The sequence below is a fragment of the Actinomycetota bacterium genome, from assembly GCA_028698215.1.
GTDB lineage: Bacteria > Actinomycetota > Humimicrobiia > Humimicrobiales > Humimicrobiaceae > Halolacustris.
This window is the reverse complement of the sequence record JAQVDY010000002.1, coordinates 1-57,671: the sequence shown is the minus strand read 5'-3', so window position 1 is coordinate 57,671 and position 57,671 is coordinate 1. Positions and strand designations below refer to the sequence as shown.

General features: G+C 40.2%; 54 protein-coding genes, 1 tRNA gene and 1 riboswitch (1 of these 56 running past the window's edge). Of the genes, 16 read left to right on the top strand and 39 right to left on the bottom strand.

The features are described from left to right. Nucleotides 1-781, bottom strand: partial view of a RuBisCO large subunit C-terminal-like domain-containing protein gene (locus tag PHN32_01165; GenBank protein ID MDD3776205.1) — the 5' portion only. It extends 503 nt beyond the left edge of the window; the window shows 781 of its 1,284 coding nt (coding positions 1-781); the start codon lies at nucleotides 779-781; its stop codon lies beyond the left edge, outside the window. Nucleotides 782-1,065: 284 nt separating this feature from the next. Here PHN32_01165 and PHN32_01160 point away from each other — a divergent pair, with 284 nt between their 5' ends. After that, nucleotides 1,066-2,271 carry an MFS transporter gene (locus PHN32_01160; GenBank protein ID MDD3776204.1) on the top strand — a complete coding sequence of 402 codons (1,206 nt, stop codon included), beginning with the start codon at nucleotides 1,066-1,068 and terminating at the stop codon, nucleotides 2,269-2,271. A gap of 32 nt (nucleotides 2,272-2,303) precedes the next feature. Here the strand turns inward: PHN32_01160 and PHN32_01155 are convergent, their stop codons facing one another. From PHN32_01155 to PHN32_01105, 11 genes are all read right to left on the bottom strand, one after another. After that, nucleotides 2,304-3,689: a Tm-1-like ATP-binding domain-containing protein gene (locus tag PHN32_01155; protein MDD3776203.1), complete on the bottom strand. Its 1,386-nt coding sequence runs from the start codon at nucleotides 3,687-3,689 to the stop codon at nucleotides 2,304-2,306. 20 nt (nucleotides 3,690-3,709) lie between these two features. Then, a complete protein-coding gene (locus PHN32_01150) occupies nucleotides 3,710-4,540 on the bottom strand; it encodes a phosphoenolpyruvate hydrolase family protein (GenBank protein ID MDD3776202.1) in 831 nt (276 codons plus the stop codon). A 273-nt stretch (nucleotides 4,541-4,813) separates the two neighbouring features. Beyond that, complete coding sequence (locus tag PHN32_01145) at nucleotides 4,814-6,055, bottom strand: sugar ABC transporter substrate-binding protein (protein MDD3776201.1); 1,242 nt, start codon at nucleotides 6,053-6,055, stop codon at nucleotides 4,814-4,816. Nucleotides 6,056-6,173: 118 nt separating this feature from the next. Then, nucleotides 6,174-7,229 (bottom strand): ABC transporter permease, encoded by a 1,056-nt coding sequence (locus tag PHN32_01140; GenBank protein ID MDD3776200.1) that lies wholly within the window; start codon nucleotides 7,227-7,229, stop codon nucleotides 6,174-6,176. Next, complete coding sequence (locus PHN32_01135; GenBank protein MDD3776199.1) at nucleotides 7,226-8,713, bottom strand: sugar ABC transporter ATP-binding protein; 1,488 nt, start codon at nucleotides 8,711-8,713, stop codon at nucleotides 7,226-7,228. The genes PHN32_01140 and PHN32_01135 overlap by 4 nt, the downstream gene beginning before the upstream one ends. A 441-nt stretch (nucleotides 8,714-9,154) precedes the next feature. Next, on the bottom strand, nucleotides 9,155-9,382 hold the full coding sequence (locus PHN32_01130; GenBank protein MDD3776198.1) for a hypothetical protein: 228 nt from the start codon (nucleotides 9,380-9,382) through the stop codon (nucleotides 9,155-9,157). Nucleotides 9,383-9,456: 74 nt separating this feature from the next. Further along, nucleotides 9,457-9,987: a type 1 glutamine amidotransferase gene (locus tag PHN32_01125; GenBank protein ID MDD3776197.1), complete on the bottom strand. Its 531-nt coding sequence runs from the start codon at nucleotides 9,985-9,987 to the stop codon at nucleotides 9,457-9,459. Nucleotides 9,988-10,097: 110 nt separating this feature from the next. Continuing rightward, the gene (locus PHN32_01120; protein ID MDD3776196.1) at nucleotides 10,098-10,724 is read right to left on the bottom strand and encodes a response regulator transcription factor; all 627 of its coding nucleotides are present in this window, start codon (nucleotides 10,722-10,724) and stop codon (nucleotides 10,098-10,100) included. 187 nt (nucleotides 10,725-10,911) lie between these two features. Continuing rightward, the gene (locus PHN32_01115) at nucleotides 10,912-11,427 is read right to left on the bottom strand and encodes a hypothetical protein (protein MDD3776195.1); all 516 of its coding nucleotides are present in this window, start codon (nucleotides 11,425-11,427) and stop codon (nucleotides 10,912-10,914) included. A gap of 132 nt (nucleotides 11,428-11,559) precedes the next feature. Next, the gene (locus PHN32_01110) at nucleotides 11,560-13,677 is read right to left on the bottom strand and encodes an MASE3 domain-containing protein (protein ID MDD3776194.1); all 2,118 of its coding nucleotides are present in this window, start codon (nucleotides 13,675-13,677) and stop codon (nucleotides 11,560-11,562) included. A 29-nt stretch (nucleotides 13,678-13,706) separates the two neighbouring features. After that, complete coding sequence (locus tag PHN32_01105) at nucleotides 13,707-14,834, bottom strand: ATP-binding protein (protein ID MDD3776193.1); 1,128 nt, start codon at nucleotides 14,832-14,834, stop codon at nucleotides 13,707-13,709. A gap of 222 nt (nucleotides 14,835-15,056) precedes the next feature. Between PHN32_01105 and PHN32_01100 the strand changes: the two genes are divergently transcribed. The 8 genes from PHN32_01100 to PHN32_01065 all read left to right on the top strand — a co-directional run bounded on the left by PHN32_01100 (nucleotide 15,057) and on the right by PHN32_01065 (nucleotide 20,104). Beyond that, nucleotides 15,057-15,455: a class II SORL domain-containing protein gene (locus PHN32_01100; GenBank protein ID MDD3776192.1), complete on the top strand. Its 399-nt coding sequence runs from the start codon at nucleotides 15,057-15,059 to the stop codon at nucleotides 15,453-15,455. 6 nt (nucleotides 15,456-15,461) lie between these two features. Then, the gene (locus PHN32_01095) at nucleotides 15,462-16,049 is read left to right on the top strand and encodes a hypothetical protein (protein ID MDD3776191.1); all 588 of its coding nucleotides are present in this window, start codon (nucleotides 15,462-15,464) and stop codon (nucleotides 16,047-16,049) included. 106 nt (nucleotides 16,050-16,155) lie between these two features. Next, a complete protein-coding gene (locus PHN32_01090; GenBank protein MDD3776190.1) occupies nucleotides 16,156-16,596 on the top strand; it encodes a peroxiredoxin in 441 nt (146 codons plus the stop codon). Between the two features lie 52 nt (nucleotides 16,597-16,648). Then, complete coding sequence (locus PHN32_01085) at nucleotides 16,649-17,182, top strand: hypothetical protein (protein ID MDD3776189.1); 534 nt, start codon at nucleotides 16,649-16,651, stop codon at nucleotides 17,180-17,182. 154 nt (nucleotides 17,183-17,336) lie between these two features. Then, a complete protein-coding gene (locus tag PHN32_01080; GenBank protein ID MDD3776188.1) occupies nucleotides 17,337-18,527 on the top strand; it encodes a uroporphyrinogen decarboxylase family protein in 1,191 nt (396 codons plus the stop codon). Nucleotides 18,528-18,671: 144 nt separating this feature from the next. Further along, entirely contained in the window at nucleotides 18,672-18,986 is a 315-nt protein-coding gene (locus PHN32_01075) for a Dabb family protein (protein MDD3776187.1), read from the top strand. 217 nt (nucleotides 18,987-19,203) lie between these two features. Beyond that, the gene (locus PHN32_01070) at nucleotides 19,204-19,521 is read left to right on the top strand and encodes a copper resistance protein NlpE N-terminal domain-containing protein (protein ID MDD3776186.1); all 318 of its coding nucleotides are present in this window, start codon (nucleotides 19,204-19,206) and stop codon (nucleotides 19,519-19,521) included. A 232-nt stretch (nucleotides 19,522-19,753) separates the two neighbouring features. Next, a complete protein-coding gene (locus tag PHN32_01065; GenBank protein MDD3776185.1) occupies nucleotides 19,754-20,104 on the top strand; it encodes a DUF488 domain-containing protein in 351 nt (116 codons plus the stop codon). Nucleotides 20,105-20,728: 624 nt separating this feature from the next. Here the strand turns inward: PHN32_01065 and PHN32_01060 are convergent. Together PHN32_01060 and PHN32_01055 are read right to left on the bottom strand one after the other, a co-directional pair. Then, nucleotides 20,729-23,293 carry an AMP-binding protein gene (locus PHN32_01060; GenBank protein ID MDD3776184.1) on the bottom strand — a complete coding sequence of 855 codons (2,565 nt, stop codon included), beginning with the start codon at nucleotides 23,291-23,293 and terminating at the stop codon, nucleotides 20,729-20,731. 749 nt (nucleotides 23,294-24,042) lie between these two features. After that, nucleotides 24,043-25,287, bottom strand: coding sequence for a hypothetical protein (locus PHN32_01055; protein MDD3776183.1), 1,245 nt, complete (start codon nucleotides 25,285-25,287; stop codon nucleotides 24,043-24,045). A 380-nt stretch (nucleotides 25,288-25,667) separates the two neighbouring features. Between PHN32_01055 and PHN32_01050 the strand changes: the two genes are divergently transcribed. Together PHN32_01050 and PHN32_01045 are read left to right on the top strand one after the other, a co-directional pair. Beyond that, entirely contained in the window at nucleotides 25,668-25,925 is a 258-nt protein-coding gene (locus PHN32_01050; protein MDD3776182.1) for a type II toxin-antitoxin system prevent-host-death family antitoxin, read from the top strand. Beyond that, nucleotides 25,918-26,190, top strand: coding sequence for a plasmid stabilization protein (locus PHN32_01045; protein MDD3776181.1), 273 nt, complete (start codon nucleotides 25,918-25,920; stop codon nucleotides 26,188-26,190). Before PHN32_01050 ends, PHN32_01045 begins: the two co-directional genes overlap by 8 nt. A gap of 7 nt (nucleotides 26,191-26,197) precedes the next feature. Here PHN32_01045 and PHN32_01040 read toward each other — a convergent pair. The 19 genes from PHN32_01040 to hrcA form a co-directional block, all read right to left on the bottom strand. Beyond that, nucleotides 26,198-26,272: transfer RNA gene (locus tag PHN32_01040), tRNA-Asn, on the bottom strand. A gap of 72 nt (nucleotides 26,273-26,344) precedes the next feature. Continuing rightward, nucleotides 26,345-27,442: an RNA polymerase sigma factor RpoD gene (gene rpoD, locus PHN32_01035; GenBank protein ID MDD3776180.1), complete on the bottom strand. Its 1,098-nt coding sequence runs from the start codon at nucleotides 27,440-27,442 to the stop codon at nucleotides 26,345-26,347. Nucleotides 27,443-27,524: 82 nt separating this feature from the next. Further along, on the bottom strand, nucleotides 27,525-29,393 hold the full coding sequence (gene dnaG / locus PHN32_01030) for a DNA primase (GenBank protein ID MDD3776179.1): 1,869 nt from the start codon (nucleotides 29,391-29,393) through the stop codon (nucleotides 27,525-27,527). A 112-nt stretch (nucleotides 29,394-29,505) separates the two neighbouring features. Further along, nucleotides 29,506-32,127, bottom strand: coding sequence for a pyruvate, phosphate dikinase (ppdK, locus tag PHN32_01025; protein MDD3776178.1), 2,622 nt, complete (start codon nucleotides 32,125-32,127; stop codon nucleotides 29,506-29,508). Nucleotides 32,128-32,199: 72 nt separating this feature from the next. Next, nucleotides 32,200-34,290 carry a glycine--tRNA ligase subunit beta gene (glyS, locus tag PHN32_01020; GenBank protein MDD3776177.1) on the bottom strand — a complete coding sequence of 697 codons (2,091 nt, stop codon included), beginning with the start codon at nucleotides 34,288-34,290 and terminating at the stop codon, nucleotides 32,200-32,202. Then, a complete protein-coding gene (glyQ, locus tag PHN32_01015; protein MDD3776176.1) occupies nucleotides 34,283-35,161 on the bottom strand; it encodes a glycine--tRNA ligase subunit alpha in 879 nt (292 codons plus the stop codon). Before glyQ ends, glyS begins: the two co-directional genes overlap by 8 nt. A gap of 57 nt (nucleotides 35,162-35,218) precedes the next feature. Continuing rightward, nucleotides 35,219-35,518 carry a J domain-containing protein gene (locus PHN32_01010; GenBank protein MDD3776175.1) on the bottom strand — a complete coding sequence of 100 codons (300 nt, stop codon included), beginning with the start codon at nucleotides 35,516-35,518 and terminating at the stop codon, nucleotides 35,219-35,221. Nucleotides 35,519-35,578: 60 nt separating this feature from the next. Further along, on the bottom strand, nucleotides 35,579-36,097 hold the full coding sequence (locus PHN32_01005) for a flavodoxin family protein (GenBank protein ID MDD3776174.1): 519 nt from the start codon (nucleotides 36,095-36,097) through the stop codon (nucleotides 35,579-35,581). Nucleotides 36,098-36,110: 13 nt separating this feature from the next. Next, entirely contained in the window at nucleotides 36,111-36,896 is a 786-nt protein-coding gene (gene recO / locus PHN32_01000; protein ID MDD3776173.1) for a DNA repair protein RecO, read from the bottom strand. Nucleotides 36,897-36,898: 2 nt separating this feature from the next. Beyond that, nucleotides 36,899-37,609, bottom strand: coding sequence for a deoxyribose-phosphate aldolase (gene deoC, locus PHN32_00995; protein ID MDD3776172.1), 711 nt, complete (start codon nucleotides 37,607-37,609; stop codon nucleotides 36,899-36,901). Between the two features lie 19 nt (nucleotides 37,610-37,628). After that, nucleotides 37,629-38,528, bottom strand: a complete 900-nt coding sequence (gene era, locus PHN32_00990) for a GTPase Era (GenBank protein MDD3776171.1) — start codon at nucleotides 38,526-38,528, stop codon at nucleotides 37,629-37,631. An 80-nt stretch (nucleotides 38,529-38,608) separates the two neighbouring features. Further along, on the bottom strand, nucleotides 38,609-39,100 hold the full coding sequence (gene ybeY, locus PHN32_00985) for an rRNA maturation RNase YbeY (GenBank protein MDD3776170.1): 492 nt from the start codon (nucleotides 39,098-39,100) through the stop codon (nucleotides 38,609-38,611). Then, complete coding sequence (locus tag PHN32_00980; GenBank protein MDD3776169.1) at nucleotides 39,097-41,268, bottom strand: HDIG domain-containing protein; 2,172 nt, start codon at nucleotides 41,266-41,268, stop codon at nucleotides 39,097-39,099. The genes ybeY and PHN32_00980 overlap by 4 nt, the downstream gene beginning before the upstream one ends. Further along, entirely contained in the window at nucleotides 41,249-42,250 is a 1,002-nt protein-coding gene (locus PHN32_00975; GenBank protein MDD3776168.1) for a PhoH family protein, read from the bottom strand. Before PHN32_00975 ends, PHN32_00980 begins: the two co-directional genes overlap by 20 nt. Before the next feature lie 56 nt (nucleotides 42,251-42,306). Next, nucleotides 42,307-42,648, bottom strand: a complete 342-nt coding sequence (locus PHN32_00970) for a histidine triad nucleotide-binding protein (protein ID MDD3776167.1) — start codon at nucleotides 42,646-42,648, stop codon at nucleotides 42,307-42,309. A gap of 72 nt (nucleotides 42,649-42,720) precedes the next feature. Beyond that, nucleotides 42,721-43,989 carry a tRNA (N(6)-L-threonylcarbamoyladenosine(37)-C(2))-methylthiotransferase MtaB gene (gene mtaB / locus PHN32_00965; GenBank protein MDD3776166.1) on the bottom strand — a complete coding sequence of 423 codons (1,269 nt, stop codon included), beginning with the start codon at nucleotides 43,987-43,989 and terminating at the stop codon, nucleotides 42,721-42,723. Continuing rightward, nucleotides 43,982-44,698 (bottom strand): 16S rRNA (uracil(1498)-N(3))-methyltransferase, encoded by a 717-nt coding sequence (locus PHN32_00960; protein ID MDD3776165.1) that lies wholly within the window; start codon nucleotides 44,696-44,698, stop codon nucleotides 43,982-43,984. Before PHN32_00960 ends, mtaB begins: the two co-directional genes overlap by 8 nt. 11 nt (nucleotides 44,699-44,709) lie before the next feature. Further along, complete coding sequence (dnaJ, locus tag PHN32_00955; protein ID MDD3776164.1) at nucleotides 44,710-45,837, bottom strand: molecular chaperone DnaJ; 1,128 nt, start codon at nucleotides 45,835-45,837, stop codon at nucleotides 44,710-44,712. A gap of 70 nt (nucleotides 45,838-45,907) precedes the next feature. After that, the gene (gene hrcA, locus PHN32_00950) at nucleotides 45,908-46,945 is read right to left on the bottom strand and encodes a heat-inducible transcriptional repressor HrcA (GenBank protein MDD3776163.1); all 1,038 of its coding nucleotides are present in this window, start codon (nucleotides 46,943-46,945) and stop codon (nucleotides 45,908-45,910) included. A 99-nt stretch (nucleotides 46,946-47,044) separates the two neighbouring features. Then, nucleotides 47,045-47,146: riboswitch (TPP riboswitch) on the top strand. A gap of 44 nt (nucleotides 47,147-47,190) precedes the next feature. Here hrcA and PHN32_00945 point away from each other — a divergent pair. The 5 genes from PHN32_00945 to PHN32_00925 are packed head-to-tail and all read left to right on the top strand — an operon-like array spanning nucleotide 47,191 to nucleotide 50,699. Further along, on the top strand, nucleotides 47,191-47,853 hold the full coding sequence (locus PHN32_00945) for a thiamine diphosphokinase (protein ID MDD3776162.1): 663 nt from the start codon (nucleotides 47,191-47,193) through the stop codon (nucleotides 47,851-47,853). Between the two features lies 1 nt (nucleotide 47,854). After that, complete coding sequence (locus tag PHN32_00940; GenBank protein ID MDD3776161.1) at nucleotides 47,855-48,640, top strand: ABC transporter permease; 786 nt, start codon at nucleotides 47,855-47,857, stop codon at nucleotides 48,638-48,640. Between the two features lie 24 nt (nucleotides 48,641-48,664). Next, complete coding sequence (locus PHN32_00935; GenBank protein MDD3776160.1) at nucleotides 48,665-49,666, top strand: ABC transporter substrate-binding protein; 1,002 nt, start codon at nucleotides 48,665-48,667, stop codon at nucleotides 49,664-49,666. Next, nucleotides 49,666-50,415 carry an ABC transporter ATP-binding protein gene (locus PHN32_00930; GenBank protein ID MDD3776159.1) on the top strand — a complete coding sequence of 250 codons (750 nt, stop codon included), beginning with the start codon at nucleotides 49,666-49,668 and terminating at the stop codon, nucleotides 50,413-50,415. The genes PHN32_00935 and PHN32_00930 overlap by 1 nt, the downstream gene beginning before the upstream one ends. Before the next feature lie 11 nt (nucleotides 50,416-50,426). Next, nucleotides 50,427-50,699 carry a hypothetical protein gene (locus PHN32_00925; protein ID MDD3776158.1) on the top strand — a complete coding sequence of 91 codons (273 nt, stop codon included), beginning with the start codon at nucleotides 50,427-50,429 and terminating at the stop codon, nucleotides 50,697-50,699. A 15-nt stretch (nucleotides 50,700-50,714) separates the two neighbouring features. On the opposite strand, the gene PHN32_00920 is transcribed toward PHN32_00925, so the two are convergent. From PHN32_00920 to plsY, 6 genes are all read right to left on the bottom strand, one after another. Beyond that, nucleotides 50,715-52,853: a UvrD-helicase domain-containing protein gene (locus tag PHN32_00920; protein ID MDD3776157.1), complete on the bottom strand. Its 2,139-nt coding sequence runs from the start codon at nucleotides 52,851-52,853 to the stop codon at nucleotides 50,715-50,717. A gap of 10 nt (nucleotides 52,854-52,863) precedes the next feature. Then, nucleotides 52,864-53,646 carry a 3-deoxy-7-phosphoheptulonate synthase gene (gene aroF, locus PHN32_00915; GenBank protein MDD3776156.1) on the bottom strand — a complete coding sequence of 261 codons (783 nt, stop codon included), beginning with the start codon at nucleotides 53,644-53,646 and terminating at the stop codon, nucleotides 52,864-52,866. 72 nt (nucleotides 53,647-53,718) lie between these two features. Then, nucleotides 53,719-54,000: a chorismate mutase gene (locus PHN32_00910; protein MDD3776155.1), complete on the bottom strand. Its 282-nt coding sequence runs from the start codon at nucleotides 53,998-54,000 to the stop codon at nucleotides 53,719-53,721. A gap of 24 nt (nucleotides 54,001-54,024) precedes the next feature. Beyond that, nucleotides 54,025-55,575: a glutamine-hydrolyzing GMP synthase gene (gene guaA, locus PHN32_00905; GenBank protein MDD3776154.1), complete on the bottom strand. Its 1,551-nt coding sequence runs from the start codon at nucleotides 55,573-55,575 to the stop codon at nucleotides 54,025-54,027. Between the two features lie 4 nt (nucleotides 55,576-55,579). Beyond that, a complete protein-coding gene (locus tag PHN32_00900) occupies nucleotides 55,580-56,740 on the bottom strand; it encodes a GuaB3 family IMP dehydrogenase-related protein (protein ID MDD3776153.1) in 1,161 nt (386 codons plus the stop codon). Next, nucleotides 56,741-57,388 (bottom strand): glycerol-3-phosphate 1-O-acyltransferase PlsY, encoded by a 648-nt coding sequence (plsY, locus tag PHN32_00895; protein MDD3776152.1) that lies wholly within the window; start codon nucleotides 57,386-57,388, stop codon nucleotides 56,741-56,743. Between the last annotated feature and the right edge of the window lie 283 nt (nucleotides 57,389-57,671).

The following is a 57,671-nucleotide window of genomic DNA, read 5'->3' as shown; positions in this document are numbered from 1 at the left end:
CTACAAAGTTTACCAGAAGCGCTCCAGCACCCGCTTCCCTGGCTATCTTAGCATGTTCGATCATCTTATCCTGCCTATCGGTAATATTAACGCAATAGCGAACCAGATGCCCTGTTTCTTGTTCTACTTCCCTGGCTGCTTCAGTGTACTGTTTTACCCGGTCCAGGATGGGGCTATAAGAGGTTTGGGCTAAAAGCTCATCATCTTTAATAATATCTACTCCACCCCTGGCTATGCTTTTAAAAATCTTGGCCCCTTCCGGGGGAGTGTACCCCAGGCAGGGTTTAACCATATTCAAAATAATTGGCCTCCGGTTTATTTTAAAGTACTCGTACAACCCGGGAATGCCGAATTTAGGCCCCGGAAAGGCCTTTAAAAAGTGATGGGAAAACTTTATATCCAGTAATTTTACCTGGGCAGAAGTTGATACATCATTTCCCAGCAAAGTAACCATAAGCATCGGAAACTGGGTATCAAAATTATGATCCGGAAATGCAATCTGTACTATATGGGCAGTCTGCTCTGGCTCGTCAGGTATCAGCTCTGCCGGGGGTATATCATACAAAGCTACAATCCTGCCCCCGTATTTTTTCTTCATTTCATCAGTTATGCCAGGAACAGGAAGCCAGGTACCCAAGGTTTGCCCTACTGCAAAGGACTTGGCCTTTTGGTAGATATCTATTCCCCGGGGAGCCTGGAAAAAATAGGTAGCAATTATATAATCTCCTTCATATATTTCTTCCGGCAAACCTACCGGTTCATTTATTTGATAATGGCTCATAAGAATGCTCCTCTTATAGTAATTGTGTCATAATATTCTAAATTTAATACCATATAATGGTGCAAATATCAAATTGGTAAAGTTTAAGGCCAGGAAGATGCTGCTGCCCTAGACTTTTCTCTAGGGATATTTATCATCCGCTGGTTAATGGTTTTACAAATATTTTGCCCTTACTTTTTTAGCCCACTATTTAGTTTATTAAAAAGTTTAAATTTGATATAGTGTTCAATATTCTTGAACTTAATGAATTAAAATTGAAGCCTAATCTGGAATAGAAAAGGGATTTGGAAAAAAGAAAAGACAATTTTATTGATTATTTAAGGGAAATTCCTAATTACCTCGCTATTTTTATAGTGCCCGTTTATTTTATGACTGCTTCCCCCATGCTGTTAGAAATTGGGGCCAGCACAGGAAACAATGCTGCAGATTTAAGCCTGATATTTACCTTCTTTACCATAGGGATGATATTGGGCCAGCTTACTTCAGTTATGTATAACCGTAAATTTAAAAAGTTTAAGGTAATAATGGCCGGATATGTGCTTATAGTGCCTATTCTGTTTTTATTGAGTTTGGTTAACAATTTATATCTTTTTTATATATTATATTTCCTGTTAGGTTACGCAGCAGGTGTGATCTGGATCCAGGCCACTAAATACGTATTAGAAAACAAAATAAAAAACAAAGACCGGCTGACCACTATTTTTCTAAGCTTCTATCCTATAGGAAATTTTATAGCCCCCCTTATTGCTTCCCTGCTGATAAACAACAGCCTTAACTGGAGATACTCCTATTACATCATGATATTTTTAACCTTTATAATTATGGCTCTATATATTTGGTTAAAAAGGGGCAAAAAAGGCCAGCCGGAAGAAGAGGAGGAAGAAAGAATAAGCCTAAAAGACATATTTACAGACCGCCAGAGAAACATCATATTTGTTCTGGGATGCCTGCTGCTTCTGTTCTACTGCATTTCTGAAACAGTAGTAGCCACCTGGGCCCCCACTTTCTTAAGAGTAGAAAAATTGTTTGATGTAAACACTGCAGGTTGGGCTGCTTCCCTGTTCTGGCTGGCAGTACTGATAGGCAGGATGATTACTGGAGCTATTGCGGGAAAAATCAAATCCAACTATATAATGCTGATATTATCCATTATTGCTATAGTATCCATGGCTGTTTTTATCCCCCTAAACCAAACCATAGGGTCCCTGGCCGCCATATTTATGGCAGGTATAGGCTGTTCAGGCATTATTACTTTAGGTATCTCATCTACCAGCACTATCTATCCCCATGGACGGGGGGTATTGGCCAGTATTGTATTTGCCGCCGTAAATATAGGGGTGTCAGCTGCCCCTTTTCTCACCAGGCTCACTTCCCAGTACCATATGTCGTGGTCTATGGCCATAGCCCCTATTGCTATGGGAATGACCACGGTTATGATCCTGGTTAAAATTTTTTATACAAATAAAATAAAAAAATACCCTGGAGGTTAAACCAGGGTATTTTTTACAGATGTTTTTAGTTTTTATTCTACTATGTTCTCCATATCCCGGTATGACCCTTTGGTCCATCTTCCATCCAGCATATCCCCCATAATCCGGTTTAAAAAATCAGTAAAAACAATATCCAAAATATGGTTATTGCATACTATAAGATCCAGATTAGGATTATCTTTGTCTATTTTTTGCTTGAATATGTTCCACATGGTAGTAGCTCTCTTAGACCACTTTGGATTATCGGGATCCGGTATCCAAACCGGGCCATCACCTTTTTCCTTAGCCCATCCTCTTTCCACTGTAGCCTGCTCTACCGATTGGTCATAAGCGCTCCATCCCCTGAGAGGAAGTACCAGGGCAGTAGGACCAGTGGTTCTATTCAGCTTTTCTATTATCTCTGTGGCAAATAATTCTGTTTCTTCCAGGGTAGGCGCAATAATAGTAACTGCTGAATTATGTATATAGGGCTCCCTGGAGTTCTGGTAAGATACCCTCTTGCCTTGTTTATATTCCTCCATGATCTTGCCGGGCATGGTCTTAAGGGGACCATAAGCACACTGGGCCAGCCCTCCCGGACATACTATCTGGGGTATACCCATATCACTGGCAGCAGTCAGCCTTTCTCCTTCCCAGTCTGGATCAATCCCATATATACTGCCATAATAGTTGTTGCTGAGCTCTCCAATAGTAATGTCGTAAACAGCAGTAATCATCCTGGACCTTATCAAGTCCTCCATGGTAGCACCGGTACCTACCTGATGTATGGTTATGGTATCAAAGCCTCTTTTTTCTTCCATATATTTCGATAATCTCATAACTGCAGGGGTAGTAGTACCATAGGCGGTTACCGCAGCCAAAGGCTTGGCTTCTTTTTCAGATATTTCTCCCACTTTGGCCATAGCTACGATAGCAGCGGTGGCATTAGCCACAATTTTCCTGGTAACCCGGTTAACCCCCTTTTCCGATATGGGGTTGGAGATGTAAATATCTTTACTTCCCAACCAGGAGCTAACATCGCTGGCTGCACAAGTGGAAAGCATTATCTTGGGGACTCCTATAGGTAGGGCCCTCATAGTCATAGTGCTGACTGTAGTTCCTACTGATCCAGACCAGGCGATAACTCCATCTACCTGGCCTTCTTCATAAAGCTTGGCCATCTTTTTAGCTCCAGCTTTTCCCACAATCTCTATGGCTTCAGTCCTTGAAGCTTTAAATACATCCTCTTTATGTATTCCATCTTCTGCCAGCACTTCAGACAAAGAGATATCGGCCCATCCTACCTCACCACCCAGGCTCAGCTCCATTATCTTGGCGTTAGCTCCCAGTTTTTGGCATTCCCGGGCTAGGAACTTTATTTCGTCACCCTTGGTGTCCAGTACGCCTATGCATAAAATATTTGGTTTTTTATCATTCATGTTTATTCCTTCAATTTTGTTTATTTCATTGGTACATTTTTATAAGCTTGGGTTACTTCCAGTATTGCTTTTTCTATAGGCATCCTTTCAGCAGCGGAGCCACCAGTGAATCCTTGTGCATCTGTATTTTTAAATACATATTCCACTTCTTTAGGTCCTTCAATGGGTCCCCCGTGTGCAAACAGGATTACATCCTTATTAACTTTTCGGGCAGCATCAAAAATCTCCTGGCTTAGCTGGGCAGCTTCCTCTAAGGTCAATGATGTTTTGGCCCCAATGGAACCGCCTTTAGTAGAGCCCACATGGGAAGCTATTATATCCGCTCCAGCTTGGGCTAAAATAGATGCTTCTTCGGGCGAAAATGCATAGGAAAAGGTAAACATATCCATTTTTTGGGCAACTTCCACTATTTCCACCTCATTCTTCCAGCCCATTCCTATATGCTCTATCTGTTCACTGAAGCTTTCTCCATAAAGTTTACTTATAAAAGGATTAATACCGGAGAGGCCTAACTCTTTTAATATTTCCAGGTGCTTCTGGTGTGGCAGCAATGGGTTATGGGGGCCGGTAAGGCCAATTAGAGGTACTTCACTTACTACCGGCACAATTTCCTTAGCGAGGTCAAATACTACCTGGTTTATGTCATAGAAAGGCAGAAAAGCGGCCAAAGAACCTTGCCCTTTGAGCCTCCAGTAGCTGGTAGGAGATATGCAAATGATATCTGAGCCTCCTTTCTCCTGAAATTTAGCGGAAATGCCCATTCCACAATTAGGCATAAATAATGGCTTACCTTTTTTTATTTCCGCCTGTAATCGATCCACAACTTCTTGCTTGGTATATCTTTTACCCATATTTTTCCTCCTTGAATATGTTTCTGATTTATAGGTTTTATGGTTTTAGTCCTGTGATCGCTTCTTAACCATAGCTTTGCTTTTGAAACCATTAAACTACTAAACACATAAAATAACAAAATGCCCAAAATAACCAGGAAAAAAATAATCAGGGGCCTATATAGAACCCCTGATTATTTTTATTGTATCTCTGCTGTTAGACTTAATTTCTTCTAATACATTTATCCAGCTTCTATTAAGTCCTTCTGTCATCCTTTATCTTACTAGTTAACCTTAAAATCCTTCCTGATCAACAAATTTAGGATCGTTGATATCAGTAACAAAGTCGCCTGCTTCTCTTCCAGCCATGTATGCATCTACATCGGAGAAAGGAACTAGGGCAACATCGTTAATATTATCAACATTATAAGGTGTTAAGTATGGATGAATGTATTTTCTGTATTCGTCGCCATTGAAGTGAGCTTTAACCTGCTGATACAGGGTGTCGCCTTCAAGAGCTGCGGTCTGGTTAACATCCATGGTTATTACGCCATCTTTAACCCACTGCCATGAGATCTCTCTACCGTTTGATGCTCCTAACCAGTAGTCAGAAGAATTTAGTCCTGCTTCTTCCATGGCCATCAGAACACCTTCCATCATAGGATCGTTCTGCACATATGCACCATCAAAACCGTCAACTCCGAGAGATGTGATAGCATCAGTCATTGCTTTCTGTGCAGGATCTGAGAACCATCCGCCTGAAGCCCAGAATACAACTTCTATATCCTGAGTTCCATCCAGGCTAGCTTCAGTTTTTTTGGTAGCTACTTCTTCAGCAGTAGGGCCCCCCAGGCTCATTCCAGCATCTTCATATGCTTTCAAAAAGCCCAGTGTTTGTGCGCCTGCACTACCCTGGCCCAGCTGGCCTTCAATATTTATAACTTTCTTAACGCCTCTTGCTAAAGCGTCTTCGCCAGCATAGACACCGGCTTCTACAAAGTTATAACAGCATGATCCAGCAGCATCAGTTGCATTTGGAGCTGATGCAAAGCTGTGGGCAGCGCCGAAGTAAGGAATGCCTGCTGCCTGGCATTTGGTTATACACTCAGATGTTGTATCAGCAGAGTTCTGGATAACTACTATAGCGTCATATCCAGCGGTTATAAAGTCTTCAACTGCCTGCAGCTGTTCTGCTGCGGTGTTCTGTCCAACTTTATAATCGATTGTCCACTCTGTTTCAGGATCAGCATCTGCACATGCCTGCATAGTGTCTACCATTACCTGATAGTAGGAGTCTGCGCCGTCAGCATAGAAACCTATATCCAGAGTCTGTACTTCAGCTGCAGGTTCTTCAGCTGCAGGCTCTTCAGCTGCAGGCTCTTCCGCTGCAGGTTCTTCAGCTGCAGGTTCTTCAGCTGCAGGCTCTTCCGCAGGAGCTTCAGCCGCTTCTTCCGCAGGTGCTTGTGCTGTACAACCTGCGAATGAGAATGTAATCGCCAAAGCAACTACGATTAGGAGAACTAATATTCTCTTCATTGCTTTTTACCTCTTTCCTTTCTTGTTATCATTTCTATTTATATAATACTGTAACGATTAAATAAGTTACAGCAAATATATTTTTCCAAAAAACTAATTATTTTTTTATGAATTTACCTTATCTGATTTGTTTCATCCTCTGGCTTCTGGCCTGAACAATAGCACCGGCAGTAACTGCTGCTATTATAATTATACCCTTAGCTACAAACTGCCACTCGCTTTGCAGACGAAGGATATTCATAGCATTAGCAATAGAACCCAATAAAATCGCTCCAATAAAAGTACCCCAAATATTTCCTTTGCCTCCTGAAAGTGCAACTCCGCCTACAACCGTGGCAGCAATAACATCAATTTCCAAATTCTGTCCTACAGTTATTATAGCGGTATTAACTCGAGCTAACAACATGAAGGAAGCGATAGAAACCAGAAATCCGTTTAGAGCATAGGTAGACATCATAATATTTTTTACATCAATACCGGCTAGATAGGCAGCATTACGGTTTGCTCCTACCGCATAAACCCTTCTGCCATACTTGGTGTATTTCAGCAGCCACCACATAATCACGGTTATAACTAGGAAAACAATAACATACACAGGTATAGTAAGTGATAACCCTGATGGCCCTTTTGCCCCTTCAATTAGATTAGCTTTTAGCGGATTCAGGATGCCCTGGGTACTAATTTCCTGCGAACGGCAAATTAGGAGAGCAATCCCCCTGAATGCTATCATACCACCCAGAGTAATAATAAAAGGCTCTACCTTAAAGCGGGAAATTATCCAGCCCATAGCTGTTTCCAGTAAAATTGCTATTACTACAATAGAAGCAATAGCCACAGCTACAGGATAATTCCAGTCCCTAAAAGCTTTGGCAAAGTAAAGAGCTACCAGGGAAACCAACATACCAACCGATAGGTCTATTCCTCCGCCAATCATTACTACAGACATACCCATAGCCATAATTCCCACAGCAGCCACCTGCATAAATATATTCAATAAGTTAACTGGGCTTATAAACGAGGGGTAAGTTACGCCTCCAGCAACAGCACTGGTAATAACCTGTATAAGCACTATGGCAATGAAGAAAAAAATGGTAATCATCAAAACCGTAGAATTTTCTCCCCTTCCAAAAAGCGCAAAACCTTTTCTTCTTTCCGGTTCAGGCGACTGTTTCATATTTTTTTACCTCCTATTGATAACTCAAGTATATTTTCCTCACTGATTTCTTCCCTTTTTAGCTCCCCTTCAATCTGGCCTGCTTTCATAACCATAATCCGGTCACTCATGGAAGCTATCTCCGGCATATCAGAAGAGACCATTACTATAGCCTTGCCTTCTTCTAAGAGATTAGTCATCAGCTGATAGATTTCCTGTTTGGCTCCTACATCTATACCTCTGGTGGGCTCATCAAAGATAAAAATCTCCCCATTGGTATTAAACCACTTGGCTAAAACAACTTTTTGCTGGTTGCCGCCTGAAAGATTCCCTGCCAGCATCTGTGAATTGGGTGCCTTTATATTAAGTTTCTTAACCATTCGGTCTCCAATCTCTACCTCATTGGTAGGGGTTATGGTGGATCCTTTGGTATTGACCATATCGGCAATCATTATATTGCGGGCTATGGAATGAATTAAAAACAAGCCGGTAAACTGCCGGTCTTCAGTGATGTAGCACATCTTATTCCTTATTGCATCACTGGGGTCTTTTAAATTAACCTCTTGCCCCAAAATAGAAATGCGTCCATCTATTTTTTCGGCACCTCCAAAAAGAAGAGTCATAAGCTCAGATCTACCCGAACCTACCATTCCAGCAAAACCTAGAATTTCTCCCCTTTTGACCTCAAACGATATATCTTTTACCCCATTACCCGAGAGGTTCTCTACTTCCAACACTGTTTCACCGGGCTCATAAAATTCACGATGGTAAAAAGCAGATGCATCGCGGCCAACCATGTACTTAATTAGCTGAGACTCATCAACTTCACCTACATCGCAAGTTTTTACATGCATTCCATCTCTTAGTACACTAATCCTGTCCGCAACTTTAAACACTTCCTCCAAATGGTGAGAAATATAGATAACTCCAATTCCGGTTTTCTTAATTTTATTTACAATCTCCAGCAAATTATCAATTTCACTCACCGAAAAAGAAGCGGTAGGCTCATCCATTATTATTACTTTACGGTCCAGCACCAGAGCCTTGGCAATCTCTACTATTTTTTGTTCTCCTGACGACAGGTCGTTCACCAGCTGATCAGGATTGAGGTCGCTATGGAGATATTCTAGAACTTCAGCTGTTTTCTTGCGCATTTCCACTTTCTGCATAATACCGTTATTGGTAATTTCCATTCCCACAAAAATATTTTCAGTAATACTCAAATGAGGGAAAATGGTATGCTCCTGGTAGATAGTCTGTATGCCCAGGTTCATGGCTGTATATGGATCCAGGGACACCTTTTTACCTTCAAAGTAGATTTCACCTTCATCTGGTTGATAAGCTCCCGATACAATCTTGATAAGTGTGGATTTGCCGGCACCATTTTCTCCACATATTCCATGGACTTCGCCTTTTCTTAGTTCAAAGGAAACATCTTTTAGGGCTTGTACTCCCGGGAAACCTTTGGAAATATTATTCAAGCTAAGAATTACCTCATCAGCCATAATTCTTTAATCCTTCTCTATTTATGATTTTAATTATGCTTATTTTGTCTTGTCTATACGATTAAGTAATTATTGGGTTATAATAAAATTATTTTATTTATGTAATTCTAACCTACCAAACTTGTGATTGTCAACTCAACCTGTGTATTTATTTTATGAGCATTTTAGTATTAGCATAGCCATAAATATTTCAATTTAATCTCGTGCTTTATCTAGGGATGTTTAAAAAATCCAGATATTTCAATATTTTTAATCTTTCTAACCTTTCCTAAAGGCCAGTAAAAATTACCTCTATGCTTTTATTTACTCCTGGATTTGGCCTGCGATCTTTAAGCCAAACATTTATCAAATAGCATGTTTAGCCCTCATTTGAAACCAAATTAGGGTTAAACATAAAATAATATGTTGTTATACCAGGCAGATTCAAAATAGGGGCTAAATTCACTGCTTGGAATGAGAATACCTATATACTAAAGGTTTTCCCTTGGTGATAACATGAACCAGCTTAGCCTGGCAGTTATTGCAAACATAAACAGAATCGCCATCAGAATCTTTAATAATCTTTATATCCTTAGCCAAAGCTCCGGTTATCCCTTCGTGAAATTTTCTTTTCCTATACAGCCAGGTACCACATTTAGGGCATTTTTGAAACATTAAATCCTCGTACATTTCTCCTCCTGATATTCCATTTAATGGCTGGCAGCCAATTTATTCATTAATGTATTTATATTTGCTTTCATTCACTAATTATTTTGAACTTTTTGACTTATAAGACCGATTATTGATTTACAGAAAACAGGCAAGTCGTCTGGGCCCCTAGAGGTAATAATATTTCCAGAAATTACTACTTCACAATCAACAAAGCTGCCGCCTGCATTTTTAAGGTCGGTAGATATGGAGCTTGCTCCTGTAACTTTTTTATCTTTAATTGCGTCAGCCTCTACCAGCATCCAGGGACCGTGGCATATTGCTGCTACTACCCCTCCCTGTTGGTATATTTTTCTTACAACATCTACCATATCTTTATTTTTCCTCATTTTGTCCGGAGCATATCCTCCAGGAATAATTAAGGCTGAAACATCATTTAGTTCCACTTCCTTGGCCGATAAATCTGCTTTTAGGGTTATGCCATATTTACCCTGATACTCTTTTCCAGCAACTGGCCCTATCGTGGTAACCTCATAGCCTTCTTCTTTCATGCGGTAATAAGGATACAATGCTTCCTTATCATCAAATAAGTCTTCTATTAGCATTAAAACTTTTATGGATCTCATGCACCCCTCCCTATTTAAAATGTAGTTTAATCATTATAGGTGGGGGGAAATATTTAGGTAATAGTATTAAGTATGGATAATTTAAGATAAAAAGTAGAGGTTTATACTGGTCATTCGACCAGTTTATTCTTTAGAGCAATGGATACTGCTTCCGCCCTGCTGGAAGCACCCAGCTTGGTTAATATATTGCTTACATGAAACTTCACGGTAGATACGCTTAATACCAGCTTCTTAGCTATTTCCTTATTGGATAGGCCATCAGCCAGGCAGGATAATATGTTTTGTTCCTGGTTGGTTAAGCTAAAATCTTCAATTGAAGGCCTCTTTAAATTAGATATTAAGAAATCACTGGCTTCCGAAGAAAGGGTAGGTTTGCCTTGATAGGCATTTCTAATTATTTCTATCAGGTCGTCTCCGGATACATTTTTTAATACGTACCCTATAGCTCCAGCCTTAAGTGATTCTTCAATGAGTTTCTTATCTACAAAACTGGTTAAGACTACGATTTTGGCTTGGGGCATATCCTTTAGGATGGTTTTAATGGTTTCTACTCCACTTAACCCGGGCATTATTAAATCCATCAACACTATATCCGGGTTAAATTCTAGACATAATTCAAATGCCTGGTGGCCGTTTTCTGCTTCTCCCACAATCTCAATATCATCACACATTTCCAGCAAAGCCCTTATGCCTTGCCTTACCAACAAATGGTCATCAGTTACCAATACTTTAATCATGGTTAAGATATGCTATAAGTTTAAGATTTTCCTATCATATGGTTAATTATAGCAATTTAGACTTGAGATTAACATTATTATTTTGTATTAAATTAATTTATACCCGGCAAGCTTGAACATATCTGTGCTGCAGGTATTTAGGGGAAAAATTAATCTAAAGATTATATTAGCAGTTAAAGCTTACAGTTTAGGCCACAACGCAAGGCTTTTCAGAAGCTTTATTGGTTTCACTTAATTTTAGATACTGCTGGCCCAGTGAACACCAAAATTGATAGTCTTGCTGGTAATCCAAATGATCAGCATCATATATGCTGTCTATGCCTTGCCGGTATGACTGCACCCAACATTTACGGGCTATAATCGATTGCCGGTATCGGTTAAAAGCTGATATTAGATTGGGAGGAACTTCCAGCTGTTCCAAAGATTCCAAGTATTTGCTGTATTGGGCAGCAATAATTTCAGCATATATATGCCTGATATTGGATTTATAATTAAAATCGCTTAGAAGTGGTGAAATTCTATTATGGTACCTTTCCCAAATGCGGCTAAAACTTTTATAAAATTGATAAAAATTAGATATTTCCAACTGCGGGCCCTCTGACATTAGACCTAAGTCCCAAACCAGTTGAGAAGCTTGTATCTGGATCTTTAATTCAATTATTTTTGCCAAATGATTATCTCTATATTCTATTTTGCTCTTCACCTTAATTCCCCCTCAATATCTGATATATTTATAAGACTATACTGAAATCATCACTATAGTAATAGTACTAAGTACAGTATTTAGAGGAAAAAAGTAGGGGATTTAACTAAACTAAAGCACAGATAAATATTCTTATTTAACAGCTTTGGAGAAGACCACATGTATCCGGGTACCTTCATCAGGCACACTTTTAATGTTTATGGAAGCACCCATTATCCTTGCCCTCTCTTTCATTATATTTAAACCTAGATTAGTAGAAGGCACAGTTTCGGGATCAAAGCCCCGGCCGTTATCCTGTATGGTAAGTTCCAGGTTTTGAGGATTGCTTTTTATAATGATATAGGCCTGGGTGGCAGAAGAATGTTTTATGATATTATTTAAAGCTTCTTGTGCTATACGGTAAAATCCAAACTCAATTTTAGAGGGATACTTATACTCGCCTTCTACCGAGAGGGTAACCGGTATTTTGGACTTGGATTCAATAGATTTAACTAATTGGTTAAGCAAATTGATAAGATTTTCATCTTTTAAGGCAGAAGGTTTTAATTCATACAGCAATATCCTCATTTCTTTTAGGGCTGCCTGGTAAAGAAGTTTGATTTCTTCCAACCTTTTGGCTACCGCATTCGGATCTTTTTCCCATAATTTAGGTATAGTTCCCGCAATAAGGTTTGCAGAAAAAAGGGTTTGGGTTACAGTATCATGAAGTTCCCGGGCCAGCTTGTTACGCTCTTGGCTTAAAGCCCTTTCCCTGGCTATCTTTTTTTGCAGCTTTTCTGCATTTTTTCTTATAGTAATATCTGTTCCATATATATTTAGGTAATTTGACTCTTTTACCGGTACTATTGTAAATTCATATATAAGTTTGCCCAGGGTAATTTCGGTTACTGCTGAGCCTTCCTCCCTATTGTAGCTTTCAGCAGATTTTTGCAGCACCTTTATAAATTCGGTTTTCTGTTTATCACCCATATTTGCCAGTATTTGCTGAGCTGGATCATTGGCATAGATTATGGAATTCTTTTTATCTATCCTCATGACGGGATTAGGGTTTTCCAAAGTAAACCTGGACAGGCTTTCAATTTCCAGCTCAGCCTTTTTCCTTTGGGTGATATCAGAAAAAACAGTAGCAATTTTACCCTTGGCGGGTGAAAAAGCAGATAGGGACAGATATTTATCCAGGGCAGGAAAATAGGTTTCAAACCGGACCGGATCCCCAGTTTTTATCACCTTTAGATAAGCATCCAGGTATGGAATATCGGTTCCATAAGTTTCAGAGGCTTTCCGCCCTACAACCTGCTCTCTTGGCCAACCGGTTATAAAAACAAAAGAAGGGTTAACATCCACTATCTTGTAATCAATAACCTGGCCATTAGCATCATAAAGCAGTTCCTGCAGACATACCGCCTCATTCATAGATAAGAAAAGCGACCTGAACTTTTTCTCATTATCCTTAATTTCTTTTTCACCCTGTTTTAATTTGAAAAACAATAAGTCTAAAGGTTGTGAAAAGCCAGTTTCTATTACCGCTTTATAAATTAAAAAGAAAGATACAAATTTAAGGAAATGGCCTAACTGGTTAAACAATCCGTATACATCGTCATATAGAGTGAACATTAGCTCAGATACTATGGTTAATGCCAGGGAAGCTATGATTAAAGAAAATATTTTGGGGTTAAATTCACTGCGGTAAAAAAATAATAAAACTACAGCCGCTGCCAATATAAAAGAAATTATGTATTCACTGATGATTTTAAACTGGGTAAGCCCTGAGCCCTCAATAAAACAGGCAGGAAAAACCTCCCAGTAAAATATTGATAATAATAATAGTATAGTTACTATAGAATAGATAACAAACTGGATCTTTAAATTTAACCTTCTAGTTATAAACAATAAGGCTAAAAGTAAAGATACGCTCTGCATATACCTGGCTGCAATCCACAGCTGGGTAGCCAGGTCTGATTCGATAAATCCAATAAATACTCCTGAACCGCTGTAGGCTAGGGTATGCAGTAAATCCAATATGGCTACGAAAAAATAAGATAAGCCCACAAATAGAAGAAAGTGATTATCCAGATATTTCCTGGAATTCCAGGCCACTACGAAAATGCCGATGGCTATTATTATACTAAACAGCTCTATGATACTGTGGTAGATAATGTAACTGTATAGGCTTAATAAATAGAGCCCTGCAATGGAAGCCAGCCCCAAAATTAAAAGTAAATAGTTTTTTCTAAAGAAAGCTGTTGCCAATATTTAAACCTTTATGTCTGCATTAACAATTATGCAGGATAGCGGGCAATAAATGTAGTCCCCTGTTCCAGCGAACTTTTAAAACTAATACTGCCCTCCAAATATTGCTCGCTTAGCAATTTCATGCTGTATGTACCCAGGCCCCTGCCTGCACCCTTGGTAGTAAAGGACCTCTGGAAAAGCTGTAATTGGTGCTCTTTGGGTATGAATCCTGCATTGTGAACCCTAAATTCAGCAAAACCATCCACCAGTTCACTAGAAACTATAACCTTTTGTCCGGGAGGGCTGGCTTCTAATGCGTTTAATACCATATTCTCCAATACCCTGGTAAATAACCCCTGGTCTGTATTTAAGACCATTTTTTCCTGGAAGCATTGCACCACAACTTCCCGGTCTGTAAAGCGCTGGTTAAAGGTTTCTGATAAATTCTTAATAATGGCATTTGCATCTACCGGCACTCGTTCTACCAGTAACTCCCCGTTTTCAGCTGCCAGCAATTCCTTCTGTGATTTAAGTTCAGCTATAAGCTGTTTAATTCCAGCCAAAAGGCTGGCCCATTGGGGATTGCCTCTTATCTCCTGTTGCTTGGAGTTTATTGCATTGGAGAGTAATTGAATTGCTGATGCAGTGTTCATTAAATCATGGAAAAAAATCCTTTCCAGCACCTGCCTTCTTTTTTCGTTACTTATATCAGTAATAGCCAGAATGCTGAAATTTTGTCCTTCCAATCTTAAGGGGGTAGTACGGATTAATAGATTTAAAGCCTCCATCCGGGGCCCTTTTAAAATCCTGCACTCCCTGAGGTCAGCTTTATTATTTAAAGCTGACAGTATGGCATTTACCGCCCCACACTGCGTGCAATATTCACTGGTCCCGCAGCCCCCGCTGTAAAGACAGGAATAGCTACACCCCAAAGCTTCCCCCGGCCTTAAACCATAAAGATGATTGGGATTATCTTCTCCCAGCAAAGCAGCAGCAGCAGAATTAAAATACACTATCTGCCTGTCTCTATTCAATATTAAAACCAATTCGGTAACTGCATCGTAAAATCTGCTTACCGGGCCATGATACTGTCTTAATAACCTTTTTTGGTTTTCAATTTCCTCTAAAGTACTCCTACCGGCAGGAGCGTAATAGCTAACCAGGGATTTAGGCATGGTGTTTTATCTCCCTCTTTTTAATTATGGAAAATATTCTATGTTTATAGTCTAAAGGCTAACTGATTTTAGTCAAGATTTTAGCCTATTGCTTTAAGCTATCTATACTTATGGCCAGTATAAACCCGTACTTTTTGATGATGCAAACTGTACCTACTGCCGTTAACTTAATCCCAGTCTATAGCTAAAATTAAATCATTACAATTATGGGAAAGGACAAAAATGGCTAATTTAGATCAATTATTGCAAACTGCAGATTTTAAAACAGAAAAACATGTTCCAGTAATAGAAGTAGAGCCGGGCGCCAAAAAGGGAGAGCCGGTTGAAATAAAGATTAGCATTGGAAAAGAAATTGCGCATCCTAACACTACCCAACACCATATAACCTGGATCTCCCTATTTTTCCTGCCAGATGGGGATAAATATCCCATACATATTGGCGATATTAATTTTTCAGCTCACGGCAGCTCTGTACAGGGGGCAGATACCAGTACTGTATACACCAATTACAAAGGGGTTTTTTCTCTTACTACTGAAAAACAGGGTAACCTGCTGGCTTCATCCTATTGTAATATACATGGCCTATGGCAAAGCTCTAAACAGTTAAAATTAAACAGCTGATTAACCATGTGGAGAAAGATATTTATAGTCATTATAATAGCCGCCGTTATTGCATCTGTTGGCTGCCAAAAAGAAAATAGCAGCTTGGACTATTCTTTCTCCACTCATGATTTGCAGGCCAAATTTACTGCCAGCATTGAGATAAATTCAGTACCCCAATTTGAGTCTCAACTAAGGGAATTTAATCAATTCAGCCAGGAATTCTTTCCATTATGGTCCCAATATATTATGGAAACAGAACCGTTACTGGAAGAATTTAATGAGCCAGGTTCAACCCCTAAAGAGAAAATGGTTTATGCCGGTCAGCTGAGAACAAAATATGAGCAGTTATACCAAAATTTGGAAAAAATAATACCACCGGGCATAGCTGAACAGGCACACCGGTATGCCTTGGATATTGTGGGCTATAGAATTATATTCCTCTACAAGTTTGAAGAGGGTGCAGATGCCCAGACGTTATCAGAGATAAGTGATACCGCCTATCTGCTGGAAGAGGTATTTTGGCTGGAAATAGACAAGATATTCAACATTTTTGACCAAGCAGCTAAGAGCTTGGGAATTAATCAGAAAGAGCTGGAACTGGAAAGGCTATAGCGCAGATATAGCCTTAAGGGATTTAAAAAAGAGGATGCTAAACTAAAACAAGGGTTCCAGGCTTCTAATCAAGCCTGGAAGGTGGAATCAAACGGAAAGGAAATACATGCTAAAGGAAAATACCAAAGCACCTGATTTTACACTAATAGACCAAAACAACAAGTCGCATGCTTTGTTTGAATACAGGGATAAATGGGTTATTATTTATTTTTATCCCAAGGATGATAGCCCCGGCTGTACCAAGGAAGCAAATAATTTTAAAGAAAACCTGGATAAGTTTAAGGATCTAAATGCAGAGGTCATTGGTATAAGCCCGGATCTTCCCCAAAGCCATAAGAAGTTTGCTGACAAATATGGTATTACTCTCACCCTTCTTTCAGATCCCAATAAAGAAGTTATAAGTAAGTACCATGCCCGCGGCCTGGTTACTAAAAGAGTATCATACCTGGTTAACCCTGATGGCATAATAGCTAAAGCCTATTCAACGGTTAACCCTGCCCGGCATGCAGAAGAAATACTGCAAGATTTAAAATATTTAAGGGGTTAGGAAAAGAAACTAAAATTATTGTTATCTATTAAAAATGATAGGAGAAAATAAAATGAAGAAGTATATATTTCTATTCATGGTCCCGGTACTGGCAGTCCTTTTTTTAATAAACGGTTGCCAGCAAAATATAGCTGAAACTGGTTCTGTGCCTGAAGTTGATATCTCCAATGTAGAAAAATTAGCAGTTGGTCAGGAAGCTGTTGCCGGCGATATAATATGGGTGATAAATGAAACCACAGACTTGGGCACACTACTTATAGATGATGGAAGTGATGCTTTTTTGGAGACAGAATACGGTAAGTTTATAGGCATAACCTTTACAGTAGAAAATACAGGTCAGGAACCTAGGGTACTGTATGACCTTACAGCTATTGATGATAAAGGCAATAGCTATTCCATCTGTTTGCCAGCTTTTGCTTTTTTCAGTCCTGAACAGGCTTGTACCCTACAGGAAATTATTCCGGGTACCGAGCATACCTACTCTGCCACTTTTGATGTAGACACGGATGTTAAGGAACTGGTGCTGGTGTTAACTGACCTTAATATTCCTCCCCAGAATATTGTTTATATAGACTTAGGTCTCTAAAAGATGGTGAAAAATAAAAAAATATAGCCTGGACGCCAAACGCTAAGTTTAACCGTTATTTACATTTTAACCCATTTAGGCTAATAATTTAAAAACAGCATAAATTAGTTTAAAATTAAAAGGAAAATGGTGTTGTCCCCCACCAAAGCAAAACATGAATAAAAAAGAAAGAGCTGTTAGGGCTATAAATTTAAAAAGCGTAGATAGGATACCAACTTCCTACCGGGGACTTAAAAATGTAACTTCTGCTTTGCTTAAACATTTCAATATTGAGCCCACGGATGACTTTATTAGTATTAAAGATATTCTACTGGAAAAATTGGGAGCAGATTTTTGGGCTATGGGACACAATGTTTGCTATTTTTCTACATTTCATGCCAAATACAATGGCCCCCCTCCCCCTGAGCCCTATATCCAAGACGACTGCATGTTTCATGTCTTGGGCATCAGGGCTATTGCTAAAAGGATAGCAGAGTTTGATTATGAGTACCCCAGGTTTCTAGATCCTCCCCTGGCTTCTATAGAATCAGCCAGTGAAATAAATGAGAATTTTTTGATTTCTAAATTGGAATATTTTGACTTCAGTCATATGGTAAACCTTTATTACGAACAAAAAGATAAGGTATTAAGGCAATCACTTGAGGACGATGACCGGAAAATCAGCCTGCTAAACTTAAGCAAGCGTAATGAATTTATAGCTATGGGAAGTTTTAACAGCCTGTTTATGATTTGCAGTTACCTTAGGGGCATGGACCGCTTCCTTATGGATATGGCCGGCAACAAGAAGCTGGCAGAGAAAATAGTTAAGCTGGCCAGCCAATACTGCCTGGAGTATAACCGCCTTGAGCTAGAAAACTTTGGCCCCCAGGCAGAATTTTATTGCTCCTGGGATGATGTAGCCACCCAGCAGGATTTGTTCTTCAGCCCTGAAGATTTTAAGAGATATTTTCTCCCTTTCTACCAGGAATTAATTGCAGAGGTTAAAAAATACAACCTGTTTTTTGATTGGCATTGCTGTGGAAATGTCAACAAGGTATTACCACTGATGATAGATGCAGGCATAGACATATTTGATGTGGTGCAGACTTCAGCTAAGGACATGAATCTAGAAAAAGTATATAAAAATTTTGGTAATTCGGTTTGTCTGCACGGGGGCATGGATGTACAAAAACTTTTGTTTAAAGGAAGCCGGGCAGAAGTGAGGAGAGAAGTAAAAAAAGTAATAGAACTCTGGGCAGACAAGGGGGGAATAATCCTGTCTCCTTCTCATGAATGTATGCCCGGCACCCCGGCAGAAAACATAATAGAGATATATCTGGCGGTAAATGAATACTCTGGAACTTGAATATTATCTTAATGATTTCCTTTTATAATACCTCAAGGATTATAGTATAATATTTATAGTCTTTTAAGTTGGCAAGCATGCTTTACCTTAACTGATTATTGCTGTTTAAGCCTACAATTGAAAAAATAAAAGCAAGGAGAAAAAATGGATAACCAAAAATTAGCGCACAATGTTTACTTTACCTTAAAAGATGATTCAGAAAAGGCAATAGAATCCCTGATTGAAGACTGCTACCTGTATTTAAAGGATAATCCTGGAATAATCAGCTTTTATGTGGGCCGTCTGGTAGCAGAACACGACCGGGCGGTTAATATCAAGGATTTTCAGGTGGGACTGCATATTATTTTTGCCAGCAAAACAGACCATGACAATTATCAGGACTCTGAAAACCATAAAACTTTTGTAAAAAGGAATAAGCCAAACTGGTCACAATCCAGGGTTTTTGACACCTATGTATAATTGATTATTCCAGTATTAATAAAAGCTATATGGTGGTTGTGGTTGCGCTTGACGCTAAGCGGATAAATATGTCGGACTTTCAACATAATTGAAGTTTATCATATCGGATATTAGCAGTAATGGGATTCATATTGTATCAATATTATTTAAATAAGGGCTAAGTTGTGAAAAAACATTATTTATCATTTTCATAATTGTTTTAATTACTGTTTCATTTTTGGCCACAGCATGCAGCAAGTCTGGATTACATAGTAGTTTTGAGGGAATTCTCCCCTGCGCGGACTGCCCCGGCCTTCAGGCTGAAATTACTATTAATACCGATGGTACCTTTTACATGGAAGAAACTTACTTGGAAAGCGGTGTGGATCCCATTATCACTGAAGGCTTTTGGGTGATAGGAGATGACATCATTACTTTTACTTCCGGGGATTATCAATTTACCTATTTGCTTATCTCCCAGGATGAAATAAGGTGGGCTCCCTGGGGAATGGAAATAACCTGTACCGATGTTAACTGGTCTCTTATGAGAAAATAATAATAGATTTTAAAATCTTTTATCTATGATATGATTACTGTTTAATGGAAGTACTTTATGAGCGGTTATAATATCTACTTAGGGAAATTATAAAAATAAAAACCCTACATCCCCCTTTAAGCTAGTTTAGGCTATTTGTCCACAAAATCTTCTGCTGCCTTAATATTATTATGTTTTATTTAATCAGTTGCGATACTATAATTATTATCAAACTATATACTATAGTAATATCATGATTAAAATAAAAAGAATTTATGACCAGTCTTCTCCTCAAGATGGAATGCGCATCCTGGTGGATAGAATATGGCCCAGGGGCCTATCCCGGGAAGATGCTGGTCTAGATTTGTGGCTAAAGCATCTGGCACCAAGTAATGAATTAAGAAAATGGTTTTCCCATGACGAGGATAAATGGGATGACTTTAAAGAGAAATATTCTAAAGAATTGGAAGCAAAAAGAGACCAGGTAGAACAATTACTCAAGCTTGAGAAAGATAGGGGGACTATTACCTTGCTTTTTGCTGCCAAAGACCAGCAACATAATAATGCTTCAGCCTTAAAAAGCTACCTAAAAAATTTAAGATAATCTGCTGATTAATAAGAAAAATAAAAGATTTATGTGCTGAACAGGAACTTCCTCCCCATAAATTCTAAACTTTTGATGATTAAAAAGAATTAATGGTTTTTACTAATGTCAGGTATGATAAAGAATAAACTTATTTCACACCTTTTCTTGCCTTACAGCTGCTTTATAGGATAGGATAGTTTTTAATAAAATTCCAGGTTTTCAATATATTCTTCTACCTTTTGCGTTTTTATAAAATTTTCAGACGGTAAAAGAATGATATATTCATTTAACTTATTGCCGAATTTAGTATTTTGGTAATTTGTACTTCTAGCCTTAAAGTCTTCCCATCTAAAGTACAAAATTTTTTCTGTGCATCAAATACTGGTGTGTTATCGATTAACCCCATGTATATACACAAGCTTATGCTCAGCATATTATTGATAATGATAGTCTCATATTTCATTTTTCCCCGAAATAGATTACGGTTATTAAATTTCAATTAATTACAATCTGAGAGTTTAAAGAATATATCATATTGTTTAATATGTACTACCTAAGCTTGGTGCTTACAGTTTAACTTCCTGTAAGCCCAAAATATTAAATATTATTTTATGGCGATAATGATAAAAGTCACTATTGGGTCTACAGTTCATCCTTTAGGATATTATAGAAGCTTTTGGCAATCTCCTCGTAGCTCCCCTGTTTGCGGTAAACCTGTTTTCCAATATTGACCTTCACCATAGGCAATCTTGGCATATGGGCAATAGGCAGAATGCCAGTTCTCAAAATATTAAACAAGCCATCTATTTTCATGGGAATTACCGGTAATTTCATATCTTTGCATATTACTCCAATACCTGGCTCAAATTCCTGGAGACTTCCGTCTTCTGTTACTGAGCCTTCCGGAAAGATTAATATATTCCAACCTCTGTCTATAGCCTTTCCTGCATTTTTAAAAACCTGGGCAAAACCGAAAACCTGAGACAGGGGGATAACATTTATGTACAGGCTTATGAAAAGGTAAAAACCTATGCCTTCTATAAACCTCCTCAATAAATTGCCCTTTCTTTCAAAAAAGTGGTTAAAATGATGGCCTATAGACATAACTACAGTCATCTTTACCCTTAGCTTTAGGGGAAGGGTAAACAATATAACCAGAGTATCCATTATTGAAACATGGTTAGAGATAAATGCTGTGGGGATATCCAGATTTTTTAAATTCTCTTTTCCCTTTATCCTGGTACGGTAGAGCATCCTGGTAAAAGGGAAAATAAGGTACTGAAATACAGTTCTAAGCCCAATAAAAAAATAATTATATGCAAAGGGGAAAAAGGGCAGTTTGGCTGATTTTTTTGACGGGTTCTTTAGTTTTTCCTCTATATCCTTTACCCTGGTATCGCCCGACAGATCCAGCTGGGAAGCATCCACCCCGTAATTTTCTTCAAGCTCAGAAGAAAAACTAATTAAATCCAGTGAATCCATTCCTAGATCCTTCTCAAGAGTAGCATTTTCATCCCTTTTCCCAGCTGATTTTTTTATCTTTTCAATTATGCTGTAGATATCTTGTTTTTCCTCTTTTTCATATTCTTCAGCCAGGTCCGAAGCCAGCTTCGATCTTTTATCCTTCTGGGCCTCCCTAACTTTCTCAAGCAACTCACCTTTTTTAATATTCATAGCAGGAGTTCGGGGAAAATCCTTGCCCCTCCAAATGAAATAATCATCAATTCTCTGGTGAATATTAAGTCCTGAATTTATCTTCTGTACAATTTTTTTTACTTCTTCTTCTGCTGCCTCTCTGTCCCTGGGAAGCAAAATAGCAATAATATCTTTTTTGCCATCTGCTTCCAGGCCAAATACCACACAATCATCTATGTCCTCATCTTCGCTGAACCTGCCCTCTATGTCAGAAGGATATATGTTTATTCCGCTTTCTTTAACGATAACATCATCTTTTCTTCCCTTAAAAAATACATTCCCTTCTTCATCCACCTCTACCAGGTCACCAGTTTTAAACCAACCATCTTTAAAGGACTCGCTGGTTTTTTCCTCATTTTTGAAATACCCGGGAGTAACGGTGTCACCTTTTACATACAGCTCTCCATCTTCCACCTTTATATTCTCATTATCCAGAAAACTGCCCACTGAACCTGCCTTGTTCTTGGTAGGGTCATATAGGGCAACTATAGGCGCGGTCTCAGTAAGTCCGTACCCCTGGAAAAATCCATAAGCAATAGTGCGGTAGAATTGGTCAACTTCCTTGCTTACCTCAGCTCCTCCTGAGATAATCCCCAACCAGCTGATCCCAATCCTCATATGTAGTGCTAGGAATCTTAAATATCTTATCCACCATTTTTTATTCTTATACTTTTCAAAAACAGACCTAAAGCGGGGTGAATCTAGTTTATAGGTATCCACCATGTAGTCCTTGATTGTCTTGAGCTGATGAGGGAGGGCGCCTAATGCCACTATCCTTTCCTTTTTTATAACCTCGAAAATATCTCTGGGCATCATGCTGTGGGTAAAAAACACGGTAAGGTCTATGGATATTGGGACAAAGAGACCCACTACCTGACCGTACATATGGGACAGGGGAACAATAGAAAGCAGTTTTGATTTTGACATATATTTAAGGAATTTTTTCCACTTACTTATAAGGGGCAGGGCCATTTTAAGATTTGCCTCAATATTTTTATAATTTAGCATTACTCCTTTAGGAACAGAAGTAGTACCAGAGGTATATATTATTTCTACAATATCATCCTTTTTAACCGTAACCTTTTTGTAGTCCAGCGGCTGTCGGGAAGAAATCATATCTTCCAAATTCTCCATAAAGAGCACTTCTTTAGAAATTCCTTCTAATTCCTCTTCCTTCTCCTGCCCTATCAGCAGTAATTTCGGCTCTGCATCCTTTATAACTCTATTTAAGAAATCTCTGCTTGAATGCATGTCAAGGGGAACGGTCACCACTCCTGCCATTATAGCCCCTATAAAAACCACTAGCCACTCCGGGCCGCTCTGGGCTTTAATGGCTATCCTGTCACCTTTTTCTATTCCTGATTCCTTAAGCATTGATGAAAACTTTAGGGCATAATCAAGAACGTCTTTGGAGCTGTATTTCCAAGTTCTGAACTTGCCGCGGTAATAAAGATAAGCCTTGTTCCTGCTTAAATTTTTATAGAAATAATCTCTTAGATTCAAATCATTCATGTAGAAAACCTTTTGGCAGTTTATATAGCTAAAGTATATAACAGCTGATTTTTGGCTTCAAACAACTTAAAACTTGCATAATTATTTTTAAGATCGAAGGTATCATCTATCAGACATTGTTATCAAGCATATTCCATCAGAATATTAATGACAGATTTGTTGATAAAAAAGAAGTGTTTAAGATTTCAGAATTATTGAAGTAAAATTTACTGGCTTCCCCAACCTTTAAAATTATGAACCAAATTATAAAAGAATTAGAAAAAATAAAACGTATGATAAGTAACTTATTTATCTATCCGGATATTTTTTCCAGCGAGCTCTCTATTTGATTAAAAACGATTTTGCAGGTTCCAAAGCATTTATAATATCTTCCTCTGTTGAAAAGAAACTAAGATTAGCTTGGTCTTTATGTCTTGTTTCTCTGCAATAGTCAAGCAGCTCAACCCACTCTTTATCCAATATATTGTTTTTTACATATTTCTCTTCCGGATACCTTTCGATATATACATGGCTCTTTTCCCTATAGCCATCAAAAAAGAGAGTAGATATAGCAACATGGAAAATACACAGATATGAAGCTATTATTTAGGAACTGATTTCTCCTTCTTAATTCAACTACTTATTGATTTAATAATTCTTAAAACTTGTAATCCTTGAATAATATTGATTTATCTAGAGGAATTGGCATCTTTAAAAAATTAAAAACTTCTTAGCTTTTGACCTGAAATACCTGATACTCTCCCCAGATACTAGCTGCCAGGTAGATTATATTCAATCAATTCATACACACCTTCGGTATCTATTGAGATTGGTACTGATGGTCCATCAGGGGTGTCCATACTATCTAATTTGACGCCAGCAGTCTTTTTTATAAGTCCTATATTCTCTACGTACCACTCACTGCCAGAACTATAATCAATACCAAGCGGAAGAGAGTGGCCGTCAGAAGTTTCCATGCTAGCGTCTGCTTCTAAATCATAATCTACTCTTATTGCCTCAAATGTTCCAGCGGGTACGGTCACTGTTTCAATAGTAATCGCGGTCCGGTTGTAAGTCAGTGACCTTTGCAGCTCTCCCTGCCCCTTTCCATCTGAAGAAATTAACTGGCATGTCTGCTTCCAGGTATCCCCGATTAATATTGAAGCAGGAATGGTTATTCCTTCTCCAGCCGAGGTAGTGTTAACCGTATCATTTTCGGTAGTCATGATCCCGCTATATGTATTGATAAGGCCTTCTGACATGCATTCCCATTCATAGGTATTTGTGACAATATCCTGCACTACTTCCTCCGTGAAGCCTTTTTCATTCACATCTAATATTGTATGGGTTTGAATCCATGACCGTGTGCCTGTAACCTGGTAAGCATATGATGCTCCCTTGACTATAGGATAATACGGATTGCCGCACGGTCCACTAAGTATTGTATCTAGGCCAAAGTCTTTTTGATCAGAATCTTTTACCTCTTCTGCAATAGAACCGTCCCCATTATTTTCCCCCATGCCGGAACCACCGCTAGGTATATCTATATCAGATCCGCTGCATGCAATATTGCTGGGTTCGCTATGGATATCTCCTTCATAAATGGCGGTTACAAAGAAACAATAATCTCTATTTCCAATTAGGTGTTTACAGTTTTTGTGGGTAGTTTGGTATATCTCTTCCGCATTTTTATACAACCAATCTTGATTTATCTCTTCCTCGTTTCCAGGCTCTACCTTTTGAGCTGCCCCCACATCAATTTTATACACGATATACTGGATAACTTTGCTATTTGTATCTGGCCCGTCCCACACAAGATTGATTGTCACGTCTTCCCCGCTTCCCGTAAATCCTGTTATGCTAAGATTTAGTGGTGGCAGGTATTCTATCTTACTGGCCGCAGTTTCCTGTTTGCAAGAAACAGCTGCAAGAGTAAGGGTAAATATTAGAAGGATAAAAGCCGCTTTAATCATATAGCTTCTATACCGCAATTTAGTATTCTTGATCCTAATCATTTTCTGGCAACTCCTTTTTATTATTATGTCCTTTAAATTTTACTTGGTTTTAGCTTAGGTAAGTAATAACAATAACTTTTGATTGATGTCCCAGATTTTGGGCGAAAAGCCCTGAGAAGGGTATCCCCGTACTTAAAGAAAACAGTAATTCAGGTTTACCTGCGGTTTAACCCGCAAAATATGATTTACATTATAGCCAATTGCGGAATTATTTCAAACCGGGTATGCCAAATATTCTTAATCCATGGATATTGTTAGATACCCTTTAAAAGTTCTAACCAATTTCTCATTGAATTATTAAAGATAAAAATAATTAGAATAAGGTAATTGACAAAAGTATATTATTTTGTACTATTAAAAGTACTAAAAGGAGTATTATTATGGTAAAAATATTAACAGCAAGCGAGTTAAAACAAAAAGGTGCTTCCGCATTAAAAGATGCAACCTCAAGTGACAGTGCAGTTATTATTACTGTAAGAGGAAAGAATGAATATGTCGTTTTGCCTATGGCAGCCTATAATAGCTTGAGAGAGTGCGAACTTGAAATTGCCCTTATCGAGTCAAGAAGAGATATGAAAAATGGCAAATTTATTGAAGAATCTGTTGAAGAACACATTAGAAGAATAACTAGTGAATAAAATAATATATACTGAAACTTATATTAAGAGGGCTAAAAAGTTTTTAAAAATTCACCCTGAAATTATCTCTCAATACGAAAAGACTTTGAAGTTAATAGAAATAAATGTATTTCACCCATCACTTCGCTTGCATAAATTAAAGGGTAAATTATCAGATTTATATTCAGTTTCAATTAATATCTCATATAGGATTTGCGTTGATTTAATTATTGAAGAAAAAACGGTAATTCCGATTGATATTGGAAAACATAATGACGTATATTAAAAGTTGTTGGCTCCCCGAGTAGGACTCGAACCTACAACCCTTCGGTTAACAGCCGAATGCTCTACCATTGAGCTATCGGGGAAAGCCTTACACGTTCAGTTATTATAATATAGAATATTTTTATTGCAAGTAAATTCTGGCAAGACCCTATAAACTAGATTTCCAGAAAATCCTTTAAGGCTCCGCTGCGGTTGGGGTGTCTTAATTTGCTCAGGGTTTTAGATTCAATCTGTCTTATCCTCTCCCTGGTAACCCCAAACTCCCGGCCTACTTCTTCCAGGGTTCTGGGATGACCATCCTGCAAGCCGAATCTTAATTGAATAACCTTGCGCTCTCTTTCATTAAGAGTATTTAAAACCTCCTGCAGCTGTTCCTGCAGCATGGTAAAAGAAGCAGCATCAGAAGGGGCTTCCACTTCTGAGTCTTCGATAAAATCCCCCAGATGGCTGTCTTCCTCTTCCCCAATGGGTGTTTCCAAAGACACCGGCTCCTGGGAGATCTTCATAATCTCTCTCACTTTTTCAGGAGAAAATTCCATCTGTTTAGCTATCTCTTCCGGAGAAGGTTCCCTGCCTAGCTTCTGCAGCAGCTGTCTCTGAATCCTAATCAGTTTGTTTATAGTCTCTACCATATGAACCGGTATCCTTATTGTTCTTGCCTGATCCGCAATGGCCCTGGTGATAGCCTGCCTAATCCACCAGGTAGCATAGGTAGAAAATTTATATCCCTTAGTATGGTCGAACTTTTCTACTGCCCTTATCAAACCCAGATTGCCCTCCTGTATGAGGTCTAGAAAAAGCATGCCCCTGCCTACATATTTTTTGGCAATGCTTACTACCAGTCTCAGGTTTGCTTCTACCAGTTTCCTCTTGGCCGCCATATCTCCCTTTTTGATTCTTTTAGCCAACTGTACTTCTTCCACTGCAGTAAGCAGCCTTACCTTCCCTATCTCTTTTAAGTACATCCTTACCGGGTCATTAGTGGGAGATTTGATAGTCAAGTCCAGCTTTTTTTTCAGGGAATCAACTTCTTTACTAGCGGGACTAACAGTATCAATATCTTCATCTTCTTCGCTGACAATTTCTATGCCCAGGTTCTGAAGTACATCATAAATACTTTCAATTTGTTCCTTGTTAAGATCAACTTCTGCTAGGGCTTCCCCTATCTCTTCTGTAGTTAGCAGCCCCTCCTCCTTGCCTTTACTGATTAAAGCCTTGACCTCATCAAGTTTAAATTCAGCCCCTCTTTTCATTATTTGTGTCACCTCAAATATATTAAAAAAATGAATTTTCTCTTAAAACAAAACCTATATTCTACATATTATTACATAAATATCAAGAGTTTTTAATTTTAATTTTTTCCTGCTCCAGCTTTATTAACTGGGAATACATTTGGTCATATTGCTCCTTTGACTGCTGGCTTTCCAAACCCTTTTTTATCTTATCTTCAATTTGAAGCATTTGGTTCCTTAAACCATTAATTTTTTCAGAGATAAAAGACAGCTTTAAATTGGTTAAAACCTCTTCACAGGTCACTTTGCCATTACGGTAAGATTTAGGGTCAAAATAGATGAGATTATATAGCTTTTGAACCCCAGGCGCTTTTAGTAAATCTGACGTAATTTCTAAGGGAAAGTTTAGCTGTTCCGGGTTTTTTTTAGACAGCACATCTTTAATAATTAAAAACAGGCCTGCCGTATCCTCAAATTTAAAAAATTTTTTATCCAATCCCAAAAAATATTCCTGGGCCAATCCTTCTCCATTTATCATTAACCTTAAAGCTTCCACCTCTAATCTTTTTTGGGGTGAATCGACTGTTTCTTCTATCTCCTGCGGTTGAGAACCAGCTGCTTTCTCAATAGCCCTGGATTTTTTTAACATCAGCTCTTCAAACAGCAAATCCTCTTTTAAATCTAATTTTTGTGCAATCTTTTTAATGCATTCCTCCTGTACAATTTTTGAACCCAAGGTATTTATAAAAGCCAGAAGTTCCTGGCTAGCCCTCAGCTTTTGGTTTAAATTGCTGATATCATATTTTTTTATAATAATATTAATGGTGAAGTCTATAATATTTTCTGCTTCTGATACCTTTTGTAAAAAAACTTCCTTACCTTTTTTTATAACATAATCTGCCGGGTCATATCCTTGTTCTAGAATAACTACCTCTATATTTATATTGCTTTCATGATAGAGATCCAGGTTTTGATTATATTCCCTCAACCTTTCTACTCCTTTAATTGAAGCCGACAGCCCTGCTTGGTCGCTATCAAATACCAATCCTATATTCTTGGTAAACCTGCCCAAAAGCTTAATCTGTTCACTGGTGAGGGCAGTCCCCAAGCTGGCCACTATATTCTTGATACCGCTTTGCCATAAAGCCATAACATCAGTATAACCTTCTACTATCAGAACCTTGTCCTGCTCCACTATGAAGTTTTTGGCCCGATGGATATTATATATATTTTTGCTTTTGGAATAAATCTTGGTTTCGGGAGTATTTATATACTTGGAGGTTTTAGGCCTACCTGTATCCAATATCCTGCCCCCAAAGCCAATAGTTTTACCTACTACGTCTTCAATGGGAAACATAATTCTCTCCCTGAAACGGTCATAGACTCCCTGCTGCCGGTTACGGCTGCTGATAGACAACCCCGACTCTATCAACTCATAGTCACTAAAACCTCTTTTTTTAGCCAGCTGGGAAAAATAATCCCATTTCTTTAAGCTGTAGCCTACTTCAAATTCATCCATGGTAGATGAGCTAAATCCTCTTTGTGTTAGGTACTGAACCGCTTTAGACCCCGCTTTGGGATTATCTAAGACAAAATGGTAATAATTTTTGGCTAAAAGATTAATTTCAAACAGCCTTTCTTTTAATTTGCGGCTCTTAGAGGAGCCGCTGCTGCTGTACTTTAGCTGGTAACCGATTTTTTTGGCCAGAAACTCCACCGATTCTAAAAAATCGAGGTTCTCCATTTTCATCAGAAAACTGATAACATCACCGCCCTCGCCGCAGCCAAAGCAATGATAGAACTGCCGGCTGGAGTCGACATTAAAAGAGGGTGTTTTTTCCTGGTGGAAGGGGCAAAGCCCAATATAGTTTTTTCCCCGTTTCTTTAAATTGACATACCCGGATATTATATCAATGATATCAGATCTGCTTTTAACTTCATCTACTTCGCCTTCTTTCAGGCTTCTGGCCATGTGGGCTCCTGGCAATTATTTTAATAGACTATATCACATTCTATCAAATTCCAAGGGGTAATTGTAAGTCATAGTCATAAAAAAAGGGCAGCTTTAAGGCTGCCCTTACTGTTTATTGGTCTTCCAGATTAGCCTGCGCAGCAGCAAGCCTGGCTATTGGAACCCGATAGGGCGAGCAGCTCACATAATCCATTCCTGCCTGGTGGCAGAATTTAACCGAGTTGGGGTCACCGCCATGCTCCCCGCATATTCCTATCTTAAGGTCTTTTCGGGTAGACCTGCCTTTTTGTATGCCCATCAATACTAGCTGCCCTACCCCCTCTATGTCCAGGGTAGCAAAAGGATCTTTTTCCAAAATACCTTTTTCAATATAATCGGGCAAAAATTTACCAGCATCATCTCTGGAAAAACCAAAAGTCATCTGGGTAAGGTCATTGGTACCAAAACTAAAGAATTCTGCTTCCTTAGCTATTTGATCTGCTACCACACAAGCCCTGGGTATTTCAATCATGGTTCCGACTTTATACTCGAACTTGACTCCCTTTTCCTTTATTAGTGCTTCAGCAATCTCTACAATCTGATCTTTTAGAATCTTTATTTCCTTAACAGTGCCGGCCAGGGGAATCATAACTTCCGGTTTTACCTCTATCCCCTGTTCAGTTAGTTCTATAGCAGCTTCAAAAATAGCTCTGGCCTGCATTTCCAAAATCTCCGGATAGGTAATTGAAAGCCTGCAACCCCTATGGCCCAGCATTGGGTTAGTTTCATGCAGAGACCTTACAGTAGCTGCCAGCTCTTGGGGATCAATATTTAATTCCCCGGCTATTTCCTTAATGTCTTCTTCTTCTGAAGGCAAAAATTCATGTAGGGGAGGATCCAGCAGCCTAATGGTAACCGGCTTGCCTTCCATTACTTTTAATATATCTATGAAATCCTGCTTCTGGTATGGAAGAATAGTCATTAAAGCTTTCCTTCTTTCCTCTTCGCTGGAAGCCACTATCATCTTTCTAACCGCTTTTATCCGGTTAGCTTCAAAAAACATATGCTCTGTACGGCAAAGGCCTATACCTTCTGCCCCAAATTTTAACGCTACCCCAGCATCATGGGGAGTATCTGCATTAGTCCTTACCCCTATTTTGCTGAACTGGTCAATCCATTCCATGAATAACTCGAAATTTCCTGAAATTTCTGGATCCACCACTTCCAGCTGCCCCAGAAATACCTCTCCAGTAGAGCCGTCCAGTGTAATCCAGTCGCCTTTATTTACCTTCTGGCCGTTTACAGTAAAATATTTCTGATCAGCAAATACCTTTATTGTCTCACAGCCAGCTACACAGCATTTGCCCATTCCCCTAGCTACCACTGCAGCATGTGAGGTCATTCCGCCCCGGGAAGTAAGTATGCCCTGAGCCACTGACATTCCTTCAATATCTTCGGGAGAAGTTTCTGTTCTTACCAGAACAACAGGCCCATTCGCAGATTCCCTTACTGCTTCATCTGCATCAAATACTACCCGGCCCAAAGCAGCGCCGGGAGAAGCTGGTAAGCCTTTAGCCAGCAGATCAGCACCCTGTTTGGCGTTCTTATCAATTTGTTTATGAAGCAGCTGGTCCAGCTGTTGCGGCTCTACCCTCATCACTGCTGTCCTTTTGTCTATCAGTCCCTCTTTTTCCATATCCACAGCAATTTGCAGGGCAGCAGCTGCCGTCCTTTTGCCGGTTCTGGTCTGAAGCATATAAAGCTTACCTTCCTGGATAGTGAATTCTAGGTCCTGCATTTCCCTGTAATGCTGTTCCAGTTTTTTGAATATGTCCATAAGCTGGTCATATATCTCTGGCATTTCTTCTTTTAGCTTGGTTATGGGCTGGGGAGTCCTGATACCTGCCACCACATCTTCTCCCTGGGCATTTATTAGATATTCCCCATATTCCAGGTTCTCACCGGTAGAAGGGTTCCTGGTAAAAGCAACACCAGTACCAGAGTTTTCACCCATGTTACCGAATACCATAGCCTGCACATTTACTGCTGTACCTATACTATGAGGGATATCATGCAGGTTACGGTAAGTTATAGCCCTCTTATTATTCCAGGAACCAAATACAGCATCAACAGACATCTGCAGCTGCTCCCTGGGGTTTTGGGGAAAGCTTTTTCCAGCTGATTCATTGATTATCTGCTTGTATTCATCCACCAACTGCTTTAGGTCTTCAGCAGTTAAATCAGTATCAAACTTTACGCCTTTTTTGTTTTTCATTGACTGCATGGCATGTTCAAACTTATCATGCTCTACTTCCATTACTACATCACCAAACATTTGAATAAACCTTCGGTATGAATCCCAGCCGAATCTCTCATTCCCGGTCTTAATAATAAGGCCGTTTACAGTAATATCATTTAGGCCCAAGTTTAGTACTGTATCCATCATGCCCGGCATGGAAATTGCGGCACCGGACCTTACCGAAACCAGGAGGGGATTGTCTTTATCTCCCAGCACAGCGTCCATTTTTTGTTCCAGTTTTTTCAAACTCCCGTCAATCTGTTCCTGCAGTCCTTCAGGATATCTCTTGCCTAATTCATAAAAAAGATTACACACTTCAGTAGTGATGGTAAATCCAGGAGGAACAGGAAGACCAATATTAGTCATCTCTGAAAGGTTTGCTCCCTTCCCACCTAGAAGCTTTTTCATTTCCTTTGCGCCTTCACCAAAAAAATATACGTATTTCTTTTCTGTCATTCTTTAATCCTTCCCATAAAATATTTTAAATAATTATAAGTTGTTTACTATTGGATTAAAACCCTAAAAGTTTTATCCCTCCATGACCAGCTTAGAAAAATCTGCAACATTAAGATACAGGTCCCGGGCTGATTTTACCAGGCTTATCCTATTATTTTTTATATCCTCATCTTGGTCCATCACTAATACCTGGTCGAAGAAATTATCTACTGCCCGGCCAAAATTTTTAAGCTCTTCCAGCATACTAAAGTAATCCTTTTCTTTTTTCAGCCCAAGAAATTTATCTTCCATGTCTTGTATAGAAAGATAGAGCTGTCTTTCTCCTTCTTCTTTTAACAGGCCCTCTGCTATCTGCCCCGCTTGGCCTCCCTTTATTATATTCTGGCATCTAATCATGGGATTAGCTATAAGCTCAATATGCTGCTCCTCTATGAATTTTTGAAGGGCCCTATACCTGTTGTCCATATCTACCACTGAAAATACCCCAGTTGCGGCCACAGCTTCCATAATATCCAGCCTCTTTCCTTCTTTTTCCAGCCGGAACCTGTACCGGGCCAGCATAAAATCCAATATTTTTTCTACAATGTGCGAAGGTTTTTCAATATCAAATGTATCTAAATAAAGATTAAGGTTGAATTCAATCAGCTGATTTAAGTCCAGATCATATTTACGGTCCAGTATGCTGGACACTATCCCTGAAGCTTTTCTTCTTAAGGCAAAAGGATCTTCAGACCCGGTTGGAATATTATCCAATAAAAACATGCCGCAAGTAGTATCAATCTTATCAGCAATAGATAAAACGGCTCCAGTTTCAGATTCTGGAAGAATATCTTCTGCAAACCGGGGCAGGTAGTGTTCAAATATAGCATTGGCTACCTTGCTGTTTTCTCCCTTTTCTAAAGCATATTCCCTGCCTACTACCCCCTGGAGCTCTGGAAATTCAACTACCATATTGGTTACCAGGTCACATTTGCATAAGCGGGCAGCCCTGCATGCATCGTCTTTAATATGGCTTTGTCCCAGCTCCATGCTTAAATACTGGGCCAGCTTTTCCAGCCTGTTTACTTTATCATGCATGCTGCCTAGGCCTGAGTAGAAAATAACTCCTTTAAGTTTTTCCAGCCATTGGTCAAAACCATGTTTTTTATCTTCCTCATAGAAAAAAGCAGCATCGCTTAACCTGGCTTCCAGGACCCTCTGGTTTCCCTTAATGATATCACCGCTGTTGTCATCTGTCCCGTTTTGCACTACTAAAAAATTATTAGTTACCTGCCCTTTTTCATCAATTACGGCAAAATACCTCTGATGGTATTCTATGGCTTTTATAAGGATATCCTGGGGGATATATAAAAAATGATCGGAAAATTTGCCTGCCAACACATGGGGAAACTCTACCAGATTAACCACTTCCGCCAGCAGTTCATGGTCCATTACCACCTGGTATTTGCCACCCCACTGGTTTTGTTCCATCCAGCTTAATGAATCCAAAATCTTCTGGCACCTGTGATCCGGATTAATCATTATCATCCCTTTAGAAGCAATAAGATCCAAATAACAGTCAGCATTTTCAACCGCTAACGGATTATCAGGAATAGTTCTTAGTCCATAGGTTAACCGGCCTGATTTAAGGTTTTCTATTTCAAAATCAACCACTTTATCTCCCCATAAGGCCAGTATCCATCTTATTGGCCGGGCAAATTTTAAACTGTAATCGCCCCAGTACATCTGTTTTGAAAATGAAATATCAGTTATAGCCTGTTTAAGCAAATCAGGCAGTACCTCCAAGACAGGCTTGCCTTCCTCCTGGACGGTCTTGCCCAAATATATTCCCCTTTCGGTATCAATTTCTTCCAGTTCATCTGCTTTTAAGCCTAAACTTCTAGCAAAACCTATAGCTGCCTGGGTTGGAGTGCCGTCAGCTTCAAAAGCTATTTTTTTGGGAGGTCCTGTAATTACCCTCTGTTGGGAGTTTTGCATCTCATCTATACCTTTTACTATTGCGGTAAGCCTGCGGGGAGTCCCCAAGGTGTCCACCTGCAAGAAACTGACCCTTTCCTGCTTTAGTTTGCGGATCAATATATCTTTTAGCCCCTCCACACCTTCCAGTATACAGGAAGATGGGAGCTCTTCAGTTCCAATTTCAAAAACTAAATCTTTATTCATGACATTTAGTTAACGGAAAACCTAACTCTTTCCTTTGTTTTACATAAGCTTTGCATAATTTTTTAGCTAAATTCCTAACCCTGCCAATATAGGAGGTTCGTTCCGATACGCTGATGGCCTCCCTGGCATCTAAAAGGTTAAAAACATGAGAACACTTCAAAACAAATTCACAGGCTACAAATACCAGGTCCTTTTCCATAATGCGGTAGAATTCTTTTTCAAACTTTTCAAACAGGTCCAGCAGCATTTCCACATCAGCCAGCTCAAAATTATAGACACACCACTGTTTCTCGGACTCCAGCAAGACATCAGCATAGGTAATTTCATCATTCCATTTAAGCTCCCAGAAACTATCCTTATCCTGGAGATACATGGCAATCCTCTCCAGGCCATATGTAAGTTCGACAGAGACTGGTTTCAAGCTAATTCCTCCCATCTGCTGAAAATAGGTAAATTGGGTAATCTCCATACCATCCGCCCATACTTCCCAGCCTAAACCCGCTGCTCCTATAGTAGGCGAAGCCCAGTCATCTTCTACAAACCTGATATCATGATTTTTTAAATCTATTCCCAGGCTCTCCAGGGAACCCAGGTAAAGTTCTACCGCCTGGTCTGGGGAAGGTTTTAAAAGTACCTGATACTGGTAATAAAACTGGCTCCTGAACGGATTCTCCCCGTATCTTCCGTCAGTAGGCCTGCGTGAAGGTTCCACATAAGCTACCTTCCAGGGTTCGGGGCCCAGGCACCTTAAAAAGGTGTCCGGATTAAAAGTACCGGCACCTTTTTCCAAATCCAAAGGCTGCCTGATAATGCAGCCCTGACCGCTCCAATATTTTTGTAAATTAAAAATTATATCCTGAAAATTCATAATCTAACATTGTAATAACTATAGGTAGAAACGTCAATTATGAATTACAGCCGGCCCAGCTTAAAACCAAGTACTGTAGAATCTTTCCTGATGATACTTTTCGTATTCTGCTTCTTCAATATCCTTAACCCTTTCCCTGGTAAAAGATATTGGATACTTATAGCTGTAGTCCATTAATAGGCGGTAAGAGAAGCTGATTTGCTTAAATTTTTCTTCCCCTTTTGACCCAGCCCTGTCAGGGTGATGCTTAAGAGAAAGCTTGCGGTATGCATTCTTTATTTCCTGGATAGAACTTATTTGTTTTAAACCCAAAGTTTTCCTAGCCATATCTATATCCTCAAATTGGATTAAATCTTGCATATTGTCTCCATCCAATAATTTCTCATAATGCCTTTATAATAATGAACATAAACCCATAATTCAAGTAAGCTTTCTTGCCAGCTTGCCAACTTCTGCTACTGCTTCCTTATCTTTAAGCACTGTCCCGGGACCAAAGCCAAAGCCCAGGATACCCGGTAAGACCTTTAGCTGGAGCCTAAGTAAATATTCCTGTAGCTCCAGGACAACCGGGCCTATTTTTCTTCTTCCAGTAATAATATATGTACCCAGCTTGCCCTCCATTTGTCCTTTCCTTAAATACCAGCTTCTCTCCATAAATATCCTAAGCCTGGAAGCAGGCCCTCCCATATAGGAAGGGGTCGATAATATTATTAAGTCAGCTTTTTCCATTTTCCCATAAATTTCCTGCATATCATCTTTAATAACACATTTATTTTTCTGTTCACAATAGTGGCAGCCATTGCAGGGATTTAGATCCAAGCCTTTCAAGAACAATTCTTCACTATCATATTTGGAATCTATCTGTTTTAAAACCAACCTTAACAGCCCAGCACTATTTCCATTCTTATGGGGAGAGCCTATTATAGCCAGTGCTTTCATTTTAAATATTCCTTTATATCCCAATCTTTTTTAAGTATTTGAAACTTTCTAAGTCACAGCCTGTATGATAGATAATATAGTTTTCTAAAAATTTATATACTTTTTTTAAGGCGGAAGCATCTATTTCAATATCCCTTATGTCTTCAATTTTTAGTTTAAACACACTTACTAAAAACCTAAAGCTTTTGGCCTCCAACAAAGTTCCCCCTTCACCGTCAGAGAGACATTGGCTGCAGACAACCCCTCCCAGCCTGTAAGACAAAGTTACCCTCCGGTTATGCCCGCTATTAAAGTCATTTTCCAGTTTGGTGTTACAGCGGCAGCATGAATCAAGCAAGGGGCTGTATCCGGCAAGCAACAGAAATTTCCCGATAAAAAAACACATAATCTTTTTTAAAGAAACCATGTCATCGACAGAAACTGAGTTAATCTCTCTAAAGCTTAAATAAATAAGCTTGAACAGGTCGGGGTTAGGTTCACTTATACCAGACTGGGTTTTTAATATAATTTTGGCTATAAGCTGGCAAAAAACAAAGCGGCTGAAATCGCTGGATATGTTCTTAAAGCTCTCAATAATTTCTGCCTGAGATAATATATCCAAAGATTTGCCGCCATACATCTCCAGGTCTATAAGGTTAAATAGCTCCAGCCTTCCCCCAAACCTGCTTCTTGATTTTCTGGCCCCCTTGGCCACGGCACTTATTAAGCCGGATGCTTGCGAATACATTTTTACTATCTTGTCATATTCACCCAGCTTATAAGTTCTTAAAATCAAAGCTTTAGCTTTATAGGAAGACATTTTTATTTATCAAAAAAACTGGAATACTCCTCCATTATAGTTATGCCGCTACTGGTACCCAGCCTGGTAGCCCCTGCATCAATTAAGGCTTGGGCATCGGCAAAAGTCCTTATGCCTCCAGAAGCCTTCACTCCAATATTCCTGGTTACCACTTCCCTGATAAGCCTTATGTCGTCCAGCTCAACTCCCCTTACGCCAAAGCCGGTAGAAGTCTCAATAAAGTCCGCCCCTGCTTCTTCTATAATTTTGCAGACCCTCTTTACTTCCTCTTTGGTCAGTACTCCAGTCTCTATAATAAATTTAATATTAATATGCTTATTATATTCAGCCATCTGTTCCCGTCTTATCACACTTACTATAAGGCTTATTTCCCTTTCAATATAATCGTAATTACCGCCTTTAAGAGCCCCTAGATTTATAACCACATCCAGCTCATCTGCACCTTTCCTGACATTATCCCTGGCTTCAAAAACCTTGCTTTCTATGGTATTGGCCCCCATGGGAAAGCCGACTACCGAGCATACCTTTACATCTGTACCTGAAAGCAGATTCTTGGCAGTAACTACAAAAGAGGGGCTGATAGTTACTGCAGCAAAATGCTGTTTTTTTGCCTCCCGGCAAAGCTGCTCAATATTTTTAATAGTACTTATCGGCCTAAGTAAAGTCTGGTCAATAGTTTTGGCAAGTTGTTCTTTGGTTAACGTTTTAATCACCCTACCCTATATATAATAATTAATAATATCCAAGCTTATTTAAAATTGCTTCATCCTTGGTCCAATTCTGCTCCACCTTTACCCATAGCTGTAAGAAAACCTTTTTTTTCCATAACTTTTCAAGTTCCTTTCGGGCTTGTTCTCCCACTTTCTTTAACCTGCTTCCTGCCTTGCCTATCACAATGGCTTTCTGTGATTTCTTTTCTACAAAAATATCTGCATATACATTAATTATGGTCTCACCAGACTTAGTGGTACTGTCTTCTATGGAGCTTACGGTAACCGTAATGCTGTGGGGCAGTTCCTGCAGTAGGTAGGAAGCAAGCTTTTCCCTGATTATATCTGCAACCAGCTTATCCTGAGGCTGATCGGTAACCATATCCAAGTTAAAATACTGGGGACCTGGGGGAAGGTTTTCTTCAATGGCTGCCAGGCATTTGTCCAGATTGTATCCTGATTTGGCTGAAATAGCTATAATTTCCTTAAAATATTGGAGATGCTCTACTTTTTTTTGTTCCTGTATTAACTGGTCTTTTTCAGTTATATCTATTTTATTTAACAGCAATATTTTGGGTTGCGGCTTTTCCCTTATTTTTTCAAACACATATAGGTCTCCCCCACCTATACCCTCCGATACGTCCACCATCACCAGCAGCAGGTCGGAATCATCCAATACTTTTTCTGCCAGCCGGTTAAGCTTCTTCCCCAGCAGGTTCTGGGGTTTAAAAAAACCAGGGCAATCTACAAATATAATTTGCGAAGATTTACTGTTATAGATGCAGTTTACCCTATCCCTGGTAGTTTGTGACCTACTGGTACTGATAGTAACCTTCTGTCCCAGGGCTTGATTTATAAAAGTAGACTTACCTACATTAGTTCTCCCTGCTAAACCTACAAATCCAGATTTAAATTGTTTCATAACCTTTTTTAAGCAAAAAAATATACCTATGCTAAATTTTACAATATTTGTCAAACCTTTTCTATGGACATAAAAAACCGTTATAGATTCAAAGCTTTGGCTGTGTCTTGCAGTATAGCTTCCTGCAAATCAAACATTACCGTTTTATCTTTTTGATTTTCATGATCGTAACCATAGATATGCAGAAAACCATGCACTATTAACAGGCATATTTCTAAATTAAGATTCCAATTACCTCTTTGGCTGGAAGCATTATCCTGAGCCACTAAAGGACAGATAATTATTTCTCCCATGGTATAGAAGCCATGCATTTCTTTTTCCTGCTCAATCTCCTGCTTTATATCTTCCCGGTCTTTTTCAAATAGGTATGAAAAGGAAATCACATCCGTAGCAGCATCCTTCTGCCGATATTGGTTATTTATTTGCCTGATCTCTTCTTTGGAAACCAATATGAGGTTTACCTCATATTTTTTATCCTTATCAAAATGGCAGGAGACAAAAGAAGCCACTTTCTTTATCAAACCGAGATTCAGCTTTATCTCGTCCTGCCTGTTTATTAAATTTACTTTCATTTTCTAACTTCCGTCACTTCCTTGGCAGGCTCAGGGTAGGTGATACGGGAATGGTGAATGGATATTAAACCGTCTATAAGGCTGTTTTTTACAATTTCTATTTCCCTTAAAGTTATATTAGCCTCAGACAACTGGCCATCGGCTATCTTATCCTCCACTATATCGCTAACCATCTGCTCAATCTTTTTAGGAGTCATCTTATCAATTGACCTTACTGCTGCTTCTGTAGAATCGGCCAGCATCAGTATTGCTGCTTCTTTACTCTGAGGCTTTTTGGAAGGATACCTGAAATGCCCTTTAAGGCTGCTGGACTCGCCATTGGTATACCTAAAAGACTCCATACCTTTCTGTTTTTCATAAAAATAGGTAATTAAAGAATTTCCATGATGCTGGGATATTATCTGGATTACTTTTTTAGGAATCTTATTTTTAATGGCTACTTCAATCCCATCCTTAATATGATTGGCAATTATATTTCTGCTCATGGAAGGATTCAGCCTGTCGTGCACGTTTTCAATGTCTGCCTGGTTTTCATAGAAGTATTCCGGCCTCTTCATTTTTCCTAAATCGTGGTAAAGGGCTGCCACTTTTACCAAAAGAGCATCTGCCCCTATGGCTTTAGCTGCATTTTCAGCCAGGTGCCCTACCAGCAGGCTGTGGTTATAGGTACCGGGAGCAGTTATCAGCAGTTCTTTTAACAGGGGCTGATCGGTATGTGACAGCTCCAGCAATCCCATAGCGGTAACTATATTGAAAGTAGACTCTATAAACGGGAGCAGCCCTATGGCCAATATGGCACATATTATACCATTAAGGATCCCCAGCATAGTATAAAGGGCTATGCTTTGTACTTCCCCTCCGATTAGGTTTATGGCCAGAAACAGAAATCCCAATACCAGCGAACTAATAAAGCCGGCCCGCATTACAGTGGAACGCTGGGATATATTGGATACCAGATATGTTGAAAAAATAGCACCCATGATATAGGCTATGGCTAGGTTAAAATCAAAATCTGTAGCAATACCTAAAAAGACCCCCATAGAAATAGTCAGTATTATGGCCATTCTGGAATCAAAAATTATAGTACATAGCATGGAAGCAGCAATCACAGGAAACAGGTAATTCCACAGAGGCAGGTGAATGGAAGCCAACACGGTCAATACCTTAATAATGCCGGTAAATATTATAAGTATGAGAGCCAGCAATACCAGCTTTTTAGTATTATGGTATACATTTTTATTAAAATGCCGTATGTAAAACCCGAACAAAAACAATACAGTAAAGGTGATAAACATAGTATAAAAAAAACGGCTCCAGTTAAATTCCCTTTCCAGCAAGCCCAGCCTCTGCAAAATCTCAATATCGTCATTATTTACTATTTCGCCTTCATATACAATGGTCTGGCCTTCCAGGATACTGATCATGGTAGGAGGGGTATTTAACCTGGCATCTTCTTTGGCAGCCTGAGTGGCTTCCGGATCAAACACAGCTGTCGGCTGTAGATTCTGTTGAAGTACACTGATAATCAAGGTTTGATAGCTATTGGCTATCTGTTCATCCTCCCTTACCAAATCAGCAACCTGCTGTTTAGCGGCATCGATCTGATTTGGTTTGATAGCCTGGCCCATAACCTCTCTTGCTATCTCCTGAGCTTTTTCACTCAGCAGCTCCCGATCCTCCACGCTTAAATTCAAGGCAGCAGTTATGACTGATTCAGTATAGGAATTGCCTAAAAGGTTAGTAAGGTAATCTACTTTTTCTTCAAAAATTTTAGTATCATCCTTCTGAACAATACCGGTCAGATTGAAGAAATATTTTATTTGATACAGTGTACCTTGCTCTCCGTTTAAGGCATTGGCATCATAGACATATACATCTTCGGCAGCTGCTTCATTACGCATCCGGTTTTCTTCTGTTTGAGCCTCATCTTCAAATTCCAAATTTTTGGTAGCCTTAATGGTACGGGGGGCGGGTCTCCCCAGCTCAATTTCTATATTCGGAGTAAAATTATAGGATAGCATAGCTACAATAGCTGCCAAAGACAGCACAAAAATATATACTTTTTTAGCCCAAGGACTCAAGAACCATCTCGTCTTGGGGCCATCGCCATTTTCAGCTTTTATGATTTCCTGGGTCCGGGTTTTTAATTTATTGTTCTTGGCTATCATCTATTTTATCTATCTTTTGTTCTGTTTCTTTACTATCTTCATAGGATTTATAGGCATCTACTATTTTTTGTACCAGCTTATGCCTGATAACATCCTTGGAGGTAAGATATACAAACTCTATACCTTCAATTTCTTTTAAAATATCTTTAACCAGCACCAGGCCTGATTCTTTTTCCCGGGGAAGGTCTATTTGGGTTATATCTCCGGTTATAACTACTTTAGAGCCAAAGCCCAGCCTGGTTAGAAACATCTTCATCTGCTCTGGAGAAGCATTCTGGGCTTCATCCAGTATTATAAAGGAATCATTTAAGGTCCTGCCCCTCATATAGGCTAGGGGGACTACTTCGATAATGCCCATATCCATATACTGCTGGAATATTTCTACATCCAGCATCTCGTATAAGGCATCATACAAAGGCTTAAGGTAGGGACTAACCTTGTCATATATATCTCCGGGAAGATACCCTAATTTTTCTCCTGCTTCCACTACCGGCTTAACTAAAATTATTCTACCTATTTCATTCTGGCATAATGCATTTACAGCCATAGCCAGGGCCAGATAAGTTTTACCGGTTCCGGCAGGGCCTATTCCAAATACTATGGTATTATTTTTTATGGATTGCACATAACGCAGCTGCCCCTGGGTCCTGGGTTTTATCTTTTTGCCGCCATTTATAACTATTTGGCTGGCAAAAATATCAGCTGATTTTAAACCCTGTTTGTTTTCAGCCAGCTCTATTGGACCATCCAATTTGTGCTGGTTTATGCTTTGGCCCAGGTTTATTTGTAGCACCAAGTCCTGTAGAAGCCTGGCTACTTTTTCCACATTATTCTTTTTTCCGGATACTTCAACTACATTTCCCAGAACAAAAATATCCACATTGTATTCTTCTTCAATCTGCCTTATAACTTGATCTTTGTGGCCCAGCAGCTCTGCTATGGAATGATTTTTATTAAAATCAAGATGAATTTTTTGTGTAATTGGAGACAAAAAAATCCCTCCCCTTTATTATATGCTACCTGTTATAGCACCATTTTTTAACCAGGAGGCCAGCTAAATTGTCTTTTGCCCAAGATGTGAAAATGCAAATGGTCTACACTTTGACCTGCTCCCCTGCCTGTATTGGTAACCACCCTGAATCCGTCTTTTTCCAGGTTATAGTCTTTGGCAACCTTGGCTATGACCTCCATTATTTCCCCCAATACCTCCAGGGGAAGGTTCCCCGCTTCCATAATAGAATCCACATGCTGCTTAGGTATTGCCAACAGGTGCACAGGCGCCTGAGGATTTATATCTTTAAACACCATTACATTTTCTGTCTCTAAAACTATTTCACTATCTATTTCTTTATTTGCTATTCTGCAAAAAAGACAATCCATTATTGCCCTCCTGCCAAACCAATTTTTATCAAATGAAAAATTATACACTATTGCTGGTTAATTACAAGTTAACTACAAACCAAGATTGCTATCTATTGTACCCCATATGCCGTTTCTATGCATCTTTTCCCCTGTTACCCTATAGATTTTACCTTTAAAAGCTTCTCTTTTTAACTCAAAAAATACCTGAATATAGTTCTCGGACATTCCACATACATAATGGGGAAAGCATTTTTCTAACACCACTTCCAGGGTTTGCCCCAGCTGTTTTTCAATATATTGGGCCCTTAATTTTCGGCCCAGCCCTGAAGCCAGCTGGCTACGGTACTTCTTGGTCCCTTCATCCACTTGCTGCTTTAGAAAACTGGCTTTGGTGTTAGCCCTCTTAGAATATTTAAAGACATGCAGTTTAGCAAAGCCGGCCTGCCGTACAGCAGCCATGGTATGCTCAAAATCTAAATCATCTTCTCCCGGAAAACCTACCATTATATCTGTAGTTACCGCTATATTGGGTATTTTTTCCTGGATAAAGGTTAACTTTTCTAAAAAATATTCACAGCTATAGGGCCGGTTCATTAAGCGCAAAACCTTATTGCTTCCGCTTTGAAGGGGAAGGTGTAAATGCCTGCATATCCGGTTACCAATACCTGCCATAAGTTCAATTAAGTCGGGGCTAACTTCTCCAATTTCCATGGAGCTTATTCTCACTCTTTTTATGCCAGTATGAGATAATATATCCTCCAATAAGCTGCCCAATCCGTATCCACCTGTTAAATCCACCCCGTACTTTCCGATATGGATCCCGGTAAGCACTACCTCTTCAAACCCCTGGCCGGCTACTTTATTGATATGGTCAATTATCTCCGCAGAAGGCCTGCTGTAGTAAGGCCCCCTAACTATAGGTACTATACAATAACTACAAAATTGCCGGCACCCATCCTGTACTTTGATTAAAGGCCGGCTGTGTATGGGAGGTTCATGAACCGGGTGGGCATGGATGTTTTTTGTATTCTGGACTATAAAATTAACCGCTTTCAATTTGTCCTGGTTTCCCGCTGTAAAATCTGCACCCATGCCTATAGCCTTCTCCCGGTTTAGTACAGGGTAACAGCCTATAACAGCTAGCTTGGACCCTGGATTGGTTTTTTTTATCTTTCTTATGGCCTGCCTGACTTTCTTATCACTGTGCGCAGTTACAGTACAGGTATTTAGGATACACCATTGTGGTGATTCATTTAGCTCTACCCTATGGTAGCCAGCTTCAGCCAGCATGGCCATTATCAAATCAGATTCGGCCTGGTTAACCTTACAGCCCAGTGTATGTATATAATAACTATGCATTATCCTTTAAAGTGTAATCTATAACCGAAAGCAAGTACCAAGCTGCTGTCTCGGCCCTTAGAATATTTTTTCCAAAACTTATTACCGATGCGCCTTTTTGCTTAAGCATTTCCACTTCCCTGGCTTCAAACCCTCCTTCAGGCCCTACCAATAAACCTAAACTTTCCAGTCCTAACCCTTTTTCCAGCGTAAACCTTAAATCAGATTCTTCATAGGGCAATAGGAACAAGCCGTGGTCTTTAGGGTTTATCTTATCAATAGTTAAAGGGGGCCTTACTTCAGTCATATAATCCCTTTTGCTCTGCATGCTGGCCTGGCGGGCAATTTTCTGCCATCTTTCAGTTTTAACCTTGCCTATACCTGCTACTACCCTTTGGCTATATACCGGCACTATGATATCAGCCCCTATCTCACATGCTTTCTGCAGCAGTAGCTCCATAGCATTTTTCTTAAGTATACATTGGTAGAGCACTATTAAAGGGAACCTTTTACCTACAGCCTTACGGGAATCTATGGATAGGACAATCTGCTTTTCTTCTACCGCAGCAACTTTTGCCTGGTAGCGGCAGCCACTGTCATCCGAAAACATAACCTTGTCCTGAGGGCTGGCCCTCAGTACTTTTTTCAGGTGAAAAAAATCATCCCCTTTCAGCAGAGCCTGGTCCTTGTTTATGTGCTGGGGATCTATGAAAAAATAGGGATAACTCATTTAAATGCCGTTTACCTTTTAAATGCTTTTTTTAGATTGGAGAAAAAGTCACTACTGTCTCCTACCTCTTCTCCCCTGCCTTCTGCATATTTAGCCAATAACTCTGCTTCCTGCCCCGAAAGGCGGGTGGGTATGCTGACCTTTATGGTAACAATATGGTCAGCCCTCCTGTACCCGTTAAGGGGCACAAAACCTTGGGCTTTAAGTATCTTTTTGGTTTCAGGCTGGGTCCCCGGCTTAATATTTATTTCCTCTTCGCCATCCAGGGTTTCAACCACTACCTTACAACCCAGAGCTGCCTGGGCAAAAGATATTTCCACCTCCGATATAACATTATCCCCTTCCCTTTTTAATGATGGATGGGGTTCTATTTCCACCGAGACGTACAAATCACCATTTAGTCCGCTTATGCCAGCAGAATTACCTCTACCCGCTACCCTGAGCCTGTCCCCGTTATGGATACCAGCAGGAATATCTACCTTTAATTTCTTTTTTTGCTGATAATAGCCGCTTCCCTGGCATTTAGGACAGGGATCGGTTATTACCTTACCGCTTCCTTCACAGTTTCTGCAAGTGGAAGAAGTAACTATGCTGCCTAAAAAAGTCTGCCTCTGGATTCTTACCTGCCCTGTGCCCCTGCACTGGGAGCAGGTTTTTATACCTTCTTCACTTTGGCTGCCCTTGCCTCCACAATCCTGGCAAATGTCATCTACAAAAAATTCAACTTCCTTTTTAGCCCCAAAAGCAGCTTCTTTAAAACTTAATTTAATTCCAGCTTCTACATCAGATCCCCGGCTTCTGGACCTTCTCTGGGAGGAAAACCCTCCACCAAAGCCGGATCCGAAGAACGCATTAAAAATATCCCCAAAATTAAACTCTTCAAAAACACTGCTGAAATCTGCTTCATTAAATAAATTGCGGCTAAAACCAAACTGGTCATACTGCATTCTTTTATCATCATTGCTTAACACCGCATAAGCTTCTGATATCTCCTTGAATTTTTCTTCAGCATCCCCATCACCGTTATTTACGTCCGGATGGTATTTGTGGGCCAGTTTCCGGTAGGCTTTCTTTAATTCTTCTTTGCTGCACTGCCTGGAAACACCCAGTACTTCATAATAGTCCCTTTTTTGCGCCAATTCTTACCTCACCTCAACATTAATATACTCAAAGTTAGAAATAATAACTTATTTGGATATATTTTTCCAATCAGGTCCTGGAAGCAAAGATTTCATTTAAATTAACCTTAAACAGGTTAATTACATTTATGACCTTACAGTAATCCATTCTCTTGGGGCCCAGAATACCTATAGCTCCCGAAGGCTGGTTATGGATTTTGTATTTAGATGCTACCAGGCTTAGCTCATCAGTCTCCTGGTCAAATACCTCGGATCCGATCTTTATGATAAATTCATTCTCTTTAGACGTATCCAGTAAAACCTGCATCAGCATATATTCATTTTCTATTACCCTCAATACTTTCCTGATTTTAGCCAAATCTATAAATTCCGGCTGATTAAGCACATCTGAAGTTCCGTGTACAAAAATCCGGTTATACTGTATGCCTTCACTAGCGTAATCACGGATTAGGTCCATAACCCTTTTAGCCAGCAGCACCAGGTGGGATTCACTTTCCGGCAGCTTCAAGCCCGTAGAATAAATCTCCGAAATATACTTATCCTTAAACTGCAAGTTGAGAGAGTTAACCAATGCCTGCAGGTCCAGGTTGGAATAAGAACCCTCCCCACTAAAGTTTCTTTTGTAAACATGGCCATTATCCGTAATAAGCACCATTAAATAATTATTGCCTTCCAGCTTCAGCAGCTCTATATGCCTTAGCTTGCTCTGGCTAATAGCCGGAGCTACTACCATGGATAAATAGCTGGTTATCCGGGCCAGGTTCTCTGAAGATTTCTTCAATATGGTATCCAGCTCCATATCCCGGCTCAAACCCAGGTCCAGATTGGCCAGGCTGCTGTCCGGGACCAGCTCAGCGGAACCTGTCTGTAAAAAATTATCCACATAATAGCGGTATCCTTCATCGGTTGGCACCCTGCCTGCAGAGGTATGGGGATGAGTCAAATACCCCATTTCTTCCAGTTCGGACATCTCCCTTCTTATGGTAGCCGTACTTAAATTTAGTTCCGGGCTGGAAGCCACACTTTTGGAAGATACTGGTTCTGCATCCCTTATAAACCTAAGCACCACCTGCTTTATAATTTCTTTTTTTCTTTCGGTCAACTTCATAAACTTTTAATCACCCCATTTGACTTTTTACCGGTTGGTGGTAATCTATAATCAGTAAAACTGTTATTATTATAATGAAAATTCTTTGAAAATTGAATATTCAAGCGCTGGGGGAGCCAGAAGGCTGAGAGGGCATGTTTATGCCGACCCCAACCACCTGACCTAGATAATGCTAGCGTAGGGAAGTGTAGCTAATATTAGTATGCCAACCTATGTCAGGTTGGCTTTTTTTTTGAAAGGAAACTATGGATAATAAGCAAAAAAACATTATTGTGGCCAATGGCCATATAGGAGATTTGGAACAGATAAGGCAAAACATATTTAAATTGGGGTTCAGCGAACCTGACCTGGTCATTAGTGCTGACGGGGGCGCGGACCATACCTTAAGGCTGGGGTTAACTCCCCATTTAGTTATTGGAGATATGGACAGCATTAACTTGCAGACCAAAATCAGCCTGCAAAAAAAGGGGGTAAAGTTTATTCAACAACCTGCCCATAAAGATTATACCGACACTTACCTGGCGGTAAAGGAAGCAGTAAGGGCAGGAGCAGGACAAACCATAATATTGGGGGCTACAGGAGGAAGAATTGACCACAGCCTGGCCAATATAATGTTATTGGCTGATCCCTTGCTGCAGGAAATAGACATAAGGATAATAACCGAGAAACAGGAAATATTTACTGTTTTTAAAAAAGCTACCCTAGAGGGAAACAGGGGTATGGAGATTAGCCTGTTTTCGTTAACCCCCTATACGGTGGTTAACCACACCAAAGGGCTAAAATATCGGCTGAAAAATGAAAGGCTTCTGTTTTCTCCGGTAAGAGGAGTAAGCAATGAATTTACCGGACCTTGTGCCCAGATAGAAATAGGGGAAGGCAAGCTGCTCATAGTAAAGGAGCTGCAGTAATATGGAAAGGAAGCTGGCTAGAAACAAAATCAGCAGATATTATCCGGTACTTTTGATTTTGGCCATAATTGCTATATGGGAACTGCTGGCCAGGCTAAATGCCTTTCCTGCTTATATTCTGCCTTCCCCCAGCAGTATTGCAGCAAGCTTAATTTTAGGCTTCAGGGATATGCAATTCGATATAGTGGTCACCCTTTATGAAGCCTTTACTGGCTTTATTATAGCTATAGTCCTCTCATTTTTAATCTCAATACTGATGGATGCCCTGCAGGGTTTCAGTAAAACTGTCTACCCCCTGCTAATAATTTCCCAGACCATACCCCTGATAGTGGTGGCTCCCCTATTTATAATCTGGTTTGGTTATGGCTATACCCCCAAGCTTATCATAGTTGTACTTATATGTTTTTTTCCCATAACCATAAGCCTGATCCAATCCCTGGCAGCAGTGGACCAGGATCTTGTAGACCTGTTAAGGTCCATGGGTTCTAGCCGGCGCCAGATATACAGGTATGTAAAACTGCCCGGCTCTATGTCAGGGTTTTTCTCGGGACTGAAGATTGCAGCTACCTACAGTATTATGGGGGCTACTATTGGAGAATGGGTGGGAGGCAAGGCAGGACTTGGTGTGTATATGATAAGGGCCAAGCAATCTTTTGCTACCGACAGGGTGTTTGCAGCCATACTGGTTATAACTGTTCTTAGCATACTGCTGTTAAAACTTATAGAATTGGTGGAAAAAAAGACTATGCCCTGGTCTAGCCAAAAAGATTTGGAATATATTAAGTGAAAGTTAATCGGTGAAAGGACTGTCATGAATAGAATAAAAAAATTACTTATTTTTTTAATAGCTTCAATATTATTTTTAACCTTTATATCTATTTCCTGCGCTGCTTCTTCCGCTGCGCAGTTAAATAATATTACGGTAATACTGGACTGGGTGCCCAATACCAACCACACCGGCCTATATGTGGCCAGGGATAAGGGTTTCTATAAAGATATGGGGCTGGAAGTTGAAATAATACAGCCTGCAGAGGGCGGCAGTGCAGAGCTTATCGCAGCCAATAAAGGGGATTTTGGCATAAGCTATCAAGAACAGGTGACTTATGCCCGAACTGCAGACCAGCCATTACCCATAGTGGCGGTAGCGGCTATAATCCAGCAAAATACCTCAGGTTTTGCTTCCCCTGCCGAAAGGAATATAGATACCCCTGCGGATTTTGAAGGCAAAAGGTACGGCGGCTGGGGTTCCCCTATGGAAGAAGCCATGCTCAAAGGCTTGATGGATAAATACGGAGCAGACTATTCCCAGCTGGAAATGGTTAATATTGGTGCTGCCGATTTTTTTGCCAGCGTGCAGAGAGATATAGATTTTGCCTGGATATATTATGGATGGGACGGAATAAGGGCAGAGCTTATGGGTTTTCCATTAGATTTTATGCTGCTTCAGGATTTGGATCCCCAGCTGAATTTCTATACACCGGTAATTATCGCCTCCAAAAATACCATAGAAGAAAATCCCCAGCTGGTAGAAAATTTTCTTCAAGCTACCCAGGAAGGCTACCAGTTCTGTATTGAGCAGCCTGATGATGCAGCCCGGATTCTGTTAAAGGAAAACCCGGAGCTGGATAGTGATATGATAATAGCCAGCCAGCAATACCTTTCCACTCATTACATAAGTCATAGCCAAGGATGGGGCTATATGAAAGAAGAAATTTGGGAAGGATTCAGCAGCTGGATGTATGAAAAGGGTCTTATCAGTAAACCCCTCGATTTTAACCAAGCTTACACCAATGAATTTTTACCGGAGCCATAATGATCAATAAAAATGACAAGATACTGGAAGTAATAGACATAAAAAAAAGCTATCCAGGGCTAAACACCCTGGAAAATATAAACCTGGAATTGTACCGGCGCCAATTTGTGTCAATATTGGGACCCAGCGGATGCGGAAAAAGCACCCTGTTTAATATTATTTCTGGCCTGGAGAAACCAGACCAGGGGAAAGTAATAATTGACAGCGAGTTATATAACGGCAAGACCGGAAGGGTAAGCTACATGCACCAGAAGGACCTGCTCCTCCCCTGGAACAATATATTGGATAATGTATGCCTGCCCCTTTATATAAAGGGTGAAACCAAAAAAAGTGCACACCGGAAAGCAGCCGGATATATTCCTGAGTTCGGGCTACAAGGTTTTGAGCAAAATTACCCTTCCCAGCTCTCAGGAGGTATGAGGCAGAGGGCTGCTTTACTAAGAACCTATCTTTTTGCCCAGGATATCATGCTCTTAGATGAGCCCTTTGCCAGCTTGGATGCCATAACACGTAGGAAGATGCAGGCCTGGCTCTTAAGGCTTTTTGACAAGCTGGATGCATCCATACTGTTTATAACCCATGATATAGATGAAGCCCTGTTCCTTTCCGATAGGATATATTTGCTCAGCCAAAGGCCTGCATTAGTAAATAAGGTATTCGATATAAATATTGCCAGGCCCCGGGACATCAACATACTTACCTCTCCAGAATTCAACCAAGTAAAGGAAGAAATATTAAAACTACTATAAGGAGCAAGCTTATGATAGCCGTACAAATAAGCCTTTACCCGGTAAGGCAGCAAAATATAGATGAAGCATTAGATGCCTTTTGGGCCAGCCTGGGTAGACAAATGGTAAAATATAAGATTAATCCTTTAAGCACAGTTGCCTGGTCACAAGATGAAGACCAGCTTTACCAGTCTATCTTTAAAGCATACCAGGCAGCCAGGAAACACGGTAATGCAGTTATGGTAACTACTCTCACTACGGGAACAGAAAAAGAGGTATCGGAACTGCTCAAATTCCTATCTTAACCTTGAGCTAATTCCTTAACCGTGAACCTTCTTTATAGGGGCATAGCTTCCCAGCAAGTGCTTTAGTCCCACGCTATCGAACTCAATATCCAGTTCTATATCCTGGGGCAGCTCTTTAACCTTTAATACCCGGCCTTTTCCCCATAGTTTATGCTCTACCATTTCTCCTGCTCCTATTTCCGGGATTTCCCTGGAAGCCAGACCGGGTAACGGAATTTTTTTAGGGCTTTCATCTTCCAGCAATTGCGGGGGTATTTCCTTTAAAAACCTGGAAATGGTACTAAACCTGGTATCTCCGTAAATGCTGTGGCTTTTAGCGGAAGTTAAAAACAGCTTCTCCTGGGCCCTGGTCATTCCCACATAGCAAAGCCTTCTTTCCTCCTCCAGCTGATCCAGGCTGGCCATACTCCTGGAGTGAGGGAAAATACCTTCTTCCATCCCAATAATAAATACCACCGGAAACTCCAGGCCTTTGGCATTATGCAGGGTCATAAGCACCATGGCATCAGAATCCTGGTCATAATTGTCAATATCAGTTAGCAGGGAAATCTCTTCCAGGAAAGATACCAGCTTGCTAAAGCCTTCCTGAGTAGCCCTGGCTTCAAATTCCAGGGTTACCGTAAGCAGCTCCCTTAGATTTTCTATGCGGTTCATAGCATCTATGGTCTGCTCTGATTTTAATTCTTTCATATACCCGGTATCTGTCCATATTTTTTCCAGTAAGCTTCCCAGGCTCCCCTCCTGGATAAATTCCCTTAAGCCAGCCATAAATGATATAAAGTCGGAGATCCTTTTCTTTACCCCTTCAGACAGCTCACCTACTTCGTCACTGCGGTAAAAAGCTTCACAAAAGGTAATACGGTTTCTTTGGGAATATTTTTCTATGGTATCCAGGGTTTTCTTACCAATTTTACGTGAAGGGACATTTACTATCCTGGTCAAGCTGATAACATCGGAAGGATTGGCTATAAGCTTGAAATAAGCCAACATATCCTTTATCTCTTTACGGTCATAAAACCTTACCCCGCCAAAAATCTTATAGGGGATATTCTGTTTGATAAGCTGTTCTTCCACCGCCCTGGACTGGGCATTAGTGCGGTAAAAGACGGCAAAATCCCGGTAGTTTTTACCTGATTCATGGTACTGGTTAATCTTTTGCAGTATAAAAGCTACTTCCTTCTTTTCATCTTCAGCCCTATAACTGGATATTAGCTCACCCTTGGGATTCTGGGTCCATAGCTTTTTCTCTTTCCGGCTCTCATTATTTTTGATAAGTTGATAAGCCGCATCCAGTATGTTCTGAGTGGAACGGTAGTTTTGTTCCAGTTTAATTACCTTGGTATGGGAAAATTGACGGTCAAAATCAATAATATTCCTTATATCGGCTCCCCTCCAGCTATAAATACTCTGGTCATCGTCTCCTACCACGCAAATCCGGTGGTGGCTTTCCGAGAGAAGCATTATTATCTCATTTTGGGCCTGGTTGGTATCTTGAAACTCGTCTACCAGTATGTATTTAAATTTTTCCTGGTATTTTTTCTTAACCTCTGGAAAGAGTTTTAATATATCCACCATGTACATTAAAAGATCATCAAAATCCAGGGCATTGGCTTTATACAGCTGATCCTGGTAGGCAGTATAAATTTTAGCTGCTTGTTTTTCAAAATAATCTGCAGCCTGTTCAGAAAAAGTCTCGAAATCAATTAAACGGTTCTTGGCATCGCTGATAACCGCAGCTATAGCCCTGGGCGAGAAACTCTTTATATCCAGGTTGGCATCTTTTATGCACCTGGCTACCAGCTTTATGCTGTCATCCTGGTCATATATCACATAATTGGAAGAGATGCCCAGCTTGGATATTTCGGAACGCAATACCCTGGCACAAAAAGAATGAAAAGTGCTGACCCACATGGATTCGCCTATCCTGCCCACTAAACCAATTACCCTTTTTTTCATTTCCCGGGCTGCCTTATTGGTAAAGGTTATGGCCAATACATTAAATGGATCCACTTTCAGGTGTTTTACCAGATATGCAATCCTATAAGTAAGGACCCTGGTCTTTCCGCTGCCAGCCCCGGCAATCACCAGCAAAGGCCCTTCTGTATTCTTAACTGCTTGAACCTGCTGGGGGTTAAGGTATTTTTCTAACTCCAATTCTGTTCAGCTACCTTATCTTTTTATTGAATATCTCTGCTATTTTCTTTACTTGGCGAAGCATTTCATTCAGCTCACGGGGGGTAAGGGCCTGTTGTCCGTCGCAAAGGGCTTTAGCCGGATCATTGTGGGATTCTACTATCAGTCCATCAGCACCCACTGCCACTGCCGCCCTGCTCATGGGTATCACTAAATCGCTTTGCCCTACTGCGTGACTGGGATCTACAATGATAGGTAACTTGCTTAGTTTTTTTATAACCGGTATAGCCGAAAGGTCTAGGGTAAACCTGGTATCTGTTTCAAAAGTCCTGATACCCCTTTCGCACAAAACCACTTCACAGTTACCCTGCTGGGTTATATATTCTACTGCCAGCAGCCATTCCTTTATGGTAGAAGCCCAACCCCTTTTTAGGATGACCGGCATATTTTTTTGATTTGCCACTTTACCTACTTTTTTTAACAGGGCAAAGTTAGACATGTTTCTGGTTCCTATTTGCAGTACATCCACATACTCAGCTACATCTTCCACCTTGGCCGCATCGGTAACTTCCGTAACTACTTTTAATCCAAACGCATCTGCTGCTTTTCGTAAATACTGCAAACCCTTCAGCTCCAAGCCCTGAAAACTATAGGGAGAAGTCCGGGGCTTATAGGCACCGCCCCTCATAAAAGTAAGCCCTGTATCATGTACCACTTTGGCTATAGCATTAATCTGCTGCCAGCTTTCCACTGCGCATGGCCCTGCAATAACCGTAACAAAGTTTTTCTTAATAAGTTTTATGTTTTCTTCCATAACTGATATTAAATTAAAAAAATTAGGAAATTTTAATAATTATAGGCAAACTGAAGTATATTTCAACCTCAATTAGAGATTCTCGTCTTTTTCCAAAATCTGTACGTTTCTTAATATTGATTCAAAAATTTGTACAATATTATCATTATATAATGGACCCTTATTGTATTTGACTATATTGTTTATTAACTCTTCTTCCCTTTTTGCATCATATAAAGGCACGCCTTCTGCTTCCTTAAGCCTTTTAACTTCCAGCACCAGCTGGGCCCGCTGGTTGAGGTTGTCTACAATATTTTGGTCTATCTCATTTATTTTTTCCCGGTACTGATTTAATTTTTTATGAAATTCATCCATTTCTTAGCTCCTTAAAAATTAACATTATTCCCACTCTATGGTACTGGGTGGTTTGGAACTTATATCATATACTACTCTGTTAACTCCTTCAACCTCATTGATAATACGGCTGCTAATTCTTTCCAGAATATCATAAGGCAACCTTACCCAATCGGCAGTCATGGCATCATCACTGTTTACAGCTCTGATGGCTATGGGATAGGCATAAGTCCTCTCATCTCCCATTACCCCCACGCTTCTTATACAGGGCAGTATAGCAAAAGACTGCCATATTTTCTCATAAAGATCCGCCCTTTTTATTTCTTCCAATACAATGTTGTCTGCCTTTTGCAGAATGGAAATTCTTTCTGAGGTAATCTCTCCTATAATCCTAATGGCCAGGCCCGGGCCGGGAAAAGGCTGCCGCCATACTATGTCTTCCGGTAAGCCTAGCTCTACTCCCAGCCTTCTGACTTCATCTTTAAAAAGGTACCTTAAAGGCTCTATAAGCTTAAGCTGCATATCTGCAGGTAATCCCCCCACATTGTGATGGCTTTTTATTTTGGCTGCATCCCTGGTACCGCTTTCAATCACATCAGAATACAAAGTACCCTGTACCAAGTAATCAACCTCATCTATTTTTTTAGCTTCCTCTTCAAAAATCCTGATAAATTCATTACCTATTATCTTCCTTTTCTGCTCAGGTTCGGTTACCCCTTTCAATTTTTTAAGGAACCTGTCCCGGGCATCAATAGAAATAAGGTTCACCTTGAAATTTTCTTTAAAAGTTTTTTCCACCTGGCTGGCCTCCCCCATCCTGAGCAAGCCGTGATCTACAAAGATACAGGTTAGCTTGTCTCCTACCGCTTTATGCACCAGCAAAGCTGCTACGGATGAATCCACTCCACCGCTAAGTCCGCATATTACCCTGCCCTCCTGCACCTTTTCCTGTATCTGGGCTACCCTCTTCTCAATAATGGACACCATGGTCCAGTCGGGTTTACAATCACAAATATTAAACAGGAAATTATTCAATATATCCATTCCAGAGGGGGTATGCATAACTTCAGGGTGGAATTGTATTCCAAATATCCTATCCTGTTCATTGCCTATTCCGGCAATAGGAAGATTAGCTGTAGAGGCTATGACTTTGAATCCTTCCGGCAATATTTCCACGCTATCCTTGTGGCTCATCCAGCAGGTTTCTACCGGTTTTAAATCATCAAAAAGGGGAGAACTTATATCCAGGTTAATCTCTGTCTTGCCATATTCGTTTTTACCCCCAGCCGTAATCTTGCCCCCCAGCAGATAGGTTATTAACTGCATACCGAAGCATATGCCCAAAATAGGTATACCCAGGGATAAATATTTCCGGCTGACCTGGGGAAACTTACCAGAACTTAAGCTATAGGGCGAGCCGGAAAAAATCAGGCCTTTGGGCTTCCTAGCCACTACTTTCTCTAAGGGTGTATCATAGGCTATAAGCTCTGAATAAACCCTGAGCTCTCTTATCCTCCTGGTTATGAGTTGGCTGTATTGTCCGCCAAAATCTACTACCAGGACCGAATCCATGCCGCTTAATGTATTATTTTTCATAATCCTATAATCCCATTCCTACTTTTTGTTCCCTTTGATGCATTTTGCCTTCAGTCTTTATGGATGGCGCCACCATTACTTCCGCCCTTTGAAAATCCTTAATACTCTCATAGCCACAGGTAGCCATGGATGTCCTCAACGCCCCAAATAAATTAAGGGTTCCGTCATTTTCAAATGCAGGCCCTATCAAAATCTGGCGGAGGCTGCCCACTACATCAGTCTTGATCCTGGTTCCCCGGGGAAGCTCCGGATGAAAAGTGGCCATACCCCAGTGATAGCCTCTGCCTGGTGCTTCCTTAGCCCTGGAAAGAGGCGAGCCTATCATTACCAGGTCCGCTCCGCAGGCTATGGCTTTGGCTATATCGCCCCCGGTCCTCATTCCCCCGTCAGCAATAACTGCCACATAATTCCCTGTTTCCTCCAGATGCCGCATTCTAGCAGCAGCAGCATCAGCAATAGCAGTAGCCTGGGGAACTCCAATGCCAAGCACTTGCCTGGTAGTACAGGCTGCACCTGGCCCTACTCCCACCAGCACCCCTACTGCCCCGGTCCTCATTAAATGAAGGGCACTGGAATAGGAAGCACAGCCCCCTACAATAACCGGTATCTTGCATCTGGGTATAAACTCCTTTAAGTCCAGGGGATTTTTGGTCTGGCTCACATGCTCTGCACTTATTACTGTACCTTGTATTACCAATATGTCCAGGCCGGCATCTACTGCTACCTGGTAGTATCTTTCTACTTTTTGAGGGGTTAATGAGGCACAGGTTATTATATTTGCAGCCTTTAACTGTTTTATCCTTTTTACGATTAATTCTTCCTGGACAGGCTCTTTATAAATTTCCTGCATTTTACTGGTAGCTTCCTGGGGGGCAAAAGCAGCTATCCGCTGCAACTGCGCATCAGCATCTTCATACCTGGTTTGTATTCCCTCCAGGTTAAGCACGGCTAATCCCCCTATTTTTCCCATCTCTATAGCCATATCCACATCCACTACCCCATCCATGGCCGAAGCCAGGCAGGGTATTTGCAGGTCAAATCCTCCCAGGTTGGCAGTAATATCCACATCTTCAGGGTCCCTGGTTCTCCTGCTGGGCACAATGGCTACCTCATCAAAACCGTAAGACCTTCTGCCTGTTTTACCTTTGCCTATTTCAACTTCCATCTAAACCCCTTTTCTTTTAATTTTTTTCTCTTCTTTTCTTATCAGCCTACCAATATTACCCCTGTGGGCAATCAAGGCTAGAATAGCCCATACGGTGGCCGTTATTACTATGAATATGGGAAACCTAAAAAAATAAAATGATAGCGGCGTAGCCACGGTGGCTGCCAGGGAACAAACCGAAACTATCCTGAATATAGCAAAAAAAATAGCCGCAGCCAGCAATATGGTAAAAATGGGGCCAATCCTTAAATATACCGGCTGGCTGGTAAAAGGAAAAGCGCACATTCCTACAATAGCCCCAAAAGAGGTAGCTATACCCTTGCCTCCCTTAAACTTGAGATAAACAGGAAAGTCATGTCCCAATATAACGGCCACAGAAGCCAGGGAAGCCATCAGCAAATTACTGCCAAAAATAAGATAAGCAGCCATCATAGGTATAAAACCTTTAACCATATCCAGAATTATGGTGGTTATGCCTGCCCCTGCCCCCATGGTCCTGGCTATATTGGTCCCTCCTACATTGCCGCTGCCTTCGGTCCTGATGTCCGCACCTTTTTTTAATTTGTAAATTACATAAGCAGTAGGAAATGAACCAAAAAGATAGGTTAATATTACAAATAAGGTTTTATAAAAGAAATCTATGGCCACACCTGCTTGTCCCCATAATAAGTTAAAAAAATATTACTATAAGTTAATGATTTATTCAATTTATAACCAAGCATTAGGCCATAAAAAAAGCTGGCCGTTAAGACCAGCTTTTTTCTTTACTGTTTACATCATTGGCATTCCGCCCGGCATTCCGCCCGGCATTCCGCCCCCGCCCGGCATGGCCGGTGCCTTCTCAGGCTCTGGCTTTTCCGCTACCACTACCTCGGTGGTAAGCAGCAGGGCAGCAATGGATGCTGCGTTCTGCAGGGCTGAACGGGTTACC

Bases quoted from the DNA above. Each gene is read 5' to 3' on its own strand.
- PHN32_01155 (MDD3776203.1), bottom strand. From the start codon at position 3,689: ATGAATGATAAAAAACCAAATATTTTATGCATAGGCGTACTGGACACC.
- PHN32_01150 (MDD3776202.1), bottom strand. From the start codon at position 4,540: ATGGGTAAAAGATATACCAAGCAAGAAGTTGTGGATCGATTACAGGCG.
- PHN32_01145 (MDD3776201.1), bottom strand. From the start codon at position 6,055: ATGAAGAGAATATTAGTTCTCCTAATCGTAGTTGCTTTGGCGATTACA.
- PHN32_01140 (MDD3776200.1), bottom strand. From the start codon at position 7,229: ATGAAACAGTCGCCTGAACCGGAAAGAAGAAAAGGTTTTGCGCTTTTT.
- PHN32_01135 (MDD3776199.1), bottom strand. From the start codon at position 8,713: ATGGCTGATGAGGTAATTCTTAGCTTGAATAATATTTCCAAAGGTTTC.
- PHN32_01130 (MDD3776198.1), bottom strand. From the start codon at position 9,382: ATGTACGAGGATTTAATGTTTCAAAAATGCCCTAAATGTGGTACCTGG.
- PHN32_01125 (MDD3776197.1), bottom strand. From the start codon at position 9,987: ATGAGATCCATAAAAGTTTTAATGCTAATAGAAGACTTATTTGATGAT.
- PHN32_01120 (MDD3776196.1), bottom strand. From the start codon at position 10,724: ATGATTAAAGTATTGGTAACTGATGACCATTTGTTGGTAAGGCAAGGC.
- PHN32_01105 (MDD3776193.1), bottom strand. From the start codon at position 14,834: ATGCCTAAATCCCTGGTTAGCTATTACGCTCCTGCCGGTAGGAGTACT.
- PHN32_01100 (MDD3776192.1), top strand. From the start codon at position 15,057: ATGGCTAATTTAGATCAATTATTGCAAACTGCAGATTTTAAAACAGAA.
- PHN32_01095 (MDD3776191.1), top strand. From the start codon at position 15,462: ATGTGGAGAAAGATATTTATAGTCATTATAATAGCCGCCGTTATTGCA.
- PHN32_01090 (MDD3776190.1), top strand. From the start codon at position 16,156: ATGCTAAAGGAAAATACCAAAGCACCTGATTTTACACTAATAGACCAA.
- PHN32_01085 (MDD3776189.1), top strand. From the start codon at position 16,649: ATGAAGAAGTATATATTTCTATTCATGGTCCCGGTACTGGCAGTCCTT.
- PHN32_01080 (MDD3776188.1), top strand. From the start codon at position 17,337: ATGAATAAAAAAGAAAGAGCTGTTAGGGCTATAAATTTAAAAAGCGTA.
- PHN32_01075 (MDD3776187.1), top strand. From the start codon at position 18,672: ATGGATAACCAAAAATTAGCGCACAATGTTTACTTTACCTTAAAAGAT.
- PHN32_01065 (MDD3776185.1), top strand. From the start codon at position 19,754: ATGATTAAAATAAAAAGAATTTATGACCAGTCTTCTCCTCAAGATGGA.
- PHN32_01060 (MDD3776184.1), bottom strand. From the start codon at position 23,293: ATGAATGATTTGAATCTAAGAGATTATTTCTATAAAAATTTAAGCAGG.
- PHN32_01055 (MDD3776183.1), bottom strand. From the start codon at position 25,287: ATGATTAGGATCAAGAATACTAAATTGCGGTATAGAAGCTATATGATT.
- PHN32_01050 (MDD3776182.1), top strand. From the start codon at position 25,668: ATGGTAAAAATATTAACAGCAAGCGAGTTAAAACAAAAAGGTGCTTCC.
- rpoD (MDD3776180.1), bottom strand. From the start codon at position 27,442: ATGAAAAGAGGGGCTGAATTTAAACTTGATGAGGTCAAGGCTTTAATC.
- dnaG (MDD3776179.1), bottom strand. From the start codon at position 29,393: ATGGCCAGAAGCCTGAAAGAAGGCGAAGTAGATGAAGTTAAAAGCAGA.
- ppdK (MDD3776178.1), bottom strand. From the start codon at position 32,127: ATGACAGAAAAGAAATACGTATATTTTTTTGGTGAAGGCGCAAAGGAA.
- glyS (MDD3776177.1), bottom strand. From the start codon at position 34,290: ATGAATAAAGATTTAGTTTTTGAAATTGGAACTGAAGAGCTCCCATCT.
- PHN32_01010 (MDD3776175.1), bottom strand. From the start codon at position 35,518: ATGCAAGATTTAATCCAATTTGAGGATATAGATATGGCTAGGAAAACT.
- PHN32_01005 (MDD3776174.1), bottom strand. From the start codon at position 36,097: ATGAAAGCACTGGCTATAATAGGCTCTCCCCATAAGAATGGAAATAGT.
- recO (MDD3776173.1), bottom strand. From the start codon at position 36,896: ATGTCTTCCTATAAAGCTAAAGCTTTGATTTTAAGAACTTATAAGCTG.
- era (MDD3776171.1), bottom strand. From the start codon at position 38,528: ATGAAACAATTTAAATCTGGATTTGTAGGTTTAGCAGGGAGAACTAAT.
- ybeY (MDD3776170.1), bottom strand. From the start codon at position 39,100: ATGAAAGTAAATTTAATAAACAGGCAGGACGAGATAAAGCTGAATCTC.
- PHN32_00980 (MDD3776169.1), bottom strand. From the start codon at position 41,268: ATGATAGCCAAGAACAATAAATTAAAAACCCGGACCCAGGAAATCATA.
- PHN32_00970 (MDD3776167.1), bottom strand. From the start codon at position 42,648: ATGGATTGTCTTTTTTGCAGAATAGCAAATAAAGAAATAGATAGTGAA.
- mtaB (MDD3776166.1), bottom strand. From the start codon at position 43,989: ATGCATAGTTATTATATACATACACTGGGCTGTAAGGTTAACCAGGCC.
- PHN32_00960 (MDD3776165.1), bottom strand. From the start codon at position 44,698: ATGAGTTATCCCTATTTTTTCATAGATCCCCAGCACATAAACAAGGAC.
- hrcA (MDD3776163.1), bottom strand. From the start codon at position 46,945: ATGAAGTTGACCGAAAGAAAAAAAGAAATTATAAAGCAGGTGGTGCTT.
- PHN32_00945 (MDD3776162.1), top strand. From the start codon at position 47,191: ATGGATAATAAGCAAAAAAACATTATTGTGGCCAATGGCCATATAGGA.
- PHN32_00940 (MDD3776161.1), top strand. From the start codon at position 47,855: ATGGAAAGGAAGCTGGCTAGAAACAAAATCAGCAGATATTATCCGGTA.
- PHN32_00935 (MDD3776160.1), top strand. From the start codon at position 48,665: ATGAATAGAATAAAAAAATTACTTATTTTTTTAATAGCTTCAATATTA.
- PHN32_00930 (MDD3776159.1), top strand. From the start codon at position 49,666: ATGATCAATAAAAATGACAAGATACTGGAAGTAATAGACATAAAAAAA.
- PHN32_00925 (MDD3776158.1), top strand. From the start codon at position 50,427: ATGATAGCCGTACAAATAAGCCTTTACCCGGTAAGGCAGCAAAATATA.
- aroF (MDD3776156.1), bottom strand. From the start codon at position 53,646: ATGGAAGAAAACATAAAACTTATTAAGAAAAACTTTGTTACGGTTATT.
- PHN32_00910 (MDD3776155.1), bottom strand. From the start codon at position 54,000: ATGGATGAATTTCATAAAAAATTAAATCAGTACCGGGAAAAAATAAAT.
- guaA (MDD3776154.1), bottom strand. From the start codon at position 55,575: ATGAAAAATAATACATTAAGCGGCATGGATTCGGTCCTGGTAGTAGAT.
- PHN32_00900 (MDD3776153.1), bottom strand. From the start codon at position 56,740: ATGGAAGTTGAAATAGGCAAAGGTAAAACAGGCAGAAGGTCTTACGGT.